The sequence below is a fragment of the Paenibacillus sp. FSL R5-0623 genome (assembly GCF_037974265.1).
Lineage (GTDB): Bacteria > Bacillota > Bacilli > Paenibacillales > Paenibacillaceae > Paenibacillus.
Window position 1 is genome coordinate 3,114,265 of record NZ_CP150233.1, and the last position, 57,671, is coordinate 3,171,935.

General features: G+C 45.4%; 46 protein-coding genes and 1 pseudogene (2 of these 47 only partly in view). 43 read left to right on the top strand and 4 right to left on the bottom strand.

The features are described 5' to 3' along the window. Positions 1-675 carry the 5' portion of an AraC family transcriptional regulator gene (locus MKY92_RS13690; RefSeq protein ID WP_339301244.1) on the bottom strand. It extends 171 nt beyond the left edge of the window, so 675 of the gene's 846 nt are visible here — the first part of the coding sequence; its start codon is at positions 673-675; its stop codon lies beyond the left edge, outside the window. Between the two features lie 122 nt (positions 676-797). On the opposite strand from MKY92_RS13690, the gene MKY92_RS13695 reads away from it, so the two are divergent. The 9 genes and pseudogenes from MKY92_RS13695 to MKY92_RS13735 all read left to right on the top strand — a co-directional run bounded on the left by MKY92_RS13695 (position 798) and on the right by MKY92_RS13735 (position 18,806). After that, complete coding sequence (locus MKY92_RS13695; protein WP_339301246.1) at positions 798-2,255, top strand: alpha-L-fucosidase; 1,458 nt, start codon at positions 798-800, stop codon at positions 2,253-2,255. A 363-nt stretch (positions 2,256-2,618) separates the two neighbouring features. Next, a pseudogene (locus tag MKY92_RS13700) lies at positions 2,619-3,928 on the top strand (exosporium glycoprotein BclB-related protein); the annotation flags it as partial. Between the two features lie 690 nt (positions 3,929-4,618). Continuing rightward, complete coding sequence (locus MKY92_RS13705) at positions 4,619-9,865, top strand: S8 family serine peptidase (protein ID WP_339301248.1); 5,247 nt, start codon at positions 4,619-4,621, stop codon at positions 9,863-9,865. A gap of 186 nt (positions 9,866-10,051) precedes the next feature. Beyond that, the gene (locus tag MKY92_RS13710; protein ID WP_339301784.1) at positions 10,052-11,224 is read left to right on the top strand and encodes a GntR family transcriptional regulator; all 1,173 of its coding nucleotides are present in this window, start codon (positions 10,052-10,054) and stop codon (positions 11,222-11,224) included. A 223-nt stretch (positions 11,225-11,447) separates the two neighbouring features. After that, positions 11,448-12,749: a glycoside hydrolase family 125 protein gene (locus MKY92_RS13715; RefSeq protein ID WP_339301250.1), complete on the top strand. Its 1,302-nt coding sequence runs from the start codon at positions 11,448-11,450 to the stop codon at positions 12,747-12,749. Between the two features lie 79 nt (positions 12,750-12,828). Continuing rightward, positions 12,829-14,208 carry an extracellular solute-binding protein gene (locus tag MKY92_RS13720; RefSeq protein ID WP_339301252.1) on the top strand — a complete coding sequence of 460 codons (1,380 nt, stop codon included), beginning with the start codon at positions 12,829-12,831 and terminating at the stop codon, positions 14,206-14,208. 65 nt (positions 14,209-14,273) lie between these two features. Continuing rightward, a complete protein-coding gene (locus tag MKY92_RS13725; RefSeq protein WP_036608294.1) occupies positions 14,274-15,140 on the top strand; it encodes a sugar ABC transporter permease in 867 nt (288 codons plus the stop codon). Positions 15,141-15,161: 21 nt separating this feature from the next. After that, positions 15,162-15,986, top strand: a complete 825-nt coding sequence (locus tag MKY92_RS13730; RefSeq protein WP_339301254.1) for a carbohydrate ABC transporter permease — start codon at positions 15,162-15,164, stop codon at positions 15,984-15,986. Positions 15,987-16,004: 18 nt separating this feature from the next. After that, a complete protein-coding gene (locus MKY92_RS13735; RefSeq protein ID WP_339301255.1) occupies positions 16,005-18,806 on the top strand; it encodes an alpha-mannosidase in 2,802 nt (933 codons plus the stop codon). A gap of 514 nt (positions 18,807-19,320) precedes the next feature. On the opposite strand, the gene MKY92_RS13740 is transcribed toward MKY92_RS13735, so the two are convergent. Beyond that, positions 19,321-20,441 (bottom strand): IS3 family transposase gene (locus tag MKY92_RS13740; RefSeq protein ID WP_339301256.1). Its coding sequence is split into 2 segments (ribosomal slippage): positions 19,321-20,192 and positions 20,192-20,441, totalling 1,122 coding nucleotides; the frame shifts between segments, so codons are not numbered across the junction. Positions 20,442-20,607: 166 nt separating this feature from the next. On the opposite strand from MKY92_RS13740, the gene MKY92_RS13745 reads away from it, so the two are divergent. The 26 genes from MKY92_RS13745 (at position 20,608) to MKY92_RS13870 (ending at position 47,831) form a co-directional block, all read left to right on the top strand. Then, the gene (locus MKY92_RS13745; protein ID WP_339301786.1) at positions 20,608-21,132 is read left to right on the top strand and encodes a DUF5412 family protein; all 525 of its coding nucleotides are present in this window, start codon (positions 20,608-20,610) and stop codon (positions 21,130-21,132) included. Positions 21,133-21,441: 309 nt separating this feature from the next. Then, positions 21,442-22,446, top strand: a complete 1,005-nt coding sequence (locus tag MKY92_RS13750; protein WP_339301258.1) for a Gfo/Idh/MocA family oxidoreductase — start codon at positions 21,442-21,444, stop codon at positions 22,444-22,446. 24 nt (positions 22,447-22,470) lie between these two features. Then, on the top strand, positions 22,471-23,394 hold the full coding sequence (locus tag MKY92_RS13755; RefSeq protein WP_339301260.1) for an AraC family transcriptional regulator: 924 nt from the start codon (positions 22,471-22,473) through the stop codon (positions 23,392-23,394). A 12-nt stretch (positions 23,395-23,406) separates the two neighbouring features. After that, positions 23,407-24,504: a Gfo/Idh/MocA family oxidoreductase gene (locus MKY92_RS13760; RefSeq protein ID WP_339301262.1), complete on the top strand. Its 1,098-nt coding sequence runs from the start codon at positions 23,407-23,409 to the stop codon at positions 24,502-24,504. Positions 24,505-24,673: 169 nt separating this feature from the next. Beyond that, positions 24,674-25,387 (top strand): glycosyltransferase family A protein, encoded by a 714-nt coding sequence (locus tag MKY92_RS13765; RefSeq protein WP_339301263.1) that lies wholly within the window; start codon positions 24,674-24,676, stop codon positions 25,385-25,387. Between the two features lie 347 nt (positions 25,388-25,734). Beyond that, positions 25,735-26,487: a FadR/GntR family transcriptional regulator gene (locus MKY92_RS13770; protein ID WP_339301265.1), complete on the top strand. Its 753-nt coding sequence runs from the start codon at positions 25,735-25,737 to the stop codon at positions 26,485-26,487. Then, the gene (locus MKY92_RS13775) at positions 26,484-27,695 is read left to right on the top strand and encodes a M20 family metallopeptidase (protein WP_339301267.1); all 1,212 of its coding nucleotides are present in this window, start codon (positions 26,484-26,486) and stop codon (positions 27,693-27,695) included. The genes MKY92_RS13770 and MKY92_RS13775 overlap by 4 nt, the downstream gene beginning before the upstream one ends. Next, on the top strand, positions 27,692-29,257 hold the full coding sequence (locus MKY92_RS13780; protein WP_339301268.1) for an ABC transporter substrate-binding protein: 1,566 nt from the start codon (positions 27,692-27,694) through the stop codon (positions 29,255-29,257). Before MKY92_RS13775 ends, MKY92_RS13780 begins: the two co-directional genes overlap by 4 nt. Before the next feature lie 103 nt (positions 29,258-29,360). Then, positions 29,361-30,278, top strand: a complete 918-nt coding sequence (locus MKY92_RS13785; protein ID WP_017688654.1) for an ABC transporter permease — start codon at positions 29,361-29,363, stop codon at positions 30,276-30,278. A gap of 16 nt (positions 30,279-30,294) precedes the next feature. Beyond that, the gene (locus MKY92_RS13790) at positions 30,295-31,224 is read left to right on the top strand and encodes an ABC transporter permease (RefSeq protein WP_339301269.1); all 930 of its coding nucleotides are present in this window, start codon (positions 30,295-30,297) and stop codon (positions 31,222-31,224) included. A gap of 21 nt (positions 31,225-31,245) precedes the next feature. Further along, positions 31,246-33,270 (top strand): S9 family peptidase, encoded by a 2,025-nt coding sequence (locus MKY92_RS13795; protein WP_339301270.1) that lies wholly within the window; start codon positions 31,246-31,248, stop codon positions 33,268-33,270. After that, positions 33,267-33,743, top strand: a complete 477-nt coding sequence (locus MKY92_RS13800) for a hypothetical protein (RefSeq protein WP_339301271.1) — start codon at positions 33,267-33,269, stop codon at positions 33,741-33,743. The genes MKY92_RS13795 and MKY92_RS13800 overlap by 4 nt, the downstream gene beginning before the upstream one ends. Positions 33,744-33,909: 166 nt before the next feature. After that, on the top strand, positions 33,910-34,272 hold the full coding sequence (locus MKY92_RS13805; RefSeq protein ID WP_339301272.1) for an Asp23/Gls24 family envelope stress response protein: 363 nt from the start codon (positions 33,910-33,912) through the stop codon (positions 34,270-34,272). A 32-nt stretch (positions 34,273-34,304) separates the two neighbouring features. Next, entirely contained in the window at positions 34,305-34,913 is a 609-nt protein-coding gene (locus MKY92_RS13810; RefSeq protein ID WP_339301273.1) for a GNAT family N-acetyltransferase, read from the top strand. A gap of 252 nt (positions 34,914-35,165) precedes the next feature. Continuing rightward, positions 35,166-35,771 (top strand): pentapeptide repeat-containing protein, encoded by a 606-nt coding sequence (locus MKY92_RS13815; protein ID WP_339301275.1) that lies wholly within the window; start codon positions 35,166-35,168, stop codon positions 35,769-35,771. 137 nt (positions 35,772-35,908) lie between these two features. Continuing rightward, the gene (locus tag MKY92_RS13820; RefSeq protein WP_339301277.1) at positions 35,909-36,292 is read left to right on the top strand and encodes a hypothetical protein; all 384 of its coding nucleotides are present in this window, start codon (positions 35,909-35,911) and stop codon (positions 36,290-36,292) included. A gap of 369 nt (positions 36,293-36,661) precedes the next feature. Beyond that, positions 36,662-38,140 carry an ABC-F type ribosomal protection protein gene (abc-f, locus tag MKY92_RS13825; protein WP_339301278.1) on the top strand — a complete coding sequence of 493 codons (1,479 nt, stop codon included), beginning with the start codon at positions 36,662-36,664 and terminating at the stop codon, positions 38,138-38,140. A 151-nt stretch (positions 38,141-38,291) separates the two neighbouring features. Further along, positions 38,292-38,858: a helix-turn-helix domain-containing protein gene (locus tag MKY92_RS13830; RefSeq protein WP_036608234.1), complete on the top strand. Its 567-nt coding sequence runs from the start codon at positions 38,292-38,294 to the stop codon at positions 38,856-38,858. A gap of 241 nt (positions 38,859-39,099) precedes the next feature. Continuing rightward, positions 39,100-39,618, top strand: a complete 519-nt coding sequence (locus MKY92_RS13835) for an RNA polymerase sigma factor (RefSeq protein ID WP_339301280.1) — start codon at positions 39,100-39,102, stop codon at positions 39,616-39,618. After that, complete coding sequence (locus MKY92_RS13840) at positions 39,602-41,215, top strand: DUF4179 domain-containing protein (protein ID WP_339301281.1); 1,614 nt, start codon at positions 39,602-39,604, stop codon at positions 41,213-41,215. Before MKY92_RS13835 ends, MKY92_RS13840 begins: the two co-directional genes overlap by 17 nt. A gap of 347 nt (positions 41,216-41,562) precedes the next feature. Beyond that, positions 41,563-42,717: a glycosyltransferase gene (locus tag MKY92_RS13845; RefSeq protein WP_017688647.1), complete on the top strand. Its 1,155-nt coding sequence runs from the start codon at positions 41,563-41,565 to the stop codon at positions 42,715-42,717. Positions 42,718-42,754: 37 nt separating this feature from the next. Continuing rightward, positions 42,755-44,062: an aminotransferase class III-fold pyridoxal phosphate-dependent enzyme gene (locus MKY92_RS13850; RefSeq protein ID WP_339301283.1), complete on the top strand. Its 1,308-nt coding sequence runs from the start codon at positions 42,755-42,757 to the stop codon at positions 44,060-44,062. A 42-nt stretch (positions 44,063-44,104) separates the two neighbouring features. After that, positions 44,105-45,136 (top strand): alcohol dehydrogenase catalytic domain-containing protein, encoded by a 1,032-nt coding sequence (locus tag MKY92_RS13855; RefSeq protein ID WP_339301284.1) that lies wholly within the window; start codon positions 44,105-44,107, stop codon positions 45,134-45,136. Positions 45,137-45,216: 80 nt separating this feature from the next. Continuing rightward, a complete protein-coding gene (locus MKY92_RS13860; protein ID WP_339301285.1) occupies positions 45,217-46,461 on the top strand; it encodes an MFS transporter in 1,245 nt (414 codons plus the stop codon). A gap of 95 nt (positions 46,462-46,556) precedes the next feature. Continuing rightward, on the top strand, positions 46,557-47,150 hold the full coding sequence (locus MKY92_RS13865; protein ID WP_100528042.1) for a DUF1349 domain-containing protein: 594 nt from the start codon (positions 46,557-46,559) through the stop codon (positions 47,148-47,150). A 39-nt stretch (positions 47,151-47,189) separates the two neighbouring features. Further along, positions 47,190-47,831 carry an HAD family hydrolase gene (locus MKY92_RS13870; RefSeq protein ID WP_105598610.1) on the top strand — a complete coding sequence of 214 codons (642 nt, stop codon included), beginning with the start codon at positions 47,190-47,192 and terminating at the stop codon, positions 47,829-47,831. Here the strand turns inward: MKY92_RS13870 and MKY92_RS13875 are convergent. Next, positions 47,828-48,643 (bottom strand): AraC family transcriptional regulator, encoded by an 816-nt coding sequence (locus MKY92_RS13875; RefSeq protein WP_339301287.1) that lies wholly within the window; start codon positions 48,641-48,643, stop codon positions 47,828-47,830. The genes MKY92_RS13870 and MKY92_RS13875 overlap by 4 nt on opposite strands. Before the next feature lie 295 nt (positions 48,644-48,938). On the opposite strand from MKY92_RS13875, the gene MKY92_RS13880 reads away from it, so the two are divergent. The 3 genes from MKY92_RS13880 (at position 48,939) to MKY92_RS13890 (ending at position 51,814) form a co-directional block, all read left to right on the top strand. Continuing rightward, on the top strand, positions 48,939-50,081 hold the full coding sequence (locus MKY92_RS13880; protein ID WP_339301288.1) for an FAD-binding oxidoreductase: 1,143 nt from the start codon (positions 48,939-48,941) through the stop codon (positions 50,079-50,081). Next, positions 50,078-50,365, top strand: a complete 288-nt coding sequence (locus MKY92_RS13885) for a hypothetical protein (RefSeq protein WP_339301289.1) — start codon at positions 50,078-50,080, stop codon at positions 50,363-50,365. The genes MKY92_RS13880 and MKY92_RS13885 overlap by 4 nt, the downstream gene beginning before the upstream one ends. 213 nt (positions 50,366-50,578) lie before the next feature. Further along, positions 50,579-51,814 (top strand): cytochrome P450, encoded by a 1,236-nt coding sequence (locus tag MKY92_RS13890; RefSeq protein ID WP_339301290.1) that lies wholly within the window; start codon positions 50,579-50,581, stop codon positions 51,812-51,814. 98 nt (positions 51,815-51,912) lie between these two features. Here MKY92_RS13890 and MKY92_RS13895 read toward each other — a convergent pair whose 3' ends face one another. Next, entirely contained in the window at positions 51,913-53,352 is a 1,440-nt protein-coding gene (locus MKY92_RS13895) for a DHA2 family efflux MFS transporter permease subunit (RefSeq protein WP_076327924.1), read from the bottom strand. A gap of 282 nt (positions 53,353-53,634) precedes the next feature. Here MKY92_RS13895 and MKY92_RS13900 point away from each other — a divergent pair, with 282 nt between their 5' ends. From MKY92_RS13900 to MKY92_RS13920, 5 genes are all read left to right on the top strand, one after another. Continuing rightward, positions 53,635-54,240, top strand: coding sequence for a TetR/AcrR family transcriptional regulator C-terminal domain-containing protein (locus MKY92_RS13900; protein WP_339301292.1), 606 nt, complete (start codon positions 53,635-53,637; stop codon positions 54,238-54,240). A gap of 92 nt (positions 54,241-54,332) precedes the next feature. Further along, positions 54,333-54,866: a GNAT family N-acetyltransferase gene (locus tag MKY92_RS13905; RefSeq protein WP_339301293.1), complete on the top strand. Its 534-nt coding sequence runs from the start codon at positions 54,333-54,335 to the stop codon at positions 54,864-54,866. Between the two features lie 71 nt (positions 54,867-54,937). Beyond that, on the top strand, positions 54,938-55,612 hold the full coding sequence (locus tag MKY92_RS13910; protein ID WP_339301295.1) for a response regulator transcription factor: 675 nt from the start codon (positions 54,938-54,940) through the stop codon (positions 55,610-55,612). Then, entirely contained in the window at positions 55,609-56,979 is a 1,371-nt protein-coding gene (locus tag MKY92_RS13915) for a HAMP domain-containing sensor histidine kinase (protein ID WP_339301296.1), read from the top strand. Before MKY92_RS13910 ends, MKY92_RS13915 begins: the two co-directional genes overlap by 4 nt. A gap of 217 nt (positions 56,980-57,196) precedes the next feature. After that, a protein-coding gene (locus tag MKY92_RS13920; RefSeq protein ID WP_339301298.1) for an alpha/beta hydrolase crosses the window boundary here: on the top strand, positions 57,197-57,671 show its 5' portion. 530 nt of this gene lie beyond the right edge of the window; the window shows 475 of its 1,005 coding nt (coding positions 1-475); the start codon lies at positions 57,197-57,199; its stop codon lies beyond the right edge, outside the window.

Here is a 57,671-nt window from a genome sequence, read left to right on the forward strand (position 1 = left end):
GTCGATTTTTTTGCCAGTAATATAGAGGATCGGAGGAACTCCGATCTGCTGCTTGAAGAATCGAATGAAATAATTTGGATGCATGTAGGCGATCTGAGCCAGATCCTGAACCGAAATATTCTCTTCGATGTTGGAATCAATATAAGCCAGGATGGTAGACAGTTTCTCCATGACAGGAACGTTAATAAAAGAGATCTGATCCAGATCCAGATTCATTAGATAGTGGGATAGTAACTCGGTCAGTTTGCTCTTGGCCATCATATGGGCATAGACTTCATCGGATTTTGCATATGTAAGGATACTGCTGAAGATTGCTTGAATCAACTCAGGTTGATCTATCGTGCAGATGTGTGGGAATTTCAGAATTTGGAACAAATTGATTCCCCCAACCTTCGCGCTAAAGTGACACCAATATTTGAGAAAAGGACGGTCGTTAATGGCAGAATAAGACTGTTTGATCCCCTCTGGCATTAAAATAAGCTGATTAGGCGCAGGATAATACTCCTCATCCCCAATTTTGAGCCAACCTTCACCTTCGCATATGAAATAAAACTTGCTGTAATCGGGCGTGTAATCCAGGTCCCGCCAATCCGTATCGCACCGATTGTAGTTGACCATGAACAATTCGACTTGGAGATTGGACAGGTAGTTCGTAAGCAAAGTTTGGTGATTCATACTTTTCATCTCCATACAAGGTTATTATTGTCCATCTAAAAGTTAGTGTTCTGCATGTCTATCCTTCGGCTGCAGCACTACAATACAGCTACAGACAATAACAGAAGGGATGAGAACATCTCATGGACAAAAACGAATATTTGCAACAGATTGAAGCAACGATTGAGCGCGGTAAATTCAAAGACAATTGGAGTTCGCTTAGCGCCTTTCAAGTTCCCGAATGGTACACAAGAGCGAAATTCGGCATATTCATTCACTGGGGGCTATACTCTGTACCGGCCTATGATAGCGAATGGTATTCGCGAAATATGTATATACAAGGCACCAAAGCTTATGAACATCACCTTGAGGTGTATGGACCTCATAAGGACTTTGGATATAAAGACTTCATTCCGATGTTTCGTGCAGAGAAGTTTGATGCAGACGAATGGGCAACGTTATTCAAACAGGCTGGAGCCAGATATGTTATGCCTGTGGCTGAGCACCATGATGGTTTTCAGATGTACAAAAGTTCTATCTCTCACTATAACACATATGAAATGGGTCCCAAACGGGATCTTCTGGGTGAGATGAAGGTTGCATACGAGAAGCAGGGGCTGACCTTATGTGTGTCGTCTCACCGCGCCGAGCACTGGTTCTTCATGTCTCACGGGAAGGAGTTTGATTCAGATATTAAGGAACCCCTGGAGCGTGGGGATTTCTATTGGCCTGCCATGCCTGAGCCGAATCATCATGATCTGTATGGTTCGCCTCCAACCGAGGAGTATCTGGAGGACTGGTTGATTCGATGCTGTGAGCTGGTCGATCAATATCAGCCAAAGATTTTCTATTTCGATTGGTGGATTCAAACGGTTGCGTTCAAACCCTATCTTAAAAAATTTGCTGCCTATTATTATAACAAAGGCGAAGAATGGGGTGTGCCTGTAGCTATCAATTATAAACATGAGGCCTATATGTTTGGAAGTGCCGTTCCGGATGTGGAGCGGGGACAGTTCGCTGAGCTTAAGCCCTATTTTTGGCAAACGGATACAGCTGTCGCTAAAAACTCATGGTGTTATACGGAAAATAATAACTATAAAACGGCTGAGGAGATCATTCGGGATCTCGTCGATATTGTAAGCAAAAACGGGAATTTACTGCTGAACATTGGACCAAAAGCAGACGGCAGCATACCGGAAGAAGATCGCGACATTTTGCTGAGCATTGGCAAGTGGCTGGAAGTGAATGGGGAAGCGATCTATGACACGTCATTCTGGCGTACGTTTGGCGAGGGTCCGACAGAGGTGAAGGAAGGGCAATTCACGGATGGGGATACGAAGATATTTACGAGTGAAGATATACGGTTTACGTTAAAAGAAAGCAGTCTGTATGCCACGGTTCTTGCCTATCCAGATAACGGAGTGATTCACATTAAATCCCTGAAGGAAAATTCTCACCATTTTCAAGGGGTCATTCAAGATATTCAGGTACTTGGCTATGAAGAACAGCCGCAATGGGAGAGAACAGCGGACGCACTGACGATCACAACGACAACTGTGAAAAGTAAGGCGCCTATTGTTTTCAAAATTAAATTGGACTAATCAACAAAGATAAATTGAATGCTGTAAATATAAAAAGGGCGCGTCCAGGAGTATTGTACTCATCGGATAGCGCTCTTTTGGTTTGGCTACTACTCATATAATAATCACGAAATTCTTACTTGATAATATACTGATATCATCAAACCAGTGATGTTCGCCTGTAATGGAATGATTGAGACTCACTAAGGAGGATCTGCAAAAAAGATGAAACCAAAGAAACGCATCAGATATGGTTGGAGCGGATTTAAGAAAAAAAAGGCTGAGGACTGTGACCATCCCCAAGAGCAGCAACAAGAACACCATCACGAGCACCATCATAACCACCACAATAACCATCATCATAAGTGTTTTGACAAAGAAGCCGAATTGCTTCTTAAATTGATTGGTGAGTTGAAGGGCGCAATTGTACAGGTTTTTGCCAATCCCACTCCGCACAATGTTTCACTTCTGATTGAGGTACTGCGTAAATTACTGGCTCTGGTTCATCATTCGGATTTGAAAAAGGGAACCAAAGCAGACCTCGAAGCGGTCTTGGAGCTCACCATTGTATCTGTAGAGGCCGTTCCATTTTCTCCGATCAGTGTGGGAACCAATTTGCAGCAATTGCTGGATGTGCTCCTATCTGTCATTTTACAGGGGAATATCGATTCGTGCGAGAAAGATAAACTGGTCATTTTGATCCGGGCGACCGAATTGGCTATCACAACAGGGCTTAGAAACATAGGGGGTCAAGGTCCGGCAGGACCTGCAGGGCCAGCGGGTCCTCAGGGCGTACCTGGTCCACAAGGCCCGGCTGGCCCAGCAGGTTCTCAGGGTGGTGTAGGTCCAGCGGGTACACCGGGAGCTGCTGGTACCCAGGGACCAGCAGGTGCTACTGGCGCAACGGGTGCGGCAGGCCCAGCAGGTGGCGCAACGGGAGCCACAGGTGCAACGGGGGGACAGGAGCTGTTGGGGCAGCGGGCGTTACAGGAGCAACAGGTGATCCTGGCGTAGCAGGAGCCACCGGAGTCACAGGGAATACGGGTGCAGCTGGACTTGCGGGAGTCACCGGGGCAACGGGTGCAGCCGGAATTGCAGGGGTAACCGGGGCTACCGGCGCAACTGGGATTGCGGGAGTAACTGGCAGCACTGGTGTTACAGGAGCTACGGGTTCGGGCGCCATCATACCGTTTGCTTCTGGCGGACCTGCCATATTAACAACGGTTCTTGGTGGACTGGTCGGAACGACAAGTCTTATCGGTTTCGGCAGCTCGGCAACCGGAGTCAGCATTCTGGGTGGCACCATTGATTTAACGGGAACGATTGTTGGACCACTCATTAACTTTGCGTTCTCTGTTCCACGGGATGGCGTTATAACTTCCATTGCTGCCTATTTTAGTACCACAGCAGCCTTGGCCCTGGTTGGTTCCACGGTGACCATTACTGCGCAATTATTCAGTTCACCTACTCCTGATAATGCATTTACTGCGGTTCCGGGGGCGGTCGTTACACTGGCACCTCCACTCACCGGTATTATTGCATTGGGTAGTATCTCCAATGGCATAACAACCGGATTGGCTATACCGGTGACTGCACAGACACGTCTTCTGCTTGTATTCTCCGCCACGGCAACTGGACTTTCTCTTGTGAATACCGTTGTTGGTTATGCAAGTGGTGGCGTGAACATTACATGATGAGATATAAATTTTGATATGAACGACATGGGAGTTCTCATGTCGTTCTTTTTCTTGATTTGAAATTTTGAGCATAAAGTCTTGGTTATATAGAACTTTGAAAAGCTATTATTCATCAAAAACATGCAGAAATACGAAAAATAAGATGAAATACGTAAGCGACATGAGACATATAAAAGCATTAAATAGACTTATTTTCTATATTTTTCAATAAAGTGCTTGTATATATCGAATAATGATTTTATACTATACCAATAAAATCCAATTAAATTCCTAATCGACTATTATTATATGTAATTAAAATATTTGACTATTCACTCGAATCACGATCGAAAGTCATATCCACCACTCCTTAGCAAGCGTTCTGCTAACGCTCCAGATTACCCTTCCACATGAATGCTTATAGACATTCACTCTCATTGCATTATTCAAATACCCAAACTATTCTCTCACATGGTTTAATCCGATTCATTCAATCTCCTAAACTTCCAAGTAAAAAAACATAGACTGATCTGTTATCTCTTCTGACTCATATTGATTCCTAACCAGACCTGTAAAGGAGGTGAGGCTTTATGTGAAATCCAGGGTATCTATTTCGTCCGCAATAAAGGTATTTTACCGTTTTATTCTGCAGAGAAGGGCATATGTACCAGACTAAATTAAAAAACCGGGTAAAAGGAGTGGAAAAGTTTGATAAAGATTAATCGGTTACGCAAGCCCATCTCCATGGGGCTCTCGCTTCTCCTTGCATTTTCGATCATTCATCCGGTTTCAGCTGAAAACTCCACATCATCCAAATTGGATATGAAATCTGGACTTGCCAAAGTTACGGAGTCCAAAGTAAACGCCAAGTTGACCAAAGAATTTGATGGTAGTGAATATGTTACCTATCTGGTGAAAATGAAGGAACAGGTGGATACAGCAGCAGTCTCCAAACAGGCCCTGGAAAAAGCGACCATCGCCAAACAAACGGCCTCAGCAACAAAGCTGTCCGTCCGGAATTCGGTCGTCAGTTCTCTGCGGGAAACGGCCTCACGTACACAATATCCATTGGAAACTTATCTGGAAAAGGAAGTTGACCTGGGCAAGGTCAAAGAATATAAAAGCTATTTTATTGTCAATTCACTGGCAGTAACGAGTACCAAAGAAGTCATGGAACAGATTGCGCTGCTGCCTGAGGTGGAGAAGATTCTACCGAATGAGACACGATACTTACAGAAAGCCGAAGTGAGTAAAGAACCGGCGAATGCGGTATCAGGCAAAGATGCTGTCCAAACGCCAGCTAAAAACTCTTCAGTCGGAGTCAAAGACAAAGAGCCTGCTGCAAAAGACAAGCTTGCAACAGAAAACGTGGAATGGAACCTGGATTACATCAATGCGCCAGCCGTGTGGGATCGGGGCATCGATGGAACAGGGATTGTTGTTGCCAATCTGGACAGTGGTGTAGATTATACCCATCCGGCGCTTCGCAGCAAATGGCGGGGACTGGATGCTTCAGGCAATATCGTTGATCCCGAACTGAGCTGGTATGATCCGCACAGTAATGCTTCCCTCCCTGCGGACGGAGACGGGCATGGTACGCACACGATGGGTACGATGGTTGGCTCTGAAGCAGATGGCACCAACCAGATCGGGGTTGCTCCCGGTGCGAAGTGGATTGGTGTGCGGATATTCAATCCGGAGACAACAGATGCCATTATTCTGGATGGCGGACAGTGGTTGATCGCTCCGGTCGATGCGGAAGGCAATCTGCATCCTGAACTTGCACCGGATGTCGTCAACAACTCATGGGGCGGCGGCCCGGGACTTGATGAATGGTTCCGACCTATGGTTCAAGCCTGGCGTGATGCGCAGATTTTTCCCGAATTCTCTGCGGGAAATGTAACACTGACGAATCCGGGTGGTCCCGGCTCCGTTGCGAACCCGGCCAATTATCCCGAAAGCTTCGCAACGGGAGCCACAGATATCAATGGTAATCTGGGTTCCTTCTCCCTGCTGGGCCCATCCCCGTATGATGAGATCAAACCGGAAGTATCTGCCCCTGGTGTGAATATCCGTTCAGCAGTTCCGGGCGGAGTATATGAGGGAGGCTGGAACGGAACATCCATGGCAGGCCCGCATACAACTGCACTTGCTGCGCTGCTGCTTCAGGCCAATCATTCCCTTACGGTGGATCAGCTGGAGCAGATCATCACAGATACAGCTACGCCGAGAACCGATAGTCAGTATCCGACCTCTCCTAATAACGGCTACGGTCACGGCATTATTAATGCCCTTGATGCTGTGGGTTCTGTACTCGAAGGAATCGGCACAGTATCCGGCAGAGTGGTTACCGCCGGAGATGATCTGGAAGAGCCGGTACTGGCACATACCCCTGTCAATTCAGCCTTTACAGGCATCGATATACCATTAACCGCTCATGTGACAGATAACGTCGCGGTAGTCTCTGTCGAGGCTTTTGCCAAAACGACAGGCACCAACCAGTACGTTTATCTGCCGATGAACCGGATTGCTGGGGATAACAAAGATGGGACGTATACAGCGACAATCCCTGCTTTTCTTATTGAACCGCAAGGTGTGGAGTATTATATCCGCGTAAATGATTACGGCAACAACGGATTCGAAAGTCAGGTATATAAAGTGGCTGTATCCAATGGTGTTCAGCCAGGGTACCTTCAGGATTTTGAAGAAGATCAGCTGGGCTTCACGACTGGCGGAACCGGAAGTACTTGGGTATGGGGAGCACCAACCAGTGGTCCTGGAAGTGCATACTCCGGTGACAAGGTGATTGCAACCAATCTGCAAGGAACTTATGTGGCGAATAGCAATGCATATCTGCTTGCGCCGCCAATTGATCTCACCGAGAGTCCGGAAGGGGCATTGTTATCCTTCAAGCACTGGTATGATCTGGAGAACAACATCGACTTCGGCAAGGTATACATTGCTTCCGAGGATAGCGATTATGTGTTCGAAGAGCTGTTAACCTTCACGGGTACAGGTGGCAATTGGAAGACACAATATGTGGATCTTCGCGAATACGCGGGACAGCAGGTGTTCATCAAGTTCAATCTGACGAGCGATAATTCATTGCAAAAAGCTGGCTGGTACATTGATGATTTCGCTGTAGAAGAGCTGGATGAGATTGCTCCGGGCGCACCTGCCGGATTGTCTGCGACGGCCGATATTCTTGGTAATGTAGCCTTGAGCTGGACTGGTCCGAGCGATGAGGATCTCGAATCTTATATCGTATATCGCTCCACAAACACAGGTACAGGTTATGAATCCATTGGAACTGCAACAGGAACAACGTTTACAGATACGGCTACGGTGACAGATTCGACGTATTATTATACCGTTGCCGCACTTGATTATAGTGGCAATGAAAGTGATAAGTCGAATGAGGTCTCCATTACAGTAGAGGTGCCACAGGATATCTACATCGATCATTTCGATGGCAGTGATGATAATGGTTGGACTCATTCGGGAACCAAAGATGAGTGGGAACGAGGCATTCCGGTAACGGGACCTGCCAGCGCGGTTTCTCCTCCGAATGTCTGGGCGACTGATCTGGACAATACGTACGAGAATGGCTCCAACTATTCGCTCGTATCTCCGGTCATTGATTTGACAGATGTATCCGAAGGAACACTTACGTTTAATCATTGGTACGAGATTGAGAGTGGATACGACTACGGATATGTGGAAGTCACCAAGGATGGTGGGACCACATGGTCAGAACTGGGCAAATTCTCACATAGTACAAACGGGAAACAATGGACACCCGTATTTTATGATCTGGATGCACTTACCGGGAATGAAGTACAATTCCGGTTCCGTCTGACCTCAGACAACAGTGTTGTGAAGACAGGCTGGTTCATTGATGATTTCCGTGTACTGGGTGTTGCTGCGGAGACGGTAACGGAGGACAATGCGGTTGTGCTTAACAGTGACAAACCAAAACCGTCCTATGATAATCCATGGTACAAAATTTCGCGGACTGACAAAGCGGAATTTAACAAAACGAAACAGCAACAACCGGAAATTGAAAAACCAGGATCAGGTTCGGTTAATCCACAAAGCCTGCCTGCAAGTGCAACGGTTACCGTCCTGGAAACCGGACGTTCGGTGAAGACGGATTCAGCTACAGGCAAGTATAACTTCACACACGTAGCAGGTGATTACACGTTAAAAGCTGAGGCATATGGATATTATCCTCGAACTCAGCAGGTAACGATCACCGATGGCGGTGGAGCCAAAGCCAACTTTAATCTGGAGGAAATCCCGCATGGGCAGATTGAAGGTGTAGTAACCGATGAGCGGACAGGCCAACCATTGGCTGATGCATCCGTCCTCGTGGTGGAGGATGCCAATGTAGGTGAAGTTCGCACGGGTTCAGATGGCAGCTTCGATATTCAGGTATTGGAAGGAAGTTATACCCTGTCCATCCGGGCTGCGGATTATTACAGTAAAACCGTCACTGTGACTGTCCCTGGCAATGGTACGGCTGAGGCAAATGTTGCCTTGAAACCATTCATCGGTTTCCCAGGGGAAATTGCTTATGATGATGGAACAGCAGAGAATGCACGAGCTTTTAACGCTGCGGATAACGCTTGGGCAGTTCGAATGACACCAGAGCTGGAGACCGCTCAACTGACAGGTGCATCGTTCCGATTCTGGAACACAGAGTGGCCTGTGCCTGGAGGTACAACGTTCCAATATGCCGTCTATGATGCATCAGGTGCCGGTGGAGCTCCGGGACGACAGCTGGCGGGACCATTCGATGGTACTGCACTTCGTAACGATCAATGGACAACCGTTGAATTCCCGGAACCAGTGATTGTAACGGGTGACTTCTATATCGTGTATGTACAAAGCGTAGCCGGAACAAGTGCTCCGGGACTCGCTACCGATGAGAATGGTACGAATGCTGGTCGAAGCTGGCAGCGTGTAAGCGGAGCATGGAGTACTTCACCGGTAGAAGAAGGCAATTACATGATTCGTGCAGTCGTGAGATATCCGGTAAATGCACCTGTGCTCACAGTACCTGCAAGCACGTATACGAATCAATCGACCTTCACTGTGTCGGGAACGTCTCCGGCATCTGGAGCTCAGATCAAGATCTACAACGGCAAGGATCTGGCTGGCACCACAACGGTGGCAAATGGGAAGTTCTCATACGGTGTGAAGCTCCGTTCTGGCATTAATGCGATTACTGCGGAGGCAGTGGTAGACGGTAAAACAACGGACCGTTCACTCCCCGTAGTCATTATTCTGGATCAGACCAAACCACAGTTGACAATTGTTACGCCAGCTCAAGGGGATCGCATCAATGCAGAAGTTGTTCACGTAACGGGTAATGTCGTGGAACAATTCCTCGATAAGGTAACCGTTAACGGACAAACCGTACAAGTGGGTAAAGACAGAAGTTTCAGTCACCGCGTATTGGTCAATGAAGGCGAGAACACAATTACCATTACAGCAACCGATATCGCTGGTAACAAAACAACCGTAACCCGCACCGTCTATGTGGAAACGGCGTTGCCAGAACTTACGAATATTACTCCGGCTGAGGATGTTCGAATCACATCAGGGGAGAGTGTTACCGTTTCATTTGACAGTAAACCTGGTCTGCAAGCATCTTTCCGTATTCAGTTACCTTTGAATCTGAATGCCCAAGGGGCAGGGGAGATTCCATTGGTGGAGACTGAACCGGGTCGTTACACGGGTACGTACACAACACCTTCATCCCTTGTTCTGGATGGTGGAGTCATTGTGATTCGAGCTCAGGATGCAGCAGGCAACAAAGTAGAGGCTGAAGCAGCTGGACGATTGTTCGTCAGCGCAGCACAAGAACAATCAGTTCCAGAACCAGATTCCAGCCCTGAAGAGACTGAAACGGAAGTGGATCCACCGTCCGCTGAGGGTCTGCAACCTTAATTTTGCAAAGTATGATATGGATGATTAATACGTTTTGACCATCTAAGCAAGAAGCCGATAAGCCAAGGTATCAGGGCTTGTCGGCTTTTTGTTATATCTCGATTCACATTGTCTCCTTTCTTCACATTAATGATATAACATGATATATTAGGATGTAGAACATGAGAAGTATGGGTATTTATGGAGGTGCTTGTATTGGGGAAAGATTCGGCATCCAAGCCGATGTATGAACAGATCTTTGAATCCTTGCGCGAACGGATACAGCTTCATCAATATCAAGTGGGTGAGCGTGTTCCTTCAGAGAAGGAATTATGTGATGAATTCGGAGTGAGCCGGATTACAACTAAAAAAGCGCTCGAGATGCTGGCGAGTGAACAATTAATTGTTCGTCAGCCGGGACGGGGTTCTTTTGTAGCCGACACAGCAGATGTGTTACAGGAAAGATCTAACAGACCTGCTCCGCGTGCTGCGATCAAAGATCCAGAGAAGAAGCTACTCATTGGTCTGGTCATTACTAATTTCAGTGATATGTATGGTACAGAACTGTTATATGGGATGGAAGAAGCTTCGCGAGAGCATGATTGTTTTCTCGTACTTAGACGCTCCTTCGGGATTCCTGAGCAGGAGGAACAAAGCATTCAGGAACTGCTGGAACTGGGGGTGGACGGATTGATTATTTTCCCGGCACAGGGTGAATATTTCAGCGATGAGATTCTTAAACTGGTCGTTAACAAATTCCCATTTGTCCTGATTGACCGGTACCTGAAAGGCATTCCGGCTTCATCTGTCAGTACGGATAATGTAGGCGCGGCGCGAGAAGGGATGAATTATCTGTTCGATCTCGGTCACCGACATATTGCTTTTCTGACACAGCCTCCGGCGAACACCACACCGATCGAAGAACGAATTGAAGGCATCATTGAGGCTCATAACGATCAAGGTGTGCTGGTGAACAGAGAACTGTGGTTAGAATCTTTTCTTTCGACACTTCCAAGTGTGTTTGATCCTCAAGTTGAGGTTCGCGATGTGGAGACGTTGGTGGAACATTTACAGAAATACCCCCAGATTACTGCACTTTTTGCTGCGGAGTATCATATTGCTTTACTTGCAGAACAGGCAGCCGATCAGCTTGGCCTGAAGATTCCGGAGGATTTGTCCATCATTTGCTTTGACAGTCCAAACGCTGCCGAAGGAAGCCGTGTAACCCATATGAGACAAAGCCAGTTTGATATGGGAAAACAGGCATTTGAGATGGTGCTTCAAAGTATGCAGAAGAACGAAATGGCAGTGAACAGGGTTATTTTGCCTGCCCGATTGGTGAAGGGTAAGTCAACGAGTATGGTGAAACAACAGGGTTAATTATAGCAACTTAATATTCATTGTGTTCAATCAGGGGCTTCGTGTAAACGAGGTCTCTTTTTGGTGCGGATAAAATGGGGAGAAGAGCTTTGAATGGTATATTATTTAGTGCCGTTAAATTAAAATAACATGCTAATATACAAATAAATATATTGACATAACATTATATTCGTTTTAGGATGATGAAAGCGGTTAACAAACTGGATTACATAAGGAGGACAACATGCTGACACCCAGAGATGATCAAGACATTTCCCCCTCGATATACGACATGATTGATCAGGTTAACAAACGTATGCCGGACCATCCGGAACTCAACCAAATGTTCAAAAATTGTTTTACCAATACGATGTTGACCACGATTCAGCGCAAAGAAGATGGAACGACTTTTGTGATTACGGGAGATATCCCTGCCATGTGGTTACGTGATTCTGCCGTTCAGGTCAGACCTTATCTGGTTCTCGCTTCAGAGGATGAAGATATCGCTGATATGATCGCTGGACTGGTTGAACGTCAACTGAATTATATTCTCCTGGACCCTTATGCAAACGCTTTTAATGAGACGGAGAGTGGAAAAGGACATCAGGAAGACCTGACGCAGATGAATGATTGGATCTGGGAACGGAAGTATGAGATCGATTCTCTAGCTTATCCGATTCAGCTCAGTTATCTCTTGTGGAAGAACACGGGCAGAACAACTCAATTCAACGATACGTTCCGCAAAGCAGCCGAGATCATCATGCAGTTATGGCAAGTGGAACAGCATCATGAGACGAAATCACCCTACAAGTTCCAACGTCTGGATGCTCCCGAGACCGATACGCTCACCCGAGAGGGACGAGGTACTGAAACAGCCTACACAGGCATGACCTGGTCGGGATTCCGTCCCAGCGACGATCGCTGTGAATATGGTTATCTGATTCCATCCAATATGTTCGCCGTTGTGGCGCTTCGATATCTACAGGAAATTGCTGAAGCTGTGCTCAAGGATGAAACGCTGGCAGCGACTGCTCAGCAGTTGGAGGAACAGATCAACAAAGGTATTCAGGATTATGGCACCGTTGAACATCCGGAATATGGAACCATATATGCATACGAAACGGATGGGAAAGGCAATTACAATCTGATGGATGATGCCAATGTGCCGAGCCTGCTGTCTTTACCTTATCTCGGATATGTGGAGGAGAACGACGAGGTGTATCAGAACACACGCCGTTTCATTCTATCCTCGCACAACCCGTATTTTTATGAGGGAACAGCAGCAGCGGGAATTGGTAGTCCGCATACACCAGAAGGGTACATCTGGCATATCGCTTTATCGATGCAGGGGCTGACTACGGAGGATCGCAATGAAAAACTACGATTGCTTCAGCTCATCCATAAGACGGATGCGGATACCGGACTGACCCATGAAGGTTTTTCGGCCAACAATCCACATGAATATACACGTCCATGGTTTTCATGGTCCAACATGCTCTTTAGTGAACTGATGATGGATTATTGCGGATTCCGCGTACAGAAATAGGATAGGAAAGCAAGAGATAACCTGCGAGTACATCATAACGTTCGGAGTTCATTGAATTCCGACAAGAGGAGAGCGAATCATGAGAAAAATATCATTGAAAATGCCGGTAGCAGCAGTTATGACATCCTTGCTCATTCTTACTACAGCCTGTTCGGGTGGAAGTTCAAGTACAGGCACAACCAGTGATGGCAAGAAGGAAGTAACCGTATCATTCCGTTCTTCAGGATCTGAAGATACACTTACGAAATTCTTCCAATCAGGCTTGGTGGATCAATTTGAGAAAGAAAATCCGGATATCAAAATCAATATCGCGCCTGTACTGGCAAGTGAGGGTGATTATACGTCCAAAATGGTTCTGCAGATGAAATCCCCGGATACGGCACCTGATGTCATTGCCGAAGATACATCCATCATCAAATCCGATGCTGCTGCGGGATATCTGGAGCCGCTGGATACACAGGTTCAGGGATGGTCTGATTGGGAAGATCACATCATCGACAACCTGAAGGCAGGGGTTACCGGAGAAGACGGCAAAGTGTACGGCGTTCCGGCTACTTCGGATACACGCGGAATCTGGTACAACAAGGAACTGTTTCAACAGGCGGGACTTGAAGTTCCGTTCAAACCTGCAAGCTGGGCAGAAGTACTCGAAGCAGCACGTACCATCAAGCAAAAGCTGCCGGGTGTGACGCCACTTAATATGATCGTGGGCAAAGCAAACGGTGAAGGTGTCACCATGCAAACACTGGAAATGCTGCTCTATGGTACGGCGGATACGCTGTATAACGACACGAGCAAGCAATGGGTCGTTAACAGCCCGGGCCTGCTGGATTCTTTCAAATTCATAGACCAAGTGTTTAACACGGATAAAACAGGCCCGACCATGCAGGTCGCTTTGAATGGACAAGCTGGCAGTATTGCATTCCAGCAACAGTTCCCGCAAGACAAACTGGCGATGGCTGTAGATGGTAGCTGGGCAGGTTCGACATGGGCAGAGAACGGTGCTGCTCCAATCGCCAACGTTGAAGAGAAAATAGGTTTTGCACCATTCCCGACACAAAATGGGCAAGAACCTGGAGCAACTACAATGTCTGGAGGATGGGCTTGGTCTGTTCCTGCACAGGCGAAGAATAAGGAAGCAGCTTGGAAATTTATCGAGTTCCTGATGAATAAGGAAAATGCGACTGCTCGCGTAGTAGCGGAAGGCAGCCTCAGCCCACGTAACGATTCCACAGAAGTTGAAGGTTATACGGAGCGTCCATATACCAAAGAAGCACAGGAACTCTTGAATGTGGCCCACTTCCGTCCAGCGAACGATCAATATGCAGCGGTATCCGCACAATTGCAAAGCATTGTTGAGAGTATCGCCTCTGGCAAGCTGACGCCGGAAGAGGGAGTTACGCAATTAAAGGACAACGTATCTCGTTCCCTTGGCGCGGACAGCATCGAAGAGAAATAAGGATATCGATATATTCGGAGGGGGAGGCAATCTCCCCTTTTTCCGGTTCGAATGGAGAGTGACTTATGAAAAGGAAAGCACCAGGCTCATTTCTGTTTCTCATGCCTTCTGTACTGTTATTACTTGTGTTTTTCATTGTTCCCATCATTCTGACGATCTGTTTTGCCTTTACGAATATGGCTCTGACCGGGGCGGCAGCCAAGAGTTTGGAGTTTGTCGGATTCCAGAATTTCATTAATATGTTCCATGATCCGGACTTCCGGATTAGTGTCTGGCGTACGCTGGTCTTTCTCATCTTCTCCGCAGTGATTGGTCAGGTATTGCTTGGGTTCATTCTGGCTCTTCTAATGAAGGAAAAAAATGTGACGTTCCGCCGGGTCATCGGGATCATCGTCATTGCCGGTTGGGTGACACCCGAGATTGTTGTGGCATTCTGTATGGTGGCCTTTTTCAGTGACAATGGTTCATTGAATCAGATCCTTGGCTGGTTTGGGGCGAATCCAGTTTCCTGGTTGTTCAGTTTCCCTATGGTGAGTGTCATTATCGCGAATATCTGGCACGGCACAGCGTTTTCTATGATGGTCTATCAATCGGCTCTGGATGATATCCCGAAGGAAGTTGAAGAAGCTGCGATTATTGACAGTGCCACCGGGTTCCAGATTGTCAGACACATTACGATTCCAATGGTAAAAGGGTCCATCGTGACCAACATGATGTTGGTTACCCTACAGACACTGGGCGTGTTCACGCTAATTTATACGATGACGGGTGGTGGCCCGGGTACTTCAACACAAACCTTGCCGATCTTCATGTACAACCAGGCTTTTGTGAACTATCAGTTTGGATACGGCACAGCCATATCTCTGGTTCTGTTGTTCATCGGTATTATCGCCAGCCTGTTCTACATGCGATCCATGAAAGTGAAAGTGTAACCATGAAGGAGGTTCGATCCTATGGTCAAACATGGGCTTCAACGCAAAATCCAGTACGGGATTCTAGTCTTTCTAGGGCTCTGTTTTTTATTGCCGCTACTCTGGATCATTCTGGCTTCATTTGACCCAAACGCGCAACAGGGCATCAAAATGCCCAGTACCTGGACCATTCAAAATTTCAAGGATGTGCTCGGGGATTCAAGCAATCTTCGTTCATTCGGTGTGGGCCTGATTCTGTCGGGAGGGCAAGCGATATTGGTCGTTCTGGTATCGGTTCTTGCTGCGTATCCATTATCCCGTTATGAAATGAGATTCAAAAAAAGCTTTCTGTTATCGATTCTGTTCATGACAGCTCTTCCGATTACTGCCGTGATGGTTCCGGTATTTCAGATGTTTCTGTTCTTCAAAATGCAAAATAGCATCATTGCTACGATGCTGTTCCTGACCGCATCCTCACTTCCTTACGGCATCTGGATGATGAAAAACTTCATGGATTCGGTGCCCATTGATCTGGAAGAATCGGCATGGATCGACGGTGCATCCGTGTGGAACGGATTGAGACGAATCGTGGCGCCATTGATGTTGCCTGGTATTTCAACGATAGCGATATTTACCTTTTCGGGAAGTTGGGGCAACTTCTTCGTGCCATACATCCTGCTCCAGACACCGGAGAAACTTCCGGCATCGGTCACGATTTATCAATTCTTTGGTAGCCACGGTATGGTTGAATACGGCAGATTGGCTGCATTTTCACTACTTTATACGATGCCTTCGGTTGTGCTATATATTTTCTCCCAGCGTTACATGTCCAAGGGCTTCAGCATGGGCGGGGCAACCAAAGGTTAATGACAGGAGGTACGCAACATGACAACCAAAAAGACGGCACATCTCATCTCGCATACCCATTGGGACCGTGAATGGTATATGCCTTATGAACACCATCATGTACTGCTCATTGAGCTGATGGATAAACTGCTGGATACGCTCGATCAGAACCCGGAATATCGTTATTTCCATCTGGATGGGCAGACGATTATTCGTGAAGATTATTTGCAGGTCCGGCCCGAACAACAGGAGAGACTCGACCGATATATTCGTGAAGGACGCATCCATTTTGGTCCATGGTATGTGTTACAGGATGAGTTCCTGACCAGCAGTGAGGCCAACTTGCGTAATCTGCTCATCGGGCATCGTGATGCTCGACCTTTGGGTGTGATATCCAAGACGGGATACTTCCCAGACTCGTTTGGAAATATGGGACAGGCACCGCAGATTCTGCAACAGGCGGATATTCATAACGCGATCTTCGGGCGTGGGGTGAAGCCTACGGGATTCAATAATGAGGTGGTTGATGCCGACAGTTACGAATCTCCCTATTCCGAGATGATCTGGCGTTCGCCGGATGGTTCCGAAGTGCTCGGCATTTTGTTCGCGAATTGGTACTGCAACGGGATGGAAGTTCCGGTTGATCCGGAGAAAGCTCAAGTATACTGGGATAAAAATCTGGAGGATGCCGAGAAATTCGCCTCGACTCCACATCTGTTGTTCATGAATGGTTGTGATCATCAGCCGATCCAGACGGATCTGCCCGAGGCTTTACGCACGGCGGCTGCGTTGTATCCGGATGTGGAATTTATTCACTCCAATTTTGACGATTACATTGAGGCGGTTACGAAGGAAGTCCCTGAGCATCTGGCGACCATTGAGGGTGAGCTTCGCAGTCAGCACACGGATGGTTGGGGAACACTGGTGAATACGGCATCCGCACGGGTTTATCTGAAACAGTTGAATCAGCAGGGACAGACGGTGCTTGAAAAAGTAGCCGAACCACTCGCTGCCATGGCGCATATAGCCGGGGTAAAAGATTATCCGCACCATCTGTTGACACATGCTTGGAAGATGCTGATGCAGAACCACCCACATGATAGCATCTGCGGATGCAGTGTGGATGAGGTCCACCGTGAGATGGTGACTCGCTTCGCCAAGAGCAGACAACTTGCAGAGAAATTGGTTTCCCAGAGCGCGCAGGCAATTGCTGAGTCCATTCGTGTGCAACCTGCTGAGGCTTGGGGAGAGGAAGCAGTGCTGTTCACTGTGTTCAACACGAGTGGTTGGAATCGAAATGGAATCATTGAAATGGATCTGATTGTGGACAAAGCATTTTTCCCAGAAGGTCCTAATCCCCAGGCACTTGCGCAGAAAGTGGAAAAAGATGCACTGCCAGTGTATCAACTGATCGATTCGGATGGACGTACGTATTCGGCAGAAATCAAGGATCTGGGTGCACATTTTGGTTATGAACTTCCGAAGGATCGCTTCCGACAGCCTTATATGGCTCGTAAAGTAAGAGTGACTTTCCAGGTGGTGGATGTACCTTCGCTGGGGTATAAGACGTATGCTCTCATTCCAGTAGAGAAACAAGCAGAGTTTGCTGAGATTGTTGAAGTGCCCGATACGAGCGACGTCATCCAGGTGCAGGGGATGATGATGGAGAATGGTCAACTGCGAGTGACGGTTGAAGAGAATGGTACGGCAACGATTGAAGATAAGGTCTCAGGTACTGTATACAAGGGATTGAATTCATATGAGAATACCGGTGATATCGGCAATGAATATGTCTACCGTCAACCGGAGGGAGAGACAACGCTGACCACGGAGCATCTGAAGGCAGACCTGCGGATTGTGGAGCAGTCTCCGTATCGGGCAGTCATGGAGAGTGTATTACGCTGGGATATTCCTGCCGGAGCAGATCAAATGTTCGAGCTGGAGAAGCGCCAAATGGTTCCTTTTACAGAACGGAAGGCACAGCGAGTCGAGCAGAATGTTCCGCTTGTGATTACGACAACGTATACGTTGGAAGCAGGCAGTAATATGGTCAAGATAAAATCCGACTTTAACAATCAGGCCAAGGATCATCGACTGCGGGCACTCTTTCCATCCGGACTGGTGACAGACAATCATTATGCAGATTCCATCTTTGAAATTGCCAAACGTTCCAATACACCGGCCAAAGAATGGGTGAATCCAAGTAATGCGCAGCATCAGCAAGCGTTTGTACATGTGACTGATGGTGATTACGGGTTGATGATTGCAAACAAAGGGCTGAATGAATACGAAATTTTGCAGCATGAAGAAGGCAGTACGATTGCGGTTACGCTGCTGCGTGCCTCTTCGGAGCTGGGAGATTGGGGTGTGTTTGAAACACCGGAAGCCCAATGTCTGGGACCTCAGAGTGTGGAATATGCAATTATTCCATTTGCAGGTGATGCCGCACAGTCAGGTGCATGTGCAACTGCCTATACGTATCCGATTCCGTGGACGACTGTGCAGCTAGGGGCACTTGCACGCACGTTTGAGCGAGAAAGTCATACCGGAGCTGATGGGCAGAAGGTGGAACTACCTCTGTCGAAGCAATGGTTAGCGTGGAATTCGCAAGGTTCGACACTGGCATTCTCCACATTGAAGATCGCAGAGGAAACCGGAGATTTGATTGCTCGCTGGTATAATTTGAACTCTGAATCGGTTGAGTTGAACGTTCGGCCCGGAGTTGAATGCGCCTCCGTTTATGAGAGCGATGTGCTGGAACGGGTTAAGGATACGTTGGAGGGACACAGCCAGAAGGTATCCGGGTACAAAATCGTTACACAAGGGTATTGCTTACGTTGAGTTAATTATTGCATATCTTAATTATAGAAACCTCCTGTTCACGGTAGTGTGGACAGGAGGTTTTTGTTAGTCAAAATATTGTCTTATTGAAGGCTATAACGGATTTATCGCTTGATATAAGTTCTTTTTATCCGATAAAATAATTAATTTCCAAGATAGGAAAATGTGGTATTATTGTGCTAGTTTGTTGTAATGGAGGTAGACCTAATGATCTATATTTTATTTGTATTCATCGTTGTAGTGGTTGCTACACTTAGTCTTTGGATTCTGAGTTTAAAACGTAAACACAAGAGATCAAAGGGATTCACTGAGGAAAATTACAATTTGAAAGCTGTTACTATCGCTGATATAGACAGGATGGAGGATGGCTCTGGGTTCGAGATGTACATGTACAGATTATTAATTGAGTTGGGCTATTCAGGGGTCTATAAAACTTTAATGAGTAAGTGAACATACATATTATGAGTAGATTTTGAAATCACTGATCAACAAATGATGGATTGTCAACATTAAATCAGACAACTTTTTTAAGGGCTTCTTGGCGATACTGAACAGGCGTCAAATACCCCAGTGATCCATGAACTCTGTGCCTGTTAAACCAGTTAACGTAGTCGTATAATTCCAATTCCAAATGACGGAGGTTTCGGAATTCCATTTGGTAAATAAACTCCGTTTTCATGACCTTGTAGGTGGCTTCGGCCACAGCGTTATCGTAGGGACATCCTTTCTTGCTGAGTGATCGACCAATACCAAACGTGCCTAGAAGCTGGTCCATCGCGTGGTTCTTAAACTCACTCCCACGATCCGTATGAAACCACTGGATTTGGCTCAAGTCGCCTTCTACCGTTGCAAAGGCACGCGAAACCAGAGCAGCGTCCTTATGTGGACCTGCACTGTGGCCAATAATTTCTCGATTGAACAGGTCCATGAGCACACAAATGTAATGCCACCGATGACCGACCTTCACATACGTGAGATCGCTGACCACGAAGCGCTTTGCTTCCGTCTGATTAAACTCCCGACCCAGTTCATTCACTGTTTCCTCCTCATTATAGGCCGTTTTATGAGGCTTAAATTGCGCAACGGTGTACGTGGAGACGAGACTCTGCTCTTGCATGATTCGACCAATGCGACGTCTAGATACGATGAGTCCTCGTTCCTGAAGCTTGGCTTTTATCTTTCGTGTACCATAGACTTTTCGATTTTTGTGGAATATCTCCACAATAGCTTCCGTGAGCTCATCTTCATTTGGCTTTTCCTTCGCTTCATGATAGAAGGTGCTTTTGGCGATTTCGAGGACGTTACACATTGCTGATACTGAGTATTTATCACGGTTATTCTGGATGATAGTTACTTTCGTCCCATGATCAGCGCGGCTTGCTTTAAAATGTCGTTCTCCATCCGTAGACGCTCTAGCTCTTTACGCATAGCCATTAATTCGTTTTCTTCAGGTGAACGGTTGTCTTTCTCTTTGAAAGAGCCCGTTGCCTGCGATTGCTTGATCCAGCGGTCTAGAGCCGAAGCAGTGAGGTCGTATTCCTCCACAATTGCAGCTCTGGATTTGCCGTTTTCAAAGAGTTGCACCATTTGTTTTTTGAACTCGGTTGTGAATGTGCGTCGTTGTTGTTTAGGCATTGTAGAGATCCGCTCCTTAACATGATAGTTTTATTCTACAAGCCCTTATTTTTTCTGTCCAACTAAGTGTAGCCGATCCAATGATGACCTATTTAAAATGAATGATTTTGATAACTGTTTATACATAATCTAAGTGGGAAGAGGGGGGACAATTTTAGTGAGAAAAATGAGCTGGGTTGCTTTGTTTTTAGTGCTTTTTTTATACTTAATTTCGATGTATTCACTATATTCTCATATGAATAATAAATGGCTAGTTAGTCCTCCCAACTATGTAACACTAATTCTTTCTATTTTAGGCCTGGCTCTAGCTTTACTTGGTTTCAAAGATAAATCGAACAAGTCTACTAAGGTAAGGAGTTGGATCTCGATGGTTCTCTCCGTAGTATTGATCTTCATCCTTTTGGGTGCTTTGTCATTTACATCGATATTTTCAGGATACAAACAATTACTTACGACTACGCATTCACCAGATAAGCACTATACAATAAGTTTCTATAAAACTGACGCTGGAGCCATGGGATCGTTTGGCGTTATGGGGGAATTAAAAGGCCCACTTTGGTTTAAAAGAGTATTTTATTATGAGGGGAAGACGGATCAGGTAGACTTGGAATGGGTCGATAACCATACAATTTCAATTAATGATCAAAAAGTTAACTTATTAAACGGTGAAACTGTGCGCCATAGCCCTTAAACTCTTTAAGATTTTGTTTGAAAGTTAACTGATAGCTAAAGCGAAATTCCTTTACGGAGTTTCGCTTTTTTGTGTTTAGAGAAAAAGATGAAGAGAAGTACTCATCATCAGATCAGTTATAGCTCAAAAAAGTTGATACCCGCTAAGTCCACGATAAGGGGGACTGAAAGATTGTGATAAATTAGTGGGGGTGTTAACATGTCGTGATTTTATACATTTATTGTCGTGAGTTTCTATTAAAAATAGATTAAGTCTGTGATAACTTATAGATAAATGTCAGAATATTATATAGTATGGAGGTAAGACACATTGACCATTCGAATTGGAAAAATTAGCTTGTGGCATGTTCACGCATGGGATTACATCAAGCAGGTACAGGAACATGAGGATACAGTCATCGCCGCTGTTTGGGATGAAGATGCCAAGCGGGGGCAGGAAGCTGCGGAACGCTTAAACCTACCCTTCTATGCTTCACTCGAAGATATGCTGGCCAAGGATGACATCGATGCCGTTATTGTAGATGCGCCAACCCGCATCCATGAAGAGGTGATCACCGCTGCTGCAAAAGCAGGTAAACACATCTTCACGGAGAAGGTTATTGCATCAACACAGGCGGAATCCAACAGAATCCTTAATGAGGTAAAGGCAAACAACGTCAAGATGACAGTTTCCTTACCACGTCTGAATGCAGGGTATACGTTAACGATTCAGAATGTACTTAACCAAGGATTACTTGGCAAAGTGACTTATGTAAGAGTGCGTTTATCGCATGATGGAGCAATATCGAACTGGTTACCTCAACACTTCTATGATCTGAAGGATTGTCAGGGCGGTGCACTGATTGATCTGGGCTGCCATCCCATGTATCTTGCCAAATTGTTTCTGGGTCAAGAAGTAACAGCGGTTAACGCGAACTTCGGATATATTACAGGCAAAGAAGTGGAAGATAATGCAGTCGCAACCTTGTTTACGGATTCTGGAGCAGTCGGCGTTGTTGAAGCTGGTTTTGTGAACAGCCATTCTCCATTTACGATTGAGGTTCATGGTACGGAAGGTACGCTTCTGTACGGAACACCCGAAGAGAAGTTATTGATTCGCACGAAAGCAGCAGAGGGACAGTATCAAGAGTGGACTGAACTTCCTTTGGCAGACCAAAGAGAAAGCGCATTCAATCAATGGGTCGCACATATACAAAATGATACGGATGCAACCGAAAACGTGCAGATTGCTATGGAGCTGACCCGTTTGATGGAAGCAGCGAATCTCTCTGCCAAAGAAGGGCGCAGAATCACTCTGAATGAGTTGAAGGGTTAGGTTTTATTAAGGAGGTGTGCAATCTTGAGCCTGTATCCTTATGAGAAAATGCTTGAACGGCAGGATCTCCTGGAGAGACTGGATATTTTAATGGTATGGGGACATTATGAGATTCGCGTGATGCGATTTCATCTGACTTCTTTTCCAGCGGGCCGAGTTGTGGATTTCCATAATCATGCAGAGTTTGAGTTTCATTTTATCCCAAGAGGTAAAGGTAAAGTTATTCTCGATGATCAGACACATGCACTCTCGGAAGGTATGCTTTATTTGACTGGACCGGGTGTCCTTCATTATCAGGAGGCTGATGCCAAAGAGGACATGGATGAACTATGTCTTCATGTGGATATCGTTCACAAGCCAAGAGAGCATGTTGATCCCTGGGAAGCAGCAGAATCCGAGGAAACGATTGAAAAGCTGAGAACGCTTCCGCTTACTCCGGTGAATGATTATCATCGGGCAATGCATTGTTTTTTGGAAGCCTACGAGGCATGTGATCAGAAATTGTTAGGTTATTATACGTCGATCAAGCAACTGGTTATCAGCATATTACTCAAAACCGTGCGAGCATACGACACCGGGGGGAATCGACCGGAAGCCCCTGTGCGGGATATGTCGGTGTATCGCTATGAGTATGCAGTGCAGTATATGGAGGCGAATCACCCTACAGTGGTCACACTGGAGCATGTAGCAGAGAAACTTCATATCAGCAGCAGACAATTGCAGCGAATCTTCTACCAAGTACAGCCGGAGATGCCGTTCAGCCGCGTACTGGAGGATATTCGTCTGCGCGCCGTGTGCCGCAATCTGGAGGAAAGTAACGTATCTATTGAACAGATCGCTCTTGCTTCAGGCTTCAATAATGCCAACTATTTGCATGCTGTATTTCGCAAACGTCTGGGGATGACCCCGTCGGCTTTTCGTAAAATGAAACAACCAATACTTAAGTGAGGGTGAATATGTATGAGTAAAGTATATCGTATCGGAATTATTGGCTGTGGTGGAATCGCGAATGGTAAACATCTGCCGAGTCTGAGTAAACTGGATAATGTTGAACTGGTGGCTTTCTGCGATATCGTTCAGGAACGTGCAGATGAAGCCAAACAGAAATATGGCTCTACTGATGCTGAAGTCTACACGGATTATCAGGAATTGCTCAAGGATAAGTCTTTGGACATTGTGCATGTACTTACGCCGAATATTTCTCATGCCGAGATTTCCATTGCTGCCCTGGAAGCGGGGAAACATGTCATGTGTGAGAAGCCAATGGCGAAGACATCTGCTGAAGCACAACTCATGCTCGAAGCGGCAGAACGTACCGGCAAGAAACTGACCATCGGATACAACAACCGTTTCAGAGAAGACAGTCAGTATTTGAAGAAGGTGTGCGAAGCAGGTGACCTGGGTAATATTTATTTTGCTAAAGCACATGCAATTAGACGTAGAGCAGTACCAACATGGGGTGTTTTCCTGGATGAAGAGAAGCAAGGTGGCGGTCCGCTGATTGATATTGGTACGCACGCACTTGATCTGACGCTCTGGATGATGGATAACTATCAACCAAAAGTTGTGCTGGGTACGACCTATCATGAGCTTTCACAACGTGAAAATGCAGCCAATGCCTGGGGCCCGTGGGACCCGAAACAATTCTCGGTAGAGGACTCAGCCTTTGGCATGATTGTGATGGAAAATGGAGCAACGATCATGTTGGAATCCAGCTGGGCACTGAACTCACTGGATGTGGATGAGGCGAAATGTAGCTTGAGCGGCAGCGAAGCGGGTGCGGATATGAAGAACGGACTGCGCATCAATGGTGAGAAATTCAGCCGTCTATATACCAACGAGGTTGAACTGAGTGCTGGCGGAGTAGCTTTCTACGATGGTAAGAGTGAGAGCGCACCGGATGTTGAGATGAGAAAGTGGATTGAAGCGATTGAAAACGATCAGGAGCCAGTCGTTACACCAAAACAAGCGCTGGTTGTATCTCAAATCCTGGAAGCACTCTATGAATCTGCTCGTACAGGCAAGGCTGTGTACTTGAATAACGGTAGCGAAGCATAGAACAGAAAAGAAAAAAAGGATAGATTAGATTGCATTGGATTACAGAACCCTTTGTCCCGTTATTTGGGGCAGAGGTTTTTTTGTGTTTTGGTTGCTAGCTATTGGTCCATACCATACTCTATTTCGGCACATATGATGAGAGAAAAATGAGCTGAAAAGAGGGTATGTCTTGACTAAACACAAAACGGGTCATGGTGTTTCCATTGTTGTATGTACCAATCGTCCTCAATTTTTTGATAACATCCTGCAAAATTACAGTCGGCAGCTTTATAAAAGCAAAGAGCTGATCATTGTCCTGAATCATGACAGTATGAATCTGGCATTATACCAAAACCGGGTTCGAAAATATGCGAATGTTCATGTATATCAAGTTCCAGAGAGCATTTCGCTAGGACAAAGCCTGAACGCTGGCATGACGAGGGCTCGTTTTTCGTTGATTGCCAAATTTGATGATGATGACTACTACTCGCCGTATTATTTAACAGAACAGGTGAGAGAACTGAGACGGACCAAAAGTGATATTGTGGGTAAACATTCGTGCCTAGTCTACTTGGGTGCGTCCAAGACACTGTTGGTCAGATCTCCGGCTGAAAAAAATAAACCGGTTGAATTTGTTCAAGGGGGCACTATTTTATTCAAAAGAGAGATCTTGAAAAAAGTCCGCTTCACGGACCGTTCTATTGGGGAAGATGTAACCTTCCTCAGACAATGCAGGAAAAGAGGATTCAAAGCGTACGCGACCTCACCTTTCAATTATGTGTATCACCGGAGAAAAAACAAAAAAAGCCATACGTGGAGAGCGGATGATAACTTTTACCTGGAGGGAAGCACCAAACTTGCAGTTACGGACGATTTCAGATCCTTTGCTAACAAGAAACTATAGAGGACAGGAACTAAACATTTACACAAAACGGAGAGGACAGAAAGAACCTGAAGAAGCGGAGCGTTCGCCTTTATCCCTGGATTTCCCCCTTTAGGGCTTCAAAGAAATCCGGGGATAACAGCGATCGGAAGGTTGTTCTGTCATCGTAGTGAACGGTGTAAATAAATCAACTAAGGGGAAGATGCTTCTGCCCAATGCGGATGCGTCTTTTTTGTGCCAAAATGCTTCAATTTGGAGGTGGTGAGAAAAAAATATGAATTTACTTGAAAAAAAGTATTGCATATAAGTTTAGTCGGAATTATATTAATGGTATAAGGTCTAGACCATATACAGATCGGAGTGTTTAGATGTCCAGTACGTTTTCATTTCGTTTTGAGAAAGTATCTACCAAAAAGGTTAGTGAATTCATTAGGGAACAACTGGAAGAGGCCATTATTCTGAAAGAATTAATGAGTGAAGAACAGCTCCCAGCCGAACGAGATCTGGCAGAGATTTTTAACGTAAGCCGCATTACTGTTCGTGAGGCACTCTCTTCACTGGAAGAGAAAGGCTTGATTGAGAAAAGGGTGGGTGCCAAAGGCGGAACATTTGTACTGCCTCTGACAGCCAATTCGCATAAGCGCACGAGAGAAGAAATTAAACGGGATTGGTCACAGATGCTGAAGGTGTTTGAATTTCGAACCATCATCGAGCCAGAGGGAGCTTTTCTCGCTGCTGAGCGGATCACCGCAGGCGAACTGGAGCTGCTTGAGAATTACATGGAACAAAGTATAGAGCCAGACTGCACAAGGGAATGGTTCAGGGCGCTGGATGTAAAATTTCATCTGACCATCGCCAAGGCGTCAGGGAATCCATACTGCGAGAGAGCCGTCAGACAGATCCGAACCAAAATTAACCCGGCGCTCGACTTGATGCCTTATGATGACCGGATACGTACCGTCAACCACGGTGTACATATGGAGATTCTTGAAGCATTGAAAGCCCATGATAGCATCAAGTCCAAGGAGACGATGAAAAGGCATATCGAATTCTCGGCTGACGCGATCTATGCCCGTTTGGTTTCTGAATCGGAAGAAAATGAAGGGAATGACAGCAAATGAATCGTTCAGAACTAATACAGCTGGCTCAGCCACTACAAGCTCAGTTAAGCGCTTGGCGCAGAGATTTACATCAGCATCCTGAAATCGGCTATGAGGAACATCGCACATCCGCTATCGTAGCCGAGCATCTGGAAAGCCTGGGACTCGAAGTTACACGCAATGTCGGAAAAACCGGGGTTACAGGCCTGCTTCGCGGAGAGACCGATGGACCAACCTTTGCCTTGCGCGCAGACATGGATGCTCTGCCAATCCAGGATCAGAAAGCGGTGGAATATCGCTCGCAAGTGGAAGGCAAAGCGCATCTGTGTGGACATGACGCTCACACCTCCATCCTGATGGGAGCTGCCCAGCTGCTTACTGGTCTTGGAAGACCGAAATCAGGCAACATCAAATTCATTTTTCAGCCAGCGGAAGAGGGACTTGCAGGGGCAAGAGCCATGATCCAGGACGGTGTTCTGGAGAATCCGAAGGTTGATGCCATCGCAGGATTACACATGACACCTGGACAGAACACGGGAACCTTGGGCGTAAGTCAAGGCGTTGCGTTTGCGTCAGCTGATCCCTTGATTATCAAGGTGTTTGGCAAGGGTGGTCACGCAGCTCGTCCGCATGAGGGCATTGACGCGATCGCGGTATCCGCTCAGGTCATCACCGCATTGCAAAATATCGTCAGTCGGATGGTTGATCCACTTGAACCGGCAGTAGTCACGATTGGCAAAATCACCGGAGGTTATATGGGAACAGCCATCGCCCCGGAAGTGGAGATGATCGGTACGGTTCGTACACTCTCACCTGCCATTCGTGAACGGATGCCAGCTTTGATCGAGCAGGTTGTTAAAGGGGTCTGCGATTCTTTCGGAGCTGGATGCGAAGTTGTCTACGGCGATGGATACCCTGTTGTCGTGAATGATCTCGGCATGGTTGACCTGCTAACAGAGACTTGTGATCAGGTTAATGCGGAGAAGGGATGGACCTATATCAAACCCTCCACAGGGGGCGAGGACTTTGCGTTTTATTGTGAACAGATTCCGGGTGTGTTCTTCAGACTAGGATCTGGGAATGATGAGGAACGTACTCGCTATCCACTCCACCATCCCATGTTTGATCTTGATGAGACAGCGATGCCTTATGGTGTGGGCATGTTGTCTGCAGTAGCACTTGAATTTTTGGCAAGGAATACAACTTCTGAGGGGGAGCAATCACAATGAAAAAAAGACAATGGACAGGATTGTGGATCACGTTACTGGCAGTTGTAATGGTACTCAGCGCTTGCGGAGGAAAATCGACAAGCACAAATGATAGTTCCGCAACAGAAGGAACGGGCAGTGGAAGCGCAAGTACAACACTGACCATTGCTGCAGCAACAGATATTGAGAGTTTCGATCCGCACAACAACAACAACACTTCCAGTGAGGCGGTTCTGGTCAACGTTTTTGATTATCTGATCAAAAATGACAGTGAACAGAAGAAAGTTGCGGGACTTGCGACATCATGGGATCAAGTCGATGATACAACATGGAGATTTAAGCTGCGTGAAGGTGTAACCTTCCACAATGGCGATCCATTCACTTCAGCAGATGTAAAATACACGCTGGAGCGCGTAGCCAAGGACGAGACACTGAAACAAAACAGTTATTTCAAAAATATTGTAGAAGTTAAAGTGGTGGATGACTATACCGTAGACATCATCACGGATGGTCCAGATCCATTGCTCCTGAATCGTTTGTCCAAAATGGGAGCAGGCATTCTGCCAGCAAAATATATTGCGGATAAAGGATTTGATGCTTTCCTGAAACAACCGGTAGGCACAGGCCCTTATAAGTTCAGTAAATGGACCAAAGATGATCGTGTGGAACTGGTGAAAAACGAGAACTACTTCGACGGTGAACCAAAATGGAATGAAGTGGTATTCCGCGTTATTCCTGAAGCCTCCACACGTGTATCCGAATTGCTTGCTGGTGGTGTGGATGTGGCGTCTTCCATTCCGTCCACTGACATTGCCCGGATCGAAGGCGAAGCAGATAAAAAGATTGTCAAAGCGCCAATCCAGCGTGTACTTCAGTTGATCTTCCGTCAGACAGAAGGCAGCATCACAGCTGATCCGAAAGTACGTGAAGCGATTGACCTGGCTATCGACAAACAAGGAATCGTGGACAGCATTGCCGGCGGAGCAGGTATCTTAACCCGCACATCCGTAACTCCGGGCAACTTCGGTGCTGATCCTTCATTGTACAAAACGTCACTCTATGATCAAGAAAAAGCAAAACAGTTGCTGCAAGAAGCTGGCTATGCGGAAGGTGAAGCCGAGATGACCATCTCCGTTTCCGCACAGTACAAAGAACAGGCTGAAGTTGTTGCAGCGATGCTGGAACAAGCCGGATTCAAAATCAATCTGGATGTCCTGGAAGCAAGTGCATTCAGTGAACGTTACAGCTCCAAATCATTCAAAGAAATCTTTATGATTGGTATTGGTAACTCCTTGTTTGATGCTTCGAACAACTACAATCGTTATATGTTGGAAGAAGCAAAAGGCGAGTCGGATTACAACAATCCTGAAGTAGAAAAACTGCTTCAATCGGCATTGGTGAACATGGACCCTGCGTCTCGTGAGAAAGAGTATCAGCAAGTACAACAGATCTTCTCTGAAGAACGCCCAGCCGTATACTTGTACCAAATGGAAGGTGTCTACGGAACAAATGCTAAAGTGAACTTCGTGCCGCGCAGTGACGAGATGTTCTATGCTGACGAGATTACACCTGTTGCACAGTAACATCGGGTATAACAACCGGTCATTGAAAAGATAGGCCGTGAACGGCAGGGACTGGATAACCATGTTCCTGCCGTTCTTTTTTAACAAGGGAGGTGAACAAGGAATGGGCAAATACGTACTTAAGTCACTACTGCAGATCATTCCGGTGCTGTTCATTGTTTCATTAATTGTATTCATTTTGGTTCGAGTCACCGGTGATCCGGTTGCGCTAATGTTGCCTGAAACGGCTACTGCTGAAGATCGTGCTGTCTTGACGCAGGCACTCGGTTTGGACCAGCCTTTATATACGCAATACGTGAAGTTTCTGGGCAGTGCGATACAGGGAGACTTTGGTCAGTCTTTTCGCTACAATCAGCCTGCGTTAGAGCTTGTGCTGGAGAGATTGCCTGCCAGCTTTGAACTGGCGGTAGCCGCCATGTTTTTTGCCGTACTTATGGCTGTGCCACTTGGGGTCATTTCAGCTGTCAAACGCAATACGTTTACCGATCTCATTATTTCAGGAATATCCGTCATTGGTAAGGCAATGCCAAACTTCTGGATGGGGATTATGCTTATCCTCTTGTTCTCCGTCATGCTGGGCGTATTGCCGGTATCTGGTCGCGGAGGATTGTCACATCTGATCTTGCCGGCATTTACACTTGGCGTTGGACTGGCTGCGCAGATGACCCGACTGATTCGCTCCAGCATGCTGGAGATTCTGAATCAAGACTATATCCGAACAGCCCGCAGCAAGGGGCTTGGCCGAATGGTTGTCATTGTGAAACATGCATTTCGGAATGGACTGATTCCAGTCGTGACAATTATGAGTTTGCAGTTTACAAGTCTGATCGGGGGAACCTTGATTACGGAAACGGTATTCTCCTGGCCTGGACTGGGGCAATTGCTGGTCGTTGCAGTCAACACCCATGATATGGCGATTGTACAGGCAGCGGTGTTTGTCATTGCCTTTATCGTTGTGGTAATCAACATCTTGACGGATGTAGCTTACAGGCTACTTGATCCGCGCATCAAATACGACTAGAAGGAGGTGCAATCATATGACAGGCAGCAATGAAATGCCAATTCCGGGTAGAGAACAGGAACAAGACAATGGGCGTGCACCAACGGGATTTCGTTATATCTGGCAACAACTGATCATCAGCAAGACCGGAATGTTTGGTGCTGTGCTTGTATTGTTGGTTGTGTTAATTGCCATAGGTGCACCTCTATTGACGAGTCATGATCCGGCAGCGGTGAATCCGCTGGGCCGACTTAAACCACCAGCATGGCTTGAGGGCGGAACGGCCGAATACTGGCTGGGTACCGATAATCTCGGCAGAGACATGTGGAGTCGAATTGTATATGGTGCCCGAGTTTCCTTAATCGTGGGTATGGGTGCAGTGATTGTATCAGGAATCATTGGCGCCATTCTGGGGCTGGTATCCGGATTCTACGGGAAATGGCTGGATGCCGTCATCATGCGTGTAGGTGATGCATTCATGGCGATTCCAACCATTCTGTTCATGCTTGTTGTGATGGCGATTGTTGGTCCCGGTATTACAACGCTGATCTTTGTCATCGGGGTGACAAACTGGGTCCCATTCACACGTGTGGTAAGAAGTGAGGTACTTAGTATCAAGGAGCGGGATTTTGTTCATGCGGCCAGATCGATTGGTGCGAAGAATGGAAGACTGATTCTGAAACATATTCTGCCGAATATCCTTTCATCCTTTATCGTCATCTGCGGTATGAATGTCGGCACAACGATTATTATGGAAGCTTCACTCAGCTTCCTGGGTCTGGGAATCAAACCACCTGATGTATCCTGGGGAGGGATGCTCAGTGATGGTAGACAATACGTAGCAACCAGCTGGTGGGTCGCTACATTCCCGGGACTAGCGATCACATTTACCGTACTCGGTGTTATTTTCCTTGGAGATTGGCTGCGTGATGTGCTTGATCCACGTACGGAGACAACCCATAAATAAACGGAGAAGGGAGCCATCAATATGAACCAAAGACCAATTATGCCGGAGGATCTGCGTCATTATCGTTGGATCAGTCAGCCGGTGATTAGTCCTAACGGACAAGTGGCTTATGTGGAACAGACCATAGATCAGGATAAAAACGAATATAACACGCAAATTCGAGGAATTTCGCTCGACGGTGATGAAGATATTGCACTTTCGGATGGAACAAAAGATTCCTCACCTGCTTGGTCGCCGGATGGCACACAGCTCACATTCATTCGCTCAGTGGATGGGGGCAAAGGATTATGGACGCTCCATTCAGATCAAAAAGAGCCTGTCATGCTGATATCTCCCGCACGTAAAATATTGAATTATATCTGGTCGCCGAACGGGCAGTACATTGCGTTTACCAGCAAAGTACAGCCAGAGGACCAACAGAAGAAGAAAGCTGATGACCAACAGGAGCCACCTGCACCTGTGTTGCGAGGTAAGGTCTTTGAGCGTACAACGCCGAAGGCGGAAGGGGCTGGCTGGTGGGATGGTCAATACAGTCATTTGTTTGTATATGAGATCAAAAGCGGGGAAATCACGCAGGTGACTTCCGGGCTATGGAATATCAGTGCTCCGGCGTGGTCGCCAGATAGCAAGCAGCTTTCTTTCATTTCGAAGCAATTAGAGGACGAGGAGCTTGATGCAGATCTGCTGTACTTTACGGATATATACAGCGTTCAATTGGGAGAAAGTGATCTCTTCAAAGTGACAGATTCCAGTCTGGCGATAAGCCAGTTCTCCTATTCGTCCGACGGGCAGCAGCTGATCCTGATCGCCAGTGATCGTGAGTATGGAAGCGGGAGCCACAACAGCTTATACGCTGTCCCCGTTCAGCGGGGTGTACCCAGGATAATTGCACCTCAATTAGATATGCAGATTGGTAACGCGGCGCTTGGAGATATGAAGTCGGCAGGTGCGTCACCTTCTCCTATCTCGGATAATAAGCATCCGGAACGTGGTGTATATGTACTCGGAACACATAACGGGAATGTGGACGTGTACAGTATTCAGGAAGATGGGGCGTGTCAATCCGTTACGGGCGCTGGTGAAAAGGATGTGTATCAGTATACCTTAACGTCAGATGGTACGTCGCTGGTTATCGCTGCGTTGACAGATGAACACCCTGGAGAGTTATATCGCGTGGATATCGACAGTGGTGAAATGTTCAGACTCACCCGCAGAAATGATGAATTCTTGGCTGAATTAGCTGTTAATGTGCCTCTACGTGTAGAGTTTAAGTCTTCCGATGGATGGCCGCTTCAAGGTTGGTTAGCCACACCGGCAATACGCGACACCGATGGGAAACTGCCACTGATTTTGCAGATTCATGGTGGACCCCACGCGATGTATACGGGAACATACAGTCATGAAATGCAGACACTCGTTGCACAAGGTTATGCTGTGCTGTGGATCAATCCTCGCGGAAGTATGGGATACGGTCAGGAGTTTGCCAGAGCTTGCTGTGGCGACTTTGCCGGAGGGGATTACCGGGATCTGATGGAAGCTGTTGATTATGCCCTGGCTACATATGATTTCCTTGATGCTTCACGTCTGGGTGTGGCGGGTGGCAGTTATGGCGGAGTGATGACCAACTGGATTGTAGCGCATACCCATCGTTTCAAGGCGGCTGTAACCCAGCGATGCATCTCCAACTGGTTGTCCATGTATGGAACGAGTGATATCGGAATTTCCTATGTTGAGGGAGTCATTGGTGGTAATCCGGCGGAAAACGCTGAATACCTGTGGTCTCGCTCACCTCTTGCCCATGCACATCACATTGAGACGCCACTTCTGATCATGCACGGAGAGCAGGACTATCGGACACCGATTGCACAAGCGGAGGAATTATATACTACGCTAAAACGATACGGCAAAAAGACCAAACTGATTCGTTATCCGGGTTCCAACCACAGTTTACTCAAAAGCGGTAAACCTTCACTTCGGATCGATAGCTTCGAACAGGTGAATGCCTGGTTCAATCAGTATCTCGGGAATGAGGAGGTCGAGCAATGAGTCGAACTCAGCTGTCCATTCCTGTAGGGCTTCTTGTAGAAAATGTACTGACAAGTGGGGAATCAAAAGAAGTTATTATTGAATGTTTACAACGTCGAGACTATTCCCGTTTGTTGCCTCTGGTTAAGGAATCCGCGATGGATTTTGATGAAAGACTACAGACAGCAGATGATATCGGAGACGATTGGGAAAAGGCGATACGTCAAGGTTATGAGTTCAAGTTTTTGCATATTAACGGGTTGAAACGATTGCTCGATTTCCGGTTTGACCGTAAGGTGGATCGGGATTACGTTCAAGATGAACTGTCACTGAAGCATATTCGTCTGACCCCACAAGAGATTGAACTGCTACAATCGTTAATTGGCAGGCAATGGTTCGTGCAAGTAGAAGAAACAGAGGCAGCAGAAGAAGGCAGCAAAGAGAGTGGGTTATCCTCCCGCATTCCAGTCCGTATTCAATTGAAGTTCCCTTAATATAGACCAAGAAGAAGCCGCGATGATCGCGGCTTTTTTGGTATGTACAGATAGAAATGAGGACGGCTGAATTCAAAAGTTGAAATCGGACTCAATATGATTTATATTTATATTAAATGATACTATTATATATCAAAAATAAAAGGTGTAAAGAGGGGGACCTAGGATGTCCATTCAAAATGTTCTGGGAAAAATTCAAATATCGGATGATGTGATCTCCAAAATTGTCGGCAAGATCGCGAATACTACCAGTGAGATTTCCTCCATGTCGACAGGACTTATAGAAGGGGTCACCAAAAAGTGGAGCGGGAAAAGTCTGCAAAATGGCATAGATATCCGCAAGGTAGAATCAAGATTGGAGATAAACGTAAAGGTTGTCGTTTGTTATGGAACAAAAGTGCATGAAGTCTGCAGGGAATTGCAAAACAATGTGAGATTACATGTGGAACAGCTGACCGGGTTAACCATTGATACGGTGAATGTGATCGTTGAGGGGTTATCATTTAACCAACCTGCTGCCAAGCTTTAATCCAATTTCAGCTACCTAGAGGAGTGACAGCGATGAATAAGATTTCCATAACAAAAGCCAGTCCACAATCATTAGTCGGCGGGCAACTAAATCAGATGGCACTTGAATATATGGCCTATTCGCTTGCAGGTACCAAGGATAAAGGCATTATAGAAAAAACATTTAACAAGTTATGGCGTTCGAATCAGAACCGATTCAGTCACCAATATGCTTATGAAGCTAAAATGGGTAACCAAACGCTGGGCATGATCATGTGTTATCCGGCCACTATAATGAACAAACTTGCTTTACCAACGTTCTCCAAACTGTTTGAACTTCGTAAATGGAGCTTGATTAAGTATAATCTCCAACACTGGAAAGAGTTCTACTCCATGGTGACATTAAAAGAAGCGGAGAACGACGAGTACCACATCGGGACACTGGCTACGTTGCCTGAAAGCAGAGGACTTGGTGTAGGGACACAGCTCATTCATTTTGCTGAGGAGCAAGCTATAACACAAGGTCTGTCCAAATCTTCACTTACAGTTAAAAAGGAAAATCTACTAGCTATTAAACTCTACGAGCGTTTGGGATACCAAAGTGTAGGGGAAATCAATAAACCTTCGTTATCCCTGTATAGGATGTCCAAAAAACTGGTGTAATGCTTTTGGATAGGAATAGAACAAGCAGCTAACTGGAGAGTTTCACATATATAAGCCCACATTGGAACAGTTAAAAGTGTGAGCTGGAGGGGCGCTTTATGCGTTCCTTTTTTAGTTTTCAGATTTTTCTCATAAAAAAAGTAACTTGACTTTTGTAGGTGTTTAAGCAGGTACTTGACAGGGGTGTGGTATAGTATAAAAAGTTCATTTAATGAAGAAAGACGGAGAAATATACAATGTGGGGTGTAACCAGTGTATCAATATAAGGATCAGGAATATGAAGCAGTACATTTTGAGGGACGTGATCTGCGCTATGGAGAACTTATAAGTTGTGTTTTCAAGCAGTGTACATTTATGAACGCTTCTATGGAAGAAATCGAAACGAGTAACTGTCGTTTTATTGAGTGTGACTTCAAAGGGGCTTCCATGAATGGTTCGATTCATACGGAATCGGCTTTTGAAAACTGCACCTTCGGTGGTGCGAATCTCTTTGCTTCCAAATTCAGCTCCTGCAAGATGACAGGTTCAGACTTTTCAGGTGCGCAAATGGATGGCATTACCCTGAGTCAGGGCGATTGGTCCTATACAAATCTGAGACATACACGTTTGGGGAAACAGGATCTGCGAGGAATTCGTTTCTTTGAGGCTGACTTTACGGACACGGATTTCACCAAAGCGGATTTGAGAGAATGTGATCTTACCCGAGTTGTATTAAGCAGAGCCAAGCTGCAAGGAGCCGATCTTAGAGGGGCTAACCTGGAAGGCATCGATCTGAAATCACTCGATATCAAAGGCGTACGTTTGGATCGCGAACAAGCCGTTCTGTTTGTACGCTCGTATGGTGCGAAAGTAGATTGAGTTGAACATACACAGCAGCAAGCCGCCCTTAAGGCGGCTTTTTTGACGTTAAAGCTTTCCCATTCAAGCAAATTGGCAGGAATAAGAGATCTAAACCAGAAGTAGTTAACATAAGTTTCAACTAAAAGGAGGTTATCATGACAGTCACATTAATTATTATTGTTGCTATTATTGTCTTTGGGCTTATAACAGGCACGGTCATTACGATTATGGCATTTAAACTGTTACGTAACAATAAAGAGAATCATCACCTTCGCAAGAGCATTCTGATGGACGGAATTCCAACAGAAGCAATAATTCATGATATTGTACAGACATCATCCAGTATGGATGGAAGGCCGGGCGTGCGATTGGATTTGACTGTAACCCAAGTTGACGGCCGCACCTTTCCGACAATTGTAGAGACTTATATTCCAATTACACATATTCCCCATTTTCAGAAAGGAAATGTCATTAACGTAAGATACATTGCGATGGGGAATGAACGAAAAGTTGAGGTAGAGGATGCCTACCTTCCGTAAGGTGTATCTATTGGCTGGCCTGCCTTGACCCATGGCGTATTCCATGTTAAGTTTTCTGTAATAAATTGTGAGTTTTCAAAGGGGGTATGGAGTGATGACAGAATTAGAGGTTGTGGATGTTTATGTGGGCCTGTCAACGAACATGAACAGTGGCATGGTTCACAATATGACTAATCAGAATCTGACACTTTATCCTCCTATGCATAGATCTACTTGGCGCTGAGTGGTTTATCGCCAGGTTTCTTTTATTGTATAAGCGAATCTAAATTCTGATTATGTTCAAATATTAAAGTGAGGGAATCCATGCCATGTTCCATGGTGAAATCCCGTCAGTTTACTTTTATATTTCACATAAAAAGGATGATATGCATGTCTTTAATCAACGTTACCAACCTGACCTTTGCCTATGAAGGCAGTTACGATAATATATTTGAAAATGTTAGTTTTCAGTTGGATTCCGATTGGAAATTGGGTTTTACCGGAAGGAACGGCAGGGGCAAAACGACATTCCTTAATCTGTTGCTTGGCAAATATGAATACAGCGGACATATCTCTGCGAATGTTAGCTTTGAATACTTTCCTTACCAGGTAGAAGATAAGGGAGCCATGACCGTTGATGTCATCGGTGTGATTCATCCTGAATATCTGCTCTGGCAAGTTGTGCGCGAGCTTAACCTGTTGAAAGTGTCAGAAGATGTATTGTATCGGCCTTTCGATACGTTATCCAACGGAGAACAAACAAAGGTGATGCTGGCTGCTTTGTTCCTGAAGGATAATCGGTTTCTGCTCATTGATGAACCTACCAATCATCTTGATCTTCATGCGAGACAAATTGTAGGTGATTATCTCCGCAGCAAGAGTGGATTTATTTTGGTATCTCACGATCGATCCTTTCTGGATCACAGCGTGGACCATATCCTTTCCATTAATAAAAGTAACATCGAGATTCAGAAAGGCAATTTCTCCGCTTGGTGGGAAAATAAAAGAAGGCAAGATCAGTTTGAACTTGCGAGTAATGAGAAATTAATAAAGGATATCAAACGTTTATCCGATTCAGCCAAACGGACCGGTGGATGGTCGCATGAAGTTGAAAAGACCAAAAATGGTACGAGAAATTCCGGCTCCAAGGTGGATAAAGGATATATTGGGCACAAGGCTGCCAAAATGATGAAACGTTCCAAAAATATTGAACAAAGGCAGCAATCTGCGATTCAAGAGAAATCCAAACTTCTCAAAAACATCGAGAGTGCAGAACGTTTACAGATTCATCAGCTGGATTTTCACAAGCAGGAACTTGTCGAATTGGAACATGTGTCGATATCATACGGCTCCAATACGGTGTGTAAGGATGTCAGTATCATGGTTGAACAAGGGGATCGTATTGCCCTGTACGGTAAAAATGGATCTGGCAAATCAAGTATTCTTAAACTGATCTGTGGTAAAGGTATTGCTTATACAGGCCTTTTCCGTAAGGATCATCAGCTTAAAATCTCATATGTGTCGCAGGACACGACCGATCTCGGAGGACATTTATCTGAGTATGCAGCCACACAGGGGATTGATGAAAGCCTGTTTAAATCGATACTTCGAAAGTTGGATTTTTCCAGACTGCAATTGGAGAAAGATATCTCAACGTTTAGCGCAGGGCAAAAAAAGAAAGTGCTCATTGCCAAAAGTCTTAGTGAGAAAGCTCATCTGCACATTTGGGATGAACCACTAAACTTTGTAGATGTTATTTCACGTATGCAGATCGAAGACTTACTCTTGGAATACTCGCCAACCCTGCTTTTTGTAGAGCATGATCGTGAATTTTGTACAAATATCGCAACGAGAATCATCGAACTGTAAGTAACGGGAAAGATAAACCATGCTAAGAGCCGCCAAATGGCGGCTTTTAGTATTACTAGTGAGGAAATATGCTATAATTTTATAATCTCATCCAATCATATGATGGATGATCAGATCAATTGTAGACTAATTCGCCAAGAGGTGTAATACAATGAAAAAAGAAATGACTACAATCAAACAAACCAGGCTGCATTCCATTCTGGATGAGGCCACCAAGTTGCTGATTGAAAAACCGAATGCTTCCATGAATGAAATTGCAGAATCTGCAAAAATCGGGATCGCTACGTTACATCGATACGTGGAAAGTCGCGAACAGCTTATGGTATATCTCGGATTACGTGCAATCGAGGTGGTCAGTGAGACCATGAAAGAAATCCAACTGGATGAGGAGCACTGTGAAAAGTACATACCCGAGCTGATCGAGGCGCTGATTCCATTAGGCGACAAAATTTATTTTCTGGCTCATGACACCACCATTAACTATAATCCCGAGATTGAAGGAGCAGATCTGAAACTAAGAGAACCGGTACTCCATGCGGTCGGTCTGTTACAACAGAAAGGTTATTTCCGCTCCGATCTCGATAAAACCTGGATTGTCGATGTGCTGTATTCCATCATGTTCCTGACGTGGCAGCAGGTTGTAAGTGGTCATATCGCGAGAAAAGCAGCCCCTGCGCTTGTGGTGGATACGTTTTATCATGGATTTAAGCAGAGGTGAAAATAGGGGTGAGACTAACTCAACAGCATCAGCTCGTTACTCAATGACCAAATGATTTCATAAAGTCGCTAATTTAGCGGCTTTTTTTGCTTGTTTACATGTATAAGACCTGTTCAAGCAGAGATATTGAACTAATCTATTCTAGGTATCCGAGAATTTAGCAAAACCAACTATAAACAAAATGAACGATTACATAACATTATTTGTCTTATTAATGAAAACACGGCAAAGGGGGGATAGAATGACTGACAGAGAAATTTTTGAATTGTACAAAGAGCAAGTTTATTACTTCTGTTATTATCTGATGAAGAATCAAGCAGATGCCGAGGACATTTGCCAAGAAGTATTTGTCAAAGTTATTTTGGCTGACAGAACTAAGGTAAGGAACATGAAATCATGGATATTGCGGATTGCTTCAAATGAGTGTCATAGCGTTATGAGAAGACGGAAATCTGGATGGTTGAAAGAAGTTCGGCATTATTTGTTGTCCAAATCCCAGAGTTATAACCCTGTGGAAGAGGGTGTGTATCATAGGGAAACAAAAGAAGAGCTACAAGGATTATATAGTGGGCTTCCTGACAAGATTAGGATGGTTGTTGTCCTTCGATTTATCAATGATTTGACTATACCTGAGATCTCTAAAGTTATGAACATACCTGAAGGGACTGCAAAATCCAGATTAAACAAAGGATTAAAACTGCTCAATAAAATGGTTGAACCTCAACTAAAGGAGCTGAGTAATAATGAATCAGTATTCTAATAAGGAAAAAAATATATCTCATCCGGATTATGACTTAATGTGGACAACCATTGAAAAAGAAGCACATAAACGACGAGTCAATCTGAATTCTTCACAAAAGCCTGCTGGATATCGAGCTAAAGCAATTCCTATAAGCATCATTTTTACTTTTTTCTTACTTGTTGCTATTCCTGTATTCGCCAGTATGACGATTGATTGGGATCGAATCGGAGGCCGGGGCGTTGCAAGTGCAATAAATAATGGTATCGGTCAGCAATATGATCTTCAGTCCGCTAATTCAGGTGTGACAATGAATTTAAGCGGTGTTGTAACAGATGGAGAAAAAATGAAGATGCTCATATCTCTGGACACATCAATCGATCTTTCTCCATATAGTGGATTTGCGACTGAGGAAAATACTATAATAGGAGGATCCGATGCGAGAGCGAACGTATATGGTTATTTGGGGCACGATCCTGATAGTCAGAAACTCATTGGGATCTATGAAACAGCTGATACTTTAAAAGGTGGTACCAAAGAGTTTACATTCGAAGCAAAGAATCTTATCCTTTATCGGGATAGGGATATTTTCCTGAAATCTAATCAACATACTGGAGAATCAATGGTTACTGGTGTTTCACAGTTTCCGGCGATTCATATTGAATCGGTTAGACATGCAGATAATCAAACGGTCATCCGTTATAAAGTCGAGGTAGCAGCATCAGATTTGGAAAGCGTCAATCCTCACTTGAGAGTTCATACCGGGGCCCAGGTTGTAGATGCTATTCCGACCATCTTGCCTAACGAAGAAAAAGGATTGTTGATTGAACAGGTATTTGATATATCGGAAGCGGATTGGGCGAATGCGAACCTTCATTTCAATTATGTTGAAGCAGCAAAACGATTGACAGGTACTTGGAAATTCGAATTTGTCGCAAATGGGAAAAAAGCAAGTGAGGCGATATATACGAAAAAACTGTATACCAATCCTGAATTCCAAGCAAAAACCGGTGTTACTTTAGATCAACTTGTGATTACTCCATTGAATCTTCAGATTTTAATTGATGAAGAAGGTTCATATACAGAAGGTATTGTTCAATATAAATCGATTCAGATGATTATAGATGATAAAACAATCACAGGGGTGCAAACCACGAAAGGGGGGCGTTCTGAAAATAATCAGCAATTGTTTCATTTTGAATCTCCTGAGTGGTATCAAAACTGGTCTGATGTTCCAATGAAACTCATCTTAAAAGATGCCATTGTTCAGAAACGAGATACAACTAAAAACTGGATTCATTTAAATGAACCCAAGAAACAAAAGCAATACACCAAACTCATTGTCGATGGACTTGAAATACAATTCTCTTATTATAGGGATGGGGAGAAATTAATTGTAGAGTCATATTCCCAAACGCCTAGTTTCAGAGGTATTAACCAAACAATGCTTCGGATCAATGGCAAAGAAGTCGTTCCTGAAATTAACCCCCAAGGGATGACACCTGTAAAAATTCATATAGACACCTACAAAGATATTCCATTTGATGGACATATTGAACTGAATCCGGGCATCTATAAATACAGCGATCCGGACAAAAATGTAGATATTCAACTGTAGATAAAGTAATTCATAATTTGAGCTTGATGAACAATTTAACACCTTCAGAGAGAATCCGTTACATGAGGAACGGAGACTCTCTGAGGGTGTTTTTTTTGCGTTCACAACAGCGTTTCTCAGTGCGCAAGCTGCAAAGACTTGATTTTCTCACATATTCAAATATTAATAGAGTTCAGAATTTAAGATTTTCAGTTTACAAAAAATGATATAAATTTCTAGTAGATTCAAATCATTACCAAATAAAGACAAAATATTCAAACGAGGAGGCCGGACAGAACTACCTGCAATTGTGAAGTTAAAAATCAGCTTATGTACTCATTCCATCAACCCAAATCAGGAGGGATTCCATGCTTTACACCATTATTGTGCCAGTCAACCAGGACTATAACATTTTGAACTTGTTCACAGATTCGCTACTCCGGACGGTAAGCCCATCCACTCAGATTATTTTCATCAACGATGGTTCCGGCTCAGCAGTCTTTCAACATCTGGATAAACTGAAGCAAGAAGTAAGAGAAGGTGTGACCATCGAGATTCTTCAGCATGATTTTCCACTCGGTTGCGCCGTGTCGATTAATAGCGCACTGAGTCTTGCCAAGGGAGAGTACATTTTCTTCCTGGATTCTGACACCATTCTTCAACCGAACTGGCAACCGATGATGAAAGAGACGCTGGATAGCGATATTACGATTGGCATGATTGGAGGGGTTCTGTTGTATCCGCAAACAGGAGGCGTGCAGCATTGCGGCATTGCTTTTGCGGACACCATCGGCCGACACCTGTTCCTGAACGCATCTCCTGATGATATCCCAAAAGAAACCTTCTCTGTTCAACTGGTGGTATTTGCCATGTTTGGCATGAAGCGGGAGGTGTACGAAACCATCGGCAACCTCGATGAGAAGTTCTTTAACGGATACGAGGACTTTGATTATCAGATGCGGGCACGAGCTGCCGGATACGATACAGTCATTAATCCGAATATTCAAGCATATCACTGGGAACGCAGCAGCGGCATTCACCGCAACTTCAACCGGAAGAACAATCTGGCACGATTCTGGAAAAAGTGGGGCGGTCAAATCGAGGCTGATGTGTGGCCATTCGTTTTCAGTCATCTGAAAGCACAGCTGGAAAGCCAAGAGGAATACCAGCATCTGCCGATTGTCGGGATTGACCTTGCCGAGGTTCGTAGTGATGCCGATACATTCTGGACCAAGTTGGAGGAAGCCGAATTTGCAAATGTAGCCGAAGTACGGGACTATTCAAACCGCTTCAATTCCAACGGGGCCATCTGGCTGCCACAGGTACTGGGCAAGGAATTGATTCATAGTGAGAACCGGTTACTGTTTTTGGTGGACAATTTCGCCCGTTTGCTGGAGAACCGCTACTGGATTGAGATGAGGCATGCTCATCGAGCCAAGGATCTGATCATTGATCTGTATGGCAATGTGATCACGATGGATCGCATATACGATGGATGCTGGCCTGGAACCAAAGTACGTTAATTCACTCACAACGAAAATAAACAGGGAGGTACTTAAGGTGAACGAAAAAGAGAGCACGCTCGATCGTGCCGTACGATTTACCCGTAATCTGGAGTGGTTGGAACAAGTTGAAAAGGTAATTCCGAGCGGATGCAGCACTTTGGCCAAAGCACCTGAACGTTTATTTCCGGGGCATACCCCCGTATGTTGTGCAGAGGCTTATAATTCCCGATTTACAGATATCGACGGTAATGAATGGCTGGATTGCGAAATGGCCATGGGTACGGCGCCATGGGGCCATGCCAGACATGAAGTCCAATTAACCGTCATTCACCAGTTGAAAAAAGGGACAAGCTTTTCTTTACCTGCCGACATTGAGCTTGAATGTGCCGAGTTGATTCTGGAGCGGTTCGAGGGTCGTTATCCATCGCTACGCTTCACCAAGAGTGGTGCTGATGCAGTGAGTGGGGCCGTGCGTCTGGCCCGTGCCGCTAGTGGCAAAAGCAAGGTTATTGCGACAGCTTATCATGGGTGGCACGACTGGTCTGCCTACGGTTATTATGGTGGCCAGACGAAAGAACGTGGCATCCCGGTGGATATCGAGCGTTCAACGATCTGGGTTAACAAGCCTACTACGGAGCGAATTGAGGCTCAGATTACCGCGTCTCCCGAGGATATCGCATGTATTGTTCTATGCCCCAACGAGTGGAAAAAGGACGCGCTGGAGCAAGCCGTAGACCTATGTCGGTCTCTGGACATCATTATCATATTCGATGAGGTAACTTCCGGTATTCGAATGGGCAAGCAGGCTACAGCAGGAGAATATGACATCTGGCCTGATCTGCTCTGTATCTCTAAAGGTATGGCCAACGGTTTACCGCTCGCAGCGGTTATGGGGCCTGAGCACTTGATGTCTTTGTCAGGACAGGTCAGATTCAGTAATGCCCATTCCAGCGAAACGACAGCGCTCGCGGCAGCCATTGCCTGTGAACGATTAATGAAAAATGCGAAAGTATGGCCGACTTGGCGTGATCCGGCAACCCGGATCATGGATCGTCTGGAATCTGAACTTGTTTTACTCGGATTGACGGATCAATTGGAAGTGAAGGGGACGTATGCAAGCTTCTGCATTCAATCCCTGGCTGAAGATAACTTCCAAACAGATCCTTTCCGCGAGTTCATGGTGAAAAGAATGGCTCACTTCGGCATTTTCACCAAAGGTTACTTTATTTTCTCTGATGCCCATACACGGGAAGAATTGCTGTGGGTCGAGGAAGCGCTGTTACAGATCCTGTCAGACTGGAAAGAGATTCAGAAGCAGGAACATCTTCATGCGATGCAACTTACGAAAACGTTTGAAGCTTAATCCATAGATCATAATCGACAATCGACTAGGAGGAATTATTCAATGAAAGCACTCGTATATCAGGATCTCAAACAGGTGACTTATCAAGAGATTGAGGAGCCAACCATTCAAAAGCCAAACCAGGTAAAAATTAAAATCTATGGTTCCGGCATCTGCGGGACAGATCTGAATATTGTCAAAGGCAAAGTGCCGGCGAATAAAGGAACGATCATTGGTCATGAAGGTGTAGGTACAGTGGTTGAGGTGGGCGACGAAGTTCGTGGTTTCAAGATCGGTGATCGGGTATTGGTTGATCCCACGCAATCTTGCGGTACCTGCTCATACTGCCGTGAGGGTCTGTTCATCTACTGCGAGAATTTTGATGACTATCAAGTAGGGATGACGACACACGGAACCTTTGCTGAATATTTTGTTGGGGACGAAAAGTATATCTATGCCATCCCGGATTCCATGAGTTGGGAAACGGCCATGATGATTGAACCACTGGGATGTGTACTTCAGACGTTCATGAAAGCAGGGACTAAGCCAAGTGACTCTGTACTGGTCCTCGGTTCTGGAGCAATCGGTTCCCTGTGTCAGCTTGTTAGCAAACGATTGGCAAGGCTTACCGTAGGCACGGAAGTTGATCCATACCGCAAAGAGTTCGCTTCAGGGATCGCGGATCATGTGTTCTATCCTCAGGATCTGACACTGGATAAAGTATACGAGATCAATAATAACAAAAAGTTTGATATTATAGTGGACGCAGTTGGTAACCAACTTCATGTAGGGTTTGAGCTGATTGCCAAAGGCGGCAAAATTATTCCTATGGGATATGACGACAGCTATGAGGTGACGTTCAAATCAACAGCCGTGATTAATGATGGCATTAGTATCATCGGTGCAGTTGCTAATCACTCGATGATCAGTACGGCACTGAAATTTGCCCAAAGTATCCCGGAACTGGAACAGATGGTGACAGCCAAGGAACTGCTGAGTGATTATGAACAGGCCTTTAATGGAACGATTGGTTATGACATGCATACTGGAGAGAAATTGCCGATGAATTCGGTCAAAACAGCTCTTATCCTATAAGCATGTAGACATTAGCGGGTTTGCCGCTGCGAGAAGTTGGAATTCGCAGCGGTGAAAACCGCAGAAGGAAGGGATATCGATTGAAATTGCTTCAAGATTTGCCGAAGAATCCACGCTACTCCATTTTTCTCGAACCGGTATGGGCCATTCCGGGCACGATCGTTCTCTTCTACGCTCCTTTATATATGAAGGAAGCCGGACTTTCGGACATTGAAATCGGTTTAATCAATTCGGTGAATCTTTATTTTGCCTTTATCTTTCAACTATTCGCGGGTTCCATTACGAATAAGCTGGGCCGGAAACGAACAACGCTGATCTTTGATCTGCTTGCCTGGAGTGTTCCCATGTTCATCTGGGCCTTCTCCCAGAACTTCTGGCTGTTCCTGATCGCTTATTTACTGAATGCAACATCCAAGTTTGTAACGGTCGCCTTTAACTGTCTAATCATAGAGGATGTGGAGGAACACAAACGATCCAAGGTATTTGCCATTCTCAACATGATTATTACAGGGGCCGGGGTACTCACGCCGATTGCTGGAGTTGTCATTGCTGATTTTGGTATCGTGCCTACACTGGCCAGCATTTACTTTGTCGGGGGTATCCTGATGACCGCCATGTTTTTCATTCGTAACCGATACACAGATGAGACCGAAGTTGGCAAGGAACTTATGGGATTGCATAGTAAAACCCGTGTGCTTCAGAGCTTGGGTTCCAGTCTGCGCCTGTTCGGCAAATCGTTCTACAAACGGAGACTTTTTCCGATTATCCTGATCACGGTGTTGTCCAATCTGATTCTGCAGCTGAATTTCTTTCAGGTCATTTTCTTCAAGGAACAGTTGAAATTTGATGACCGTGTCATTTCGTTTATCCCAGTAGTGACTGCGGTAACCGTCATGCTGCTCTATCTGGTCATCATTCCGCGACTGAAACGGCGTTCGGAAGAAAAGTATGTTGGTTTTTCCATTGTGCTTAGCACGGCCGGAGCCATTCTGTTTCTATTGATCCCTGTGGGGAGTATAGGGATGTTGTTTCTCACGCTAATCGTGCTCGCTGCGGGGAACTTCATTTTGCAGACGTACCGGGATTCCCTGTTGATGAACCGATTGGGTACGCATGAGAAAGCCGATATGTTCTCGGCCGTGCAGACCGTCATGACGCTCACAGCCATTCCATCCGGTTACCTGACGGGCCTGCTCTACCATCACAATCCAACACTATTGTTCAGTGTCATCCTTGGTCTATATATCGTACTCATGGTCATTATGTTCTTCCTGCCAGATCCGCAAAAGCACTCCCAAGTGCTGGAACCTTACAAAAATATGTAGAAAAAGGGGTTTACTGTATTTGAAGCGAATATGTAGTACAGAAAAAACTAGAACATATAAACTAAAACGCATTTAACTTGGGAGGCTGCTAACAAATGACTAACGTAATGACAACAGAAGCACGGAAGCAATGGAGCTGGATGAACGAGCCCGAAAGCTGGTCCTATACGGATCAGGGAGGTGTGCTGGTGGAAGCGAAGGCGGACACCGACTTTTTCCAAGATCCGGCGGGGAAGCACATTCGTGCAACTGCTCCTTTCTTGTCCATGCCTGTGCCTGGCGATTTCGAAATCACAACCCAATTAACCGTTGATATGAAAAATCAATATGATTCCGGATGCCTGATGGTGATGGCGGATGATCTTAACTGGTGCAAAATTTGTTTTGAATATGATGGTAAAGTGCCTACCATCGTGTCGGTAGTGACACGTGATGGTTCATCTGATGATTGTAATTCGGTTGAAGTCTCCGTACCTAATCCCTATCTGCGTATACGCAAAGTAGAGGGCTGCATATCATTCTTTTATTCACCCGATGGGGATGAGTGGAAACTAATTCGTTATTTCGGCATGCCGATACAAGGGGAACTTCGAGCTGGATTAGTTGTTCAGTCGCCGACTGGAACGGGCTGTACGTGTCACTTTTTATCCGTGAACGTTACCCATCCGGACTTGACCGCACGTTTCTAATCCGCTCCCCTGGCCGATCATTGGAGGGAGAACAGGTTCATGGTAAAAGCATTTATATTTGATTTTGATGGACTCATTGTCGATACAGAGACACCTTGGTATTATGCGTTTCGCGATATTTATGAAGAGCATGGAGTGGAACTTGGTTTGGAGCTATGGTCGAAAAATGTGGGGACTTCCTTCGAGGAATTTCATCCATTTCTGTACCTGGAGCAGGCGCTCCAAAAAAAGATAGATCATGATCATATCAAGCTGCTATCAGAACAGAAGTACGAAGCCTATTTGGGACAAGCTGCTATTCTTCCAGGGGTGCATGAATTGCTTCAGTCTGCGAGGGAAAAGGGGATTCAGCTTGCGGTTGCTTCCAGCTCCACACGGGACTGGGTGCATGGTTACTTGCAGAAATTAGGCATTTTCGATTATTTCACAGTCGTTCATACATCCGAGGATGTGAAGCGAGTGAAACCGGACCCTGAACTGTACCTTCTTGCTCTCCAGAGTCTTGGGATCGAGGCTTCTGAAGCGATTGTGTTCGAAGACTCACCTAATGGCTTGAAGGCAGCCAATGCAGCAGGTATTCGTTGTATCATCGTGCCTAACGAGGTAACGCGTGGTCTGGAATTCGCCATGCATGAACTGCGGTTATCCTCGCTGGCCGAGATCGATATGGAGGCGCTTTAATCCAGATACTGCTTGCGTAGCTCGATAGGGGATATCCCTTCGTATTTTTTGAACACTGATCCAAAGTAACTGGCACTGTTGAAACCAACGGCTTTGGCTATTTCATGGGCGGTAGTAGCGTCATTTTCGATGAGCATTTCCTTGGCTTTTAACAACCGATATCGCATCAGATACTCCAATGGAGTCATTTGAAATTCTTTTTTGAATATCCGATTGAGGTGCTGCTCGGTAACGTCCATCTGCTCAGCCAACATGGGGAGAGAAATATCCTGATGATAATTTTGTTTGATAAAAGTAATGAGTTCATCCAATCTTAATCGGGCATCAGAACGTTCGTAAGCACTATAGCGTTCACCTTCAATGGTTAATCTGACCAAAAGCATGTACAGTAATGCGGATACGTGCCAGATCTGATCCTTGTGCCGGGACTGCAGCGCCAACGTAATTTCACGCAACAGGATATGAAGCATTCCATCCGGCTTGAAGGCGCTCAGCTCCCCGATCTGCAAGGTATGCAAGAACCGTGGCAACAAATAGCCATTGAAAGACAGACAATCAAATCGTAATGAATCACTCAGATTGTGGTAACGGTAGGTTACCTCCGGGAACAAAATGAGAGCGGTCCCTTTTTTGATCGAAAATTCATGATTCTTTGCTGCGATTCGCCCTGTTCCTCCGATGCACTGTACAATGCTGTAATCCCGTGAATGGTCGCTCCAATTCATCAATTCATCAACGGTCAACTGGTTTTGCCCTGTAATCATGAGCGGCATATCGGTATCCAGCGGATTCCCCATACTAGGTTTCGGCATCGTCGTGTTATTCCTCTTTTCGTTAAAGGATCATGTGCGTAAGTGGCGTGGTTACAGCGTTAAAAGAAACCTAGAAAGAATTATATTACATAAATGGAATAATTTTAATTGAATGACGGGCAATATATAAAACGTTTTCATATGAATGCTTTAACAATTCTTTATTGGATGAATGAGTATGAACTGTGGTCTGATCAGCCTCAATTTATGGATCTAAAAGTACGCCTGCCTTGCCAACAGAATGCGAAACGGTATACGCTATAAGGAATGAGTGATTAAGGAAAGGGATGCAAACATGAAGAAAGTCATCGTAGTCGGATCAGGTATTCTGGGGGCATCAACAGCCTATCAATTAGCCAAACATGGCGCAGAGGTCGTCATCATAGACCGAAAAGATATAGGACAGGCGACGGATGCAGCTGCCGGGATCATCTGTCCATGGCTGTCACAGCGACGTAATCAGGACTGGTATCAGCTTGCCAAGGCTGGTGCACGGTTCTATCCTGGCATCATAGCGGAGCTTGAAGGCGAAGGAGAAACGGAAACTGGTTATGCTCAAGTGGGCGCGCTTAGTATTCATACGGATGTGGATAAAATCAACAAGATGGAAGAACGGGCCCATCTTCGCAAAACAGATGCACCGGAGATTGGTGACATTACACCTCTTGATGCCAAAGAAACCCGTGATCGTTTTCCATTGCTGGATGAACGTTATCAATCGGTACACATCAGTGGTGCTGCACGTATAGATGGAAGAGCGCTGCGCGATGCATTGATCCGGTCTGCACAGCGAAATGGAGCGGAAGTGATCCATGGAGACGCCACACTTCAATTTGAAGCGGATCGGGTCATTGGTGTGAGTGTTAATGATCAAAGTTTCCTGGCAGATGAAGTCGTTGTCTGTGCAGGTGCATGGGCCAACGCACTGCTGAAGCCGCTCGGCATACACTTGAAAGTGCATTATCAAAAGGCACAAATTATGCATCTACATGTCACGAATGGGGAGGATACAGGCCGCTGGCCTGTGATCATGCCACCTTCTGATCAATATCTGCTGGCCTTTGATCAACAGAAGATTGTGATTGGTGCCACTCATGAAAATGATGTGGAGGGTTATGATACAAGAGTAACTGCAGGGGGCATGCAGGAAGTTTTGAATAAAGGTCTGGAACTGGCGCCGGGGCTAGCCAATAGTACATTCCAGGAAGTAAGAGTTGGGTTCCGTCCGTTCACACCTGGCTTTCTGCCAGTAATGGGGGCTGTCCCAGGCTGGCAAGGTCTGATTACAGCGAACGGACTTGGAGCCTCTGGATTGACTATGGGTCCTTTTATCGGGAGTCAACTGGCGAAACTAGCTCTCGGCATGGAACTGGATATCGATATTGAGCCCTACACTGTTGGCAAAGCAATGGATGAAATTGAAAGAGGTGACTCATGACATATTCACAACGTTTATCCGATGGAGCGAACTCGTCCGACATCATATATCTGGAGCATCAGATCGGTACGACGAAAGAAGAACTGCGAATAGCTTTGGAGAAACAAGAAACATACAAACGCGAATTGTCGGAATTGAAGTCATCACCAATCGGTAATGCATCGAAAGTCGGTTCGGACGAGCAAGTCTTAATAGAGAAGGCAAGTCAGACGCAGAACTTGATTGAAATCCTGTCTGAACAACTGGAGCAACTACAGGAAGCATTAGCGAAACTAGGCGATTGATCGGCTCGTATGACTTATCTCTGAGACGTCGACAGAAATAATATACGATACGTACAAAACGAAAACCCCTTATATTAAGGGGTTTTTCTGATTTAGTTCAAATGGTTTATATCAATAAATGAACGAATGGTATAAAATGGAATCAGGTGCTGAACTGTCAATTCAGGTACCCATGTAACCAATCACAAAACGATGCTGAGAGGTGGATTCCAAATGTATAAAGAAGTGATACGTGTTGAGGACATTACGGGGTTTCAGTCCAGATCTGAAGAGTTTTTCCCACTTCACTGGTTTCGAAAAATGCTGTCCGAGCATCCTGTGTACTATCACGAAGATACAGACACCTGGAATGTGTTCAGATACGATGATGTGAAGCAGGTCCTTAGTAATCATGAGTATTTTTCAGCCGAAGGAACCCGGACGACCATTTCCGTTGGAGCAAAGAACAATGAAGGCACATCTCCAGATAAATTAAATATGTCAAGTATTGATCCTCCCCGTCATCAAAAAAGTCGTTCGTTGTTATCTGCTGCTTTTACACCGCGTAGTCTGAAAAGCTGGGAGCCACGAATTCGCAACATCGCAGAGCAGCTGGTAGCAGATATTGAGCCAAATACGACTATTGATATAGTTCAAGCGTTGGCCGCTCCACTGCCTTCGATGGTTATGGCCGATCTGCTCGGCATCCCCCTTACAGACAGCCATCGATTCAAGAACTGGGTAGATATTCTGTTTCAGCCCTCCAATCCAAAGACGGCTGAGGAGAGTGAGCTGAAAAAACAAACTGCAGCGCAAGAGTATTATCAATTCCTATACCCCATTGTAGTTCATAAACGGACCCACCCTGGTCAGGATATCATTACCGACCTGTTGAACGTTGATGTTGAAGGTGAGAAGTTCACGGAGGATGAGGTTGTTCGCACAACCATGCTGTTGCTCGGAGCTGGAATTGAGACAACCAGTCATATGGTTTCAAATACATTCTATTCATTCCTGTATGATGACCCCAGCTTGTATGATCAACTAAGACAGAATCCCGAGTTGGTTCCGCTCGCAGTCGAAGAAATGCTCCGTTATCGGTTCCACAATGCCAAGCGACATCGGACAGTGAAGCAAGATAATCAATTGCTCGGAGTGGATTTGAAAAAAGGCGATGTTGTGATCTCCTGGATGAGTGCAGCCAATATGGATGAGCAGATGTTTGAAGACCCGTTTGAGTTAAACATTCATCGTCGTAATAACAAAAAACACCTTACCTTTGGCAATGGTCCACACTTTTGTCTAGGTGCCCCGTTGGCGAGAATGGAACTCAGCATTGCCTTGACGGCATTTGTGGAGAAAATTGCGCGGATTGAACCAGTGGATTCATTTGATCTGGAGGGTAATCTGGCCACTTCAGCTCCGGGACAGTCGTTGACCCATCTGCCAGTGAAGATCGTTGCGGAGTGAGAAGGAATCATACGGGACACAACCTAAAAAGCGGCAGATCAGACGTAAACGTCTTGATCTGCCGCTTTGTTATGCAAGCAAGTATTAGGCTGGTCACCTTAATTTGAATTCATGGAAACTTTTTGTCTTACCACCTGTTTGATTTCTTCCTCTTTGGCTTGTTTGGTGCGTTTGATAAAGAAGGAAAGGACCAATCCCACAACAGCGATACCGATGATAACAACATAAGCATCATTGATACCCTGGATCATGGATTCTGTAGCAAGCTGTTGTTGACTGAGACCATTGGCTGCACCAGTCGCCATCATATCCTGTACGTGTGCCGTTGTACGGGAGGTCATTACACTTACGAGCAATGAAGTACCTACAGCGCCAGCCACTTGTCTGACGGTGTTGGAGATAGCTGTACCGTGTGCACCAAGTCTTGGTGGCAGTTGGTTAAGTCCCGCAGTCTGAATCGGCATCATGAGCAGAGCCATACCAATTCGGCGGCCGGTAGACATTAATACCAGGTAACCATAACTGGTTGAATCCGTTAAGTCGATGAAACCAATTGTCGTCACGATGGTAATCACCATCCCGATAACAGCGAGCCATTTCGCTCCAAATCGGTCAAACAATTTTCCGGCTACTGGCATCAGGAAGCCCATGACAAGCGCACCCGGAAGGAGTAATAATCCGGACTCCAGTGCAGTGTAACCACGTGCGTTCTGGAGATACAAGGGAAGCAACATCATGTCAGCATACATGATCATTGTAATCGCGATACTAATGACCGTGGTCAGGGAGAACATGTTGTATTTGAATGCCCGCAGATCAAGCAGCGGAGTTTCAGAAACGAGCTGTCTCCATGTAAACAGGGCAAGAGAAACAATTCCAGCCGCAATGCAGATAAGAACTTCTGCACTTGACCATCCCAGACTTCCTGCTCTGCTGAAACCATAGAGCAATGCGCCAAATCCGATCGTGGACAGCACCACACTGATTGTGTCGAACTTTGTGTTGACCCGTTCGGATACATTCTTCAGGTATACAAACGCAAAAGCGATGACAATAAGAGTTAATGGAATCATGCCGTAGAACATCGTTTGCCAAGAGTAGTTCTCGAGGATATAACCGGCAAGGGTAGGCCCGATTGCAGGGGCAAAAATGATGGCAAAACCAACCATACCCATCGCAGATCCTCGTTTTTCAGGGGCAAACAAGGTCAAAATAACGTGCATCAAGAGCGGCATGATAATGCCGGCACCCGCTGCCTGAATCATACGTCCTGTCAGCAGTGTGCCAAAGTTATCTGCAAGAGCGGATACGATGGTACCAATCAGGAAAATAAACATGGAAGCTTGGAATAATTGCTTGGTTGAAAAGCGTTGCATGAAGTAAGCCGTAATGGGGATGAGCACCCCGTTCACCAGCATGTAACCTGTCGTTAACCATTGTGCTGTTGCGGCGGAGATGTTAAAATCACCCATCAGTTCCGGTGTAGCGACACTCATGATCGTTTGATTCAATGTTGCAAGGAAGGCTCCCAAAATCATGATAAACAGGATGGGGCCTTTCTTTACGGATAATTCTTCTTGTACTCTAACCTGACTCAATCCTTTTCATCCTTTCAAACCACGCGTGACTAAATTTACAACGTGTTGTATAGTTTACATTGTATTTATTGAATTATATACATATTCGGACAGATTACAATTTACGTTATGACGTGTTTTCGTCGTTTATTTTACAAAAAAAATGAATTTGTTGTGTAAATCAAAAATAAACGACTGATCGTTTAAAATTGTAATGTTTAAAATTTGATAGGAGGGATACACGTGAAAGACGAGAAGAAATCAGCCGTGGACCCAAGAATAGTGCGAACACGTCAGTTAATCCGAGGTGCATTTGTTGAATTGCTGCAGGAAATGGATATTGAGAAGTTGTCAGTGAACAAAATTGCCGAACGAGCGACGATCAATCGGGTAACCTTCTACCTGCACTATCGTGATATTACGGATATGATGGAGAAGATGGCTGACGAGATGATTGAGAATATTGAACGGATCGTGGATGAATATGCTCCTCATTTTGAGAAACAAAGGACGGAAGAGGCTTGGCCTGTTCTGGTCAAGTTGCTGGAGCATTTTGCAGAGAACGCCTCGTTCTATCAGGTGGTACTTGCTACCAAGCGCACACCGATTTTTACCGAACGACTGCTCAAATTGTTGAGTACGCTGGTCAAAGCCAAAATTGATCGGGTAGAAATGGAAGATGAACTCGAAGAATCCGGCATTCACAAGGAGATTGCAATCTGGTACGGTTCTTCCGCCCTGATTGGTACCATTGTCGCCTGGTTGCGTAATGATATGCCTTATTCCCCGCATTTTCTGGCGAAACAATTCTCGTTGATTCGCTCGTACTCTTATAATGACCTGATATAATCAAAGTACCATCCACTGACGGCAAATGGGGGGGATATAACAGGGAAATTGCAGTCCATCTCACCTAACGTTAATAGAGGGGGAATAATGTAATGAAATATAGTGCGGAACGTATCTATGTGAGATTTTGGAATGTGGAAGATGCCTCATTACTTCTGGATCTACAGGTTCGCAACCGTGCGGAAATTGAAAGAATCTCAGCAAGTGATCGGGAGGAGTCTTTCTACAGCTTGGAAGGGCAAAGGTCACTTATTGAGAGCTGGAACAAGAAGAAAGAAGAAGGAAATCGCTATTCTTTTGGTATTTTTCTACATACAACGGATGAACTCGTCGGTGAAATTTCTTTGTTCGAGATCATACTGGATTCTCCCCCAAAATGGATCCTTGGTTATGTGACGGATACTCTGCATCAAGGAAAAGGATATATGAGCGAAGCCCTGCAATGTGTACTGGAATTTGCCAAACACGAAACTGAAATTACTCGAGTCGAAGCTGGCGCTGTGCCCGATAATACAGGTTCCATCCGTGTTCTTCAAAAAGCAGGTTTCAAGGAGAATGGGTCACAGCCTGTGCCAATCCAGGGAACATTGACAGAACATACGATGTTTGCTGTGGATATACTATAAGCAAGATGTTTTACTATTTACTATACGTTGAACTATATTTTTAAACGTAACGGAGAGGAAAGAAAAAACATATGGCTACTATACTCGTTGCAGACGACGATGCGAACATTCGTGAACTCGTCTGTCTATTTCTCAAAAACGATGGATTCACAACAGTGGAAGCTGCGGATGGTAAGGAAGCTCTCACTATATATGGCGAAACTCCAGTGGATCTTGTCGTCCTTGATATTATGATGCCTGTCATGGATGGTTGGGCACTGTGCAAAGAACTCCGAAGAGCCAATCCCGACCTCCCGTTACTCATGCTGACAGCGAGAGGAGAGACTTGGGAGAAGGTGAAAGGATTCGAACTGGGTACGGATGATTATTTGACCAAACCGTTTGATCCATTAGAGCTGACCGCTCGTGTCCGAGCATTACTGAAACGATACAAAATCGGCTCCACACATACAATCCAGTTTGGCAACGTCATTCTGGACCGCCAGACGTATAAGGTGATGAGAGGCACAGAGTCGCTTACGTTACCACTTAAGGAGTTCGAATTGCTGTATAAGCTTGCTGGAACACCAGGACAAGTCTATACACGTGAGCAATTGATCGATCAGATATGGGGTATTGATTACGCCGGAGATGATCGAACGGTAGACGTACATATCAAGCGCCTGCGCGAACGATTCGCGACGACACCTGATTTTCGGATTGAAACGGTGCGTGGGCTAGGATACAGGCTTGAGGTCCATGAATGATCAGATCATTATACATTCGTGTGGTGCTCACCTTTCTGATTTCTGTCATCGCTGGTACAGTTATTTCTTTTTTTATGTCAACCTGGATATTCGAAGATAAATTGAACGAAAATGCCCGAATTAACATACGCAACTTTGGCCAAGACGTAGTGCAGATATATAAGACGATGCCTCTGGATGAAGCAGAATTATTCGTTAGCAATATGAAACAGCTTGATTCATATCATATTCGAATTTATGATGCAACGGGCAAACTCCAGACATATGGGAAGCTTAATGGACATAAATCAGCTGCTGTATCGATGGAGCAACTCAAAAAAGTTTTAAATGGAGGGGTTGTTCAAGACACACCCAAGGGGATCGCTACCGTTCTTTTGGGGCTACCGATTAAGACGGAAATGGGCACAAAAGCGATGTTTTTGGAAACTCTCGCACCGCCCTCCGCCTCTTTTGTAGTCCAGTTTGGCTTAATCTTTGCAAGCTGTTCGTTGATTGCAGGAAGTCTGTTGATTCTGATTGCTTCTGTATACCTGGTGAGACCGATCAAGAAATTGACCAAAGCGACCAAACGGATTGCAGCTGGAGATTTCAATGTCAAGCTGAACATCAAGCAAACGACTGAAATAGGTACGTTGGCTCGCAGCTTTGAAGAAATGATGCATGATCTTCAGCAGTTGGAGCAGATGCGCAGGGAATTCGTTACAAATGTTTCGCATGAGGTTCAGTCTCCGCTCACCTCGATATCCGGTTACGCTTCGGCACTGAAGCAAGTAAATCTCTCAGAACAAGAACGAAACCGTTACCTGGATATTATCATCTCAGAAGCAAAAAGAATGTCCAAAATGAGCGATAGCCTGCTGAAGCTGAGTTTGCTTGAATCGCAGTCACAGCAACTACGGCTCACCACCTTAAGCCTTGATGAACAGATCAGGCGGGTCATCGTGGCGCTTCAGCCGCAATGGTCTGGGCGCAACATTCATTTCGAGCTTGATTTGGAGAACGTGAAGGTAACGGCTGATCACGATCAGTTAAATCAGGTATGGACAAACATCATCGGAAATAGCATCAAGTTTTCCGAGGATGGCGGTATGATTAAAGTCAGTATCGAAGAGGACTTCAAAAATGTGACTGTTCGAATATCCGACACGGGTATTGGAATTCCCCTGGAAGATCAGAAGCGTATATTCGACCGTTTTTTCAAGGCAGATCGTTCCCACAGTCGCAAATACGATGGGAGTGGTATGGGACTTGCTATCGTTAAACAGATCGTCTCCCTTCATCAGGGTGACATCCGAGTGGAAAGCGAACCTGGTCAAGGTACGACCTTAATGATCACGTTGCCCATCCATCCACCAACGGATAGTTAGGCTCACAGGATAGGCTCAATGAATAGAATATCCATCGGATTATCTAAACCGAATGTTCATGTCCTATGTAACATGCAAGCTTCCTTGTATGTTACATAGGACATTTTTTTTGCTTGTTCATACTCCGTTCATATTCCGGTCATGGGGAGTACATCTTTCTTGATTAAGATTTCTTAAGCAGCCTGCCAGGACAATATACAGATGAGGATAGGAGCAGATGAATGTGAATCAACAAGCAGACAGAGAAGTCCAGAGTAAGAGCAAAACCAAGAAAGTGTTAGGCATTTTGTTTAAAGTACTATGCGCAATCATTATAGCAATCTTACTTTTTGTAGCTATCGTATATACCGTCAATAAAATCAGCAGTTATTCGGAGCAAAAAAGAATGGAGCCGTATGGTCAACATGTATCCGTAGACGGAAAAAATATGAATGTGTTCATTCAAGGCGAAGGCGAGGAAACGATTGTGCTTCTGCCTGGTTTTGGAACAGCGGCACCAGCGCTTGATTTTAAACCTCTTATCTCCGAGTTATCTCCATATTATAAAGTTGTCGTTGTTGAGCCCTTTGGTTACGGATTGAGTGATCAGACCGAAAAGGAACGTAGTACAGCAAATATCGTCAGTGAAATTCATGAAGCGTTACAGCGTCTACATATTGATCGTTATATCCTCATGGGTCATTCCATTTCGG

Coding starts and splice junctions, on each gene's coding strand:
- MKY92_RS13770 (WP_339301265.1), top strand. CDS start 25,735: ATGTCCAGTACGTTTTCATTTCGTTTTGAGAAAGTATCTACCAAAAAG.
- MKY92_RS13890 (WP_339301290.1), top strand. CDS start 50,579: ATGTATAAAGAAGTGATACGTGTTGAGGACATTACGGGGTTTCAGTCC.
- MKY92_RS13870 (WP_105598610.1), top strand. CDS start 47,190: ATGGTAAAAGCATTTATATTTGATTTTGATGGACTCATTGTCGATACA.
- MKY92_RS13790 (WP_339301269.1), top strand. CDS start 30,295: ATGACAGGCAGCAATGAAATGCCAATTCCGGGTAGAGAACAGGAACAA.
- MKY92_RS13800 (WP_339301271.1), top strand. CDS start 33,267: ATGAGTCGAACTCAGCTGTCCATTCCTGTAGGGCTTCTTGTAGAAAAT.
- MKY92_RS13835 (WP_339301280.1), top strand. CDS start 39,100: ATGACTGACAGAGAAATTTTTGAATTGTACAAAGAGCAAGTTTATTAC.
- MKY92_RS13910 (WP_339301295.1), top strand. CDS start 54,938: ATGGCTACTATACTCGTTGCAGACGACGATGCGAACATTCGTGAACTC.
- MKY92_RS13720 (WP_339301252.1), top strand. CDS start 12,829: ATGAGAAAAATATCATTGAAAATGCCGGTAGCAGCAGTTATGACATCC.
- MKY92_RS13915 (WP_339301296.1), top strand. CDS start 55,609: ATGATCAGATCATTATACATTCGTGTGGTGCTCACCTTTCTGATTTCT.
- MKY92_RS13895 (WP_076327924.1), bottom strand. CDS start 53,352: ATGATTTTGGGAGCCTTCCTTGCAACATTGAATCAAACGATCATGAGT.
- MKY92_RS13845 (WP_017688647.1), top strand. CDS start 41,563: ATGCTTTACACCATTATTGTGCCAGTCAACCAGGACTATAACATTTTG.
- MKY92_RS13820 (WP_339301277.1), top strand. CDS start 35,909: ATGACAGTCACATTAATTATTATTGTTGCTATTATTGTCTTTGGGCTT.
- MKY92_RS13730 (WP_339301254.1), top strand. CDS start 15,162: ATGGTCAAACATGGGCTTCAACGCAAAATCCAGTACGGGATTCTAGTC.
- MKY92_RS13695 (WP_339301246.1), top strand. CDS start 798: ATGGACAAAAACGAATATTTGCAACAGATTGAAGCAACGATTGAGCGC.
- MKY92_RS13840 (WP_339301281.1), top strand. CDS start 39,602: ATGAATCAGTATTCTAATAAGGAAAAAAATATATCTCATCCGGATTAT.
- MKY92_RS13760 (WP_339301262.1), top strand. CDS start 23,407: ATGAGTAAAGTATATCGTATCGGAATTATTGGCTGTGGTGGAATCGCG.
- MKY92_RS13880 (WP_339301288.1), top strand. CDS start 48,939: ATGAAGAAAGTCATCGTAGTCGGATCAGGTATTCTGGGGGCATCAACA.
- MKY92_RS13735 (WP_339301255.1), top strand. CDS start 16,005: ATGACAACCAAAAAGACGGCACATCTCATCTCGCATACCCATTGGGAC.
- MKY92_RS13785 (WP_017688654.1), top strand. CDS start 29,361: ATGGGCAAATACGTACTTAAGTCACTACTGCAGATCATTCCGGTGCTG.
- MKY92_RS13810 (WP_339301273.1), top strand. CDS start 34,305: ATGAATAAGATTTCCATAACAAAAGCCAGTCCACAATCATTAGTCGGC.
- MKY92_RS13865 (WP_100528042.1), top strand. CDS start 46,557: ATGACTAACGTAATGACAACAGAAGCACGGAAGCAATGGAGCTGGATG.
- MKY92_RS13875 (WP_339301287.1), bottom strand. CDS start 48,643: ATGCCGAAACCTAGTATGGGGAATCCGCTGGATACCGATATGCCGCTC.
- MKY92_RS13805 (WP_339301272.1), top strand. CDS start 33,910: ATGTCCATTCAAAATGTTCTGGGAAAAATTCAAATATCGGATGATGTG.
- abc-f (WP_339301278.1), top strand. CDS start 36,662: ATGTCTTTAATCAACGTTACCAACCTGACCTTTGCCTATGAAGGCAGT.
- MKY92_RS13780 (WP_339301268.1), top strand. CDS start 27,692: ATGAAAAAAAGACAATGGACAGGATTGTGGATCACGTTACTGGCAGTT.
- MKY92_RS13795 (WP_339301270.1), top strand. CDS start 31,246: ATGAACCAAAGACCAATTATGCCGGAGGATCTGCGTCATTATCGTTGG.
- MKY92_RS13905 (WP_339301293.1), top strand. CDS start 54,333: ATGAAATATAGTGCGGAACGTATCTATGTGAGATTTTGGAATGTGGAA.
- MKY92_RS13830 (WP_036608234.1), top strand. CDS start 38,292: ATGAAAAAAGAAATGACTACAATCAAACAAACCAGGCTGCATTCCATT.
- MKY92_RS13745 (WP_339301786.1), top strand. CDS start 20,608: ATGAGCTGGGTTGCTTTGTTTTTAGTGCTTTTTTTATACTTAATTTCG.
- MKY92_RS13715 (WP_339301250.1), top strand. CDS start 11,448: ATGCTGACACCCAGAGATGATCAAGACATTTCCCCCTCGATATACGAC.
- MKY92_RS13885 (WP_339301289.1), top strand. CDS start 50,078: ATGACATATTCACAACGTTTATCCGATGGAGCGAACTCGTCCGACATC.
- MKY92_RS13775 (WP_339301267.1), top strand. CDS start 26,484: ATGAATCGTTCAGAACTAATACAGCTGGCTCAGCCACTACAAGCTCAG.
- MKY92_RS13725 (WP_036608294.1), top strand. CDS start 14,274: ATGAAAAGGAAAGCACCAGGCTCATTTCTGTTTCTCATGCCTTCTGTA.
- MKY92_RS13855 (WP_339301284.1), top strand. CDS start 44,105: ATGAAAGCACTCGTATATCAGGATCTCAAACAGGTGACTTATCAAGAG.